Source organism: Mycobacterium asiaticum DSM 44297, from assembly GCF_000613245.1.
GTDB classification, from domain to species: Bacteria; Actinomycetota; Actinomycetes; order Mycobacteriales; family Mycobacteriaceae; genus Mycobacterium; species Mycobacterium asiaticum.
This window is the reverse complement of record NZ_HG964937.1, coordinates 566488-624158: the sequence shown is the minus strand read 5'-3', so window position 1 is coordinate 624158 and position 57671 is coordinate 566488. Positions and strand designations below refer to the sequence as shown.

The 57671-nt window shown below is 66.2% G+C and carries 43 protein-coding genes and 1 pseudogene (1 of these 44 running past the window's edge); 20 read left to right on the top strand and 24 right to left on the bottom strand.

Annotation, left to right across the window (positions count from 1 at the left end; translation table 11 throughout):
• On the top strand, positions 1–1258 hold the 3' portion of the coding sequence (locus BN972_RS13360) for a glycoside hydrolase family 15 protein (RefSeq protein ID WP_099051080.1). The gene continues 803 nt to the left of window position 1, outside the view; 1258 of the gene's 2061 nt are visible here — the last part of the coding sequence; its start codon lies off the left edge, out of view; the stop codon is at positions 1256–1258.
• Positions 1259–1260: 2 nt separating this feature from the next.
• Here the strand turns inward: BN972_RS13360 and BN972_RS13355 are convergent, their stop codons facing one another.
• Genes BN972_RS13355 through lepA form a run of 3 tightly spaced genes read right to left on the bottom strand, consistent with a single transcriptional unit; the run spans position 1261 to position 4619 of the window.
• Positions 1261–2010: a sensor domain-containing protein gene (locus tag BN972_RS13355; protein ID WP_036358571.1), complete on the bottom strand. Its 750-nt coding sequence runs from the start codon at positions 2008–2010 to the stop codon at positions 1261–1263.
• Positions 2011–2031: 21 nt separating this feature from the next.
• Complete coding sequence (locus BN972_RS13350) at positions 2032–2769, bottom strand: sensor domain-containing protein (RefSeq protein ID WP_036358568.1); 738 nt, start codon at positions 2767–2769, stop codon at positions 2032–2034.
• Between the two features lie 2 nt (positions 2770–2771).
• Positions 2772–4619 carry a translation elongation factor 4 gene (gene lepA / locus BN972_RS13345; RefSeq protein ID WP_080696837.1) on the bottom strand — a complete coding sequence of 616 codons (1848 nt, stop codon included), beginning with the start codon at positions 4617–4619 and terminating at the stop codon, positions 2772–2774.
• A 105-nt stretch (positions 4620–4724) separates the two neighbouring features.
• Here lepA and BN972_RS13340 point away from each other — a divergent pair, with 105 nt between their 5' ends.
• A complete protein-coding gene (locus tag BN972_RS13340) occupies positions 4725–5336 on the top strand; it encodes a type II toxin-antitoxin system PemK/MazF family toxin (RefSeq protein WP_036360790.1) in 612 nt (203 codons plus the stop codon).
• Positions 5337–5447: 111 nt separating this feature from the next.
• Here BN972_RS13340 and BN972_RS13335 read toward each other — a convergent pair whose 3' ends face one another.
• Complete coding sequence (locus BN972_RS13335) at positions 5448–5876, bottom strand: CBS domain-containing protein (RefSeq protein ID WP_036358562.1); 429 nt, start codon at positions 5874–5876, stop codon at positions 5448–5450.
• 211 nt (positions 5877–6087) lie between these two features.
• Between BN972_RS13335 and BN972_RS13330 the strand changes: the two genes are divergently transcribed.
• Complete coding sequence (locus BN972_RS13330; RefSeq protein WP_036358559.1) at positions 6088–6930, top strand: ribonuclease Z; 843 nt, start codon at positions 6088–6090, stop codon at positions 6928–6930.
• Between the two features lie 178 nt (positions 6931–7108).
• Positions 7109–7459, top strand: a complete 351-nt coding sequence (locus tag BN972_RS13325; RefSeq protein ID WP_036360788.1) for a PE family protein — start codon at positions 7109–7111, stop codon at positions 7457–7459.
• Positions 7460–7519: 60 nt separating this feature from the next.
• Here the strand turns inward: BN972_RS13325 and BN972_RS13320 are convergent, their stop codons facing one another.
• From BN972_RS13320 to BN972_RS13305, 4 genes are all read right to left on the bottom strand, one after another.
• Positions 7520–7876, bottom strand: a complete 357-nt coding sequence (locus BN972_RS13320) for a hypothetical protein (RefSeq protein WP_036360786.1) — start codon at positions 7874–7876, stop codon at positions 7520–7522.
• A gap of 268 nt (positions 7877–8144) precedes the next feature.
• Complete coding sequence (locus BN972_RS13315; RefSeq protein WP_036358556.1) at positions 8145–8984, bottom strand: transglutaminase family protein; 840 nt, start codon at positions 8982–8984, stop codon at positions 8145–8147.
• Complete coding sequence (locus tag BN972_RS13310; protein ID WP_036358555.1) at positions 8984–9970, bottom strand: alpha-E domain-containing protein; 987 nt, start codon at positions 9968–9970, stop codon at positions 8984–8986. Before BN972_RS13310 ends, BN972_RS13315 begins: the two co-directional genes overlap by 1 nt.
• Positions 9970–11673: a circularly permuted type 2 ATP-grasp protein gene (locus BN972_RS13305; protein ID WP_036358552.1), complete on the bottom strand. Its 1704-nt coding sequence runs from the start codon at positions 11671–11673 to the stop codon at positions 9970–9972. The genes BN972_RS13310 and BN972_RS13305 overlap by 1 nt, the downstream gene beginning before the upstream one ends.
• Positions 11674–11816: 143 nt before the next feature.
• Here BN972_RS13305 and rpsT point away from each other — a divergent pair, with 143 nt between their 5' ends.
• On the top strand, positions 11817–12080 hold the full coding sequence (gene rpsT / locus BN972_RS13300; RefSeq protein WP_036358549.1) for a 30S ribosomal protein S20: 264 nt from the start codon (positions 11817–11819) through the stop codon (positions 12078–12080).
• A 31-nt stretch (positions 12081–12111) separates the two neighbouring features.
• Here rpsT and holA read toward each other — a convergent pair whose 3' ends face one another.
• The 3 genes from holA to BN972_RS13285 are packed head-to-tail and all read right to left on the bottom strand — an operon-like array spanning position 12112 to position 15533.
• Positions 12112–13095 carry a DNA polymerase III subunit delta gene (gene holA / locus BN972_RS13295; protein WP_036358546.1) on the bottom strand — a complete coding sequence of 328 codons (984 nt, stop codon included), beginning with the start codon at positions 13093–13095 and terminating at the stop codon, positions 12112–12114.
• A gap of 12 nt (positions 13096–13107) precedes the next feature.
• Positions 13108–14649 carry a ComEC/Rec2 family competence protein gene (locus BN972_RS13290; protein WP_051545636.1) on the bottom strand — a complete coding sequence of 514 codons (1542 nt, stop codon included), beginning with the start codon at positions 14647–14649 and terminating at the stop codon, positions 13108–13110.
• 23 nt (positions 14650–14672) lie between these two features.
• Positions 14673–15533 (bottom strand): ComEA family DNA-binding protein, encoded by an 861-nt coding sequence (locus tag BN972_RS13285; RefSeq protein WP_036360781.1) that lies wholly within the window; start codon positions 15531–15533, stop codon positions 14673–14675.
• 140 nt (positions 15534–15673) lie between these two features.
• On the opposite strand from BN972_RS13285, the gene BN972_RS13280 reads away from it, so the two are divergent.
• The 6 genes from BN972_RS13280 (at position 15674) to BN972_RS13260 (ending at position 19961) form a co-directional block, all read left to right on the top strand.
• On the top strand, positions 15674–16453 hold the full coding sequence (locus BN972_RS13280) for an SDR family NAD(P)-dependent oxidoreductase (protein ID WP_080696836.1): 780 nt from the start codon (positions 15674–15676) through the stop codon (positions 16451–16453).
• Between the two features lie 18 nt (positions 16454–16471).
• On the top strand, positions 16472–16882 hold the full coding sequence (locus BN972_RS13275) for a phage holin family protein (protein WP_036358543.1): 411 nt from the start codon (positions 16472–16474) through the stop codon (positions 16880–16882).
• A gap of 54 nt (positions 16883–16936) precedes the next feature.
• Positions 16937–17134 carry a DUF3618 domain-containing protein gene (locus BN972_RS28260; RefSeq protein WP_080696835.1) on the top strand — a complete coding sequence of 66 codons (198 nt, stop codon included), beginning with the start codon at positions 16937–16939 and terminating at the stop codon, positions 17132–17134.
• 122 nt (positions 17135–17256) lie between these two features.
• Positions 17257–18414, top strand: coding sequence for an acyl-CoA dehydrogenase family protein (locus BN972_RS13270; RefSeq protein ID WP_036358540.1), 1158 nt, complete (start codon positions 17257–17259; stop codon positions 18412–18414).
• Between the two features lie 7 nt (positions 18415–18421).
• A complete protein-coding gene (locus BN972_RS13265) occupies positions 18422–19534 on the top strand; it encodes an acyl-CoA dehydrogenase family protein (RefSeq protein ID WP_036358537.1) in 1113 nt (370 codons plus the stop codon).
• Positions 19535–19538: 4 nt separating this feature from the next.
• A complete protein-coding gene (locus BN972_RS13260) occupies positions 19539–19961 on the top strand; it encodes a PPOX class F420-dependent oxidoreductase (protein ID WP_036358535.1) in 423 nt (140 codons plus the stop codon).
• Between the two features lie 28 nt (positions 19962–19989).
• On the opposite strand, the pseudogene BN972_RS13255 reads toward BN972_RS13260, so the two are convergent.
• Positions 19990–30997 (bottom strand): annotated as a pseudogene (locus tag BN972_RS13255) (type I polyketide synthase).
• A gap of 390 nt (positions 30998–31387) precedes the next feature.
• Between BN972_RS13255 and BN972_RS13250 the strand changes: the two are divergent.
• The 7 genes from BN972_RS13250 (at position 31388) to BN972_RS30830 (ending at position 43247) form a co-directional block, all read left to right on the top strand.
• Positions 31388–32809: a condensation domain-containing protein gene (locus tag BN972_RS13250; protein ID WP_036360778.1), complete on the top strand. Its 1422-nt coding sequence runs from the start codon at positions 31388–31390 to the stop codon at positions 32807–32809.
• A gap of 76 nt (positions 32810–32885) precedes the next feature.
• Positions 32886–35867 carry an MMPL/RND family transporter gene (locus tag BN972_RS13245; RefSeq protein WP_235192442.1) on the top strand — a complete coding sequence of 994 codons (2982 nt, stop codon included), beginning with the start codon at positions 32886–32888 and terminating at the stop codon, positions 35865–35867.
• A gap of 43 nt (positions 35868–35910) precedes the next feature.
• A complete protein-coding gene (pe, locus tag BN972_RS13240; protein WP_036358533.1) occupies positions 35911–37014 on the top strand; it encodes an acyltransferase PE in 1104 nt (367 codons plus the stop codon).
• Positions 37015–37079: 65 nt separating this feature from the next.
• On the top strand, positions 37080–38138 hold the full coding sequence (locus tag BN972_RS13235; RefSeq protein WP_036358530.1) for an NAD(P)H-dependent amine dehydrogenase family protein: 1059 nt from the start codon (positions 37080–37082) through the stop codon (positions 38136–38138).
• Between the two features lie 157 nt (positions 38139–38295).
• A complete protein-coding gene (locus BN972_RS13230) occupies positions 38296–38751 on the top strand; it encodes an MmpS family transport accessory protein (protein ID WP_051545433.1) in 456 nt (151 codons plus the stop codon).
• Positions 38748–41642: an MMPL/RND family transporter gene (locus tag BN972_RS13225; protein WP_036358528.1), complete on the top strand. Its 2895-nt coding sequence runs from the start codon at positions 38748–38750 to the stop codon at positions 41640–41642. Before BN972_RS13230 ends, BN972_RS13225 begins: the two co-directional genes overlap by 4 nt.
• A gap of 78 nt (positions 41643–41720) precedes the next feature.
• Positions 41721–43247, top strand: a complete 1527-nt coding sequence (locus tag BN972_RS30830) for a PecA family PE domain-processing aspartic protease (protein WP_036358526.1) — start codon at positions 41721–41723, stop codon at positions 43245–43247.
• A gap of 11 nt (positions 43248–43258) precedes the next feature.
• Here BN972_RS30830 and BN972_RS13215 read toward each other — a convergent pair whose 3' ends face one another.
• From BN972_RS13215 to nadD, 5 genes are read right to left on the bottom strand one after another with little or no spacing between them, the layout of a single operon-like run.
• On the bottom strand, positions 43259–44089 hold the full coding sequence (locus BN972_RS13215; RefSeq protein WP_036358523.1) for a DegV family protein: 831 nt from the start codon (positions 44087–44089) through the stop codon (positions 43259–43261).
• A complete protein-coding gene (octT, locus tag BN972_RS13210; protein ID WP_036358520.1) occupies positions 44086–44841 on the bottom strand; it encodes a diglucosylglycerate octanoyltransferase in 756 nt (251 codons plus the stop codon). The genes BN972_RS13215 and octT overlap by 4 nt, the downstream gene beginning before the upstream one ends.
• Positions 44831–45502: a glucosyl-3-phosphoglycerate phosphatase gene (gpgP, locus tag BN972_RS13205; protein WP_036358518.1), complete on the bottom strand. Its 672-nt coding sequence runs from the start codon at positions 45500–45502 to the stop codon at positions 44831–44833. Before gpgP ends, octT begins: the two co-directional genes overlap by 11 nt.
• Entirely contained in the window at positions 45499–45882 is a 384-nt protein-coding gene (gene rsfS, locus BN972_RS13200) for a ribosome silencing factor (RefSeq protein WP_036358515.1), read from the bottom strand. Before rsfS ends, gpgP begins: the two co-directional genes overlap by 4 nt.
• Positions 45879–46541, bottom strand: coding sequence for a nicotinate-nucleotide adenylyltransferase (gene nadD, locus BN972_RS13195; RefSeq protein WP_080696834.1), 663 nt, complete (start codon positions 46539–46541; stop codon positions 45879–45881). The genes rsfS and nadD overlap by 4 nt, the downstream gene beginning before the upstream one ends.
• Before the next feature lie 213 nt (positions 46542–46754).
• Between nadD and BN972_RS13190 the strand changes: the two genes are divergently transcribed.
• A complete protein-coding gene (locus tag BN972_RS13190) occupies positions 46755–47747 on the top strand; it encodes a class I SAM-dependent methyltransferase (RefSeq protein WP_099051127.1) in 993 nt (330 codons plus the stop codon).
• An 85-nt stretch (positions 47748–47832) separates the two neighbouring features.
• On the opposite strand, the gene BN972_RS13185 is transcribed toward BN972_RS13190, so the two are convergent.
• The 7 genes from BN972_RS13185 to BN972_RS13155 form a co-directional block, all read right to left on the bottom strand.
• Entirely contained in the window at positions 47833–49275 is a 1443-nt protein-coding gene (locus BN972_RS13185; protein WP_036358506.1) for a vWA domain-containing protein, read from the bottom strand.
• Positions 49275–50150, bottom strand: a complete 876-nt coding sequence (locus tag BN972_RS13180; protein ID WP_036358503.1) for an AAA family ATPase — start codon at positions 50148–50150, stop codon at positions 49275–49277. The genes BN972_RS13185 and BN972_RS13180 overlap by 1 nt, the downstream gene beginning before the upstream one ends.
• A 14-nt stretch (positions 50151–50164) precedes the next feature.
• Entirely contained in the window at positions 50165–51412 is a 1248-nt protein-coding gene (locus tag BN972_RS13175; RefSeq protein ID WP_036358500.1) for a glutamate-5-semialdehyde dehydrogenase, read from the bottom strand.
• Positions 51413–51455: 43 nt separating this feature from the next.
• A complete protein-coding gene (locus BN972_RS27735) occupies positions 51456–51968 on the bottom strand; it encodes a hypothetical protein (RefSeq protein WP_051545430.1) in 513 nt (170 codons plus the stop codon).
• A 110-nt stretch (positions 51969–52078) separates the two neighbouring features.
• Positions 52079–53482 carry a mechanosensitive ion channel domain-containing protein gene (locus tag BN972_RS13165; protein WP_036358497.1) on the bottom strand — a complete coding sequence of 468 codons (1404 nt, stop codon included), beginning with the start codon at positions 53480–53482 and terminating at the stop codon, positions 52079–52081.
• Positions 53482–55662 (bottom strand): adenylate/guanylate cyclase domain-containing protein, encoded by a 2181-nt coding sequence (locus tag BN972_RS13160; RefSeq protein WP_036358493.1) that lies wholly within the window; start codon positions 55660–55662, stop codon positions 53482–53484. Before BN972_RS13160 ends, BN972_RS13165 begins: the two co-directional genes overlap by 1 nt.
• Positions 55663–55800: 138 nt before the next feature.
• On the bottom strand, positions 55801–56562 hold the full coding sequence (locus BN972_RS13155; RefSeq protein ID WP_036358491.1) for a hypothetical protein: 762 nt from the start codon (positions 56560–56562) through the stop codon (positions 55801–55803).
• Between the two features lie 70 nt (positions 56563–56632).
• On the opposite strand from BN972_RS13155, the gene BN972_RS13150 reads away from it, so the two are divergent.
• On the top strand, positions 56633–57490 hold the full coding sequence (locus BN972_RS13150) for a ribokinase (protein ID WP_036358488.1): 858 nt from the start codon (positions 56633–56635) through the stop codon (positions 57488–57490).
• The last annotated feature ends 181 nt before the right edge of the window (positions 57491–57671 follow it).

Sequence of the window (57671 nt, the reverse complement as noted above, 5' to 3'; positions counted from 1 at the left end):
CTACCAAGAGGCCGCCGACAAAATGTGGCAGACCACCGAATGTTGGCGGCAGTGGATCAACATCGGCAACTTCCCGGACCACCCGTGGCGCGCCTACCTGCAGCGCAGCGCGCTCACCCTGAAGGGGTTGACCTACTCGCCGACCGGCGCGCTGCTGGCCGCGAGCACCACCTCGCTGCCGGAGACGCCGCGCGGCGAGCGCAACTGGGACTACCGCTACTCCTGGATCCGTGACTCCACCTTCGCGCTGTGGGGCCTTTACACCATCGGACTGGACCGCGAGGCGGACGACTTCTTCGCATTCATCGCCGACGTCTCGGGCGCCAACAGCGACGAGCGGCACCCGCTGCAGGTGATGTACGGGGTCGGCGGCGAACGCAGCCTGATCGAAGAGGAACTGCACCACCTGTCCGGCTACGACCACGCCAGACCTGTGCGCATCGGCAACGGCGCCTACAACCAGATGCAGCACGACATCTGGGGTTCCATCCTGGACTCGTTCTACCTGCACGCCCGGTCCCGCGAGCAGGTCCCGGAGAACCTCTGGCCGGTACTCAAGAAGCAGGTCGAAGAGGCGATCAAGCACTGGCGCGAGCCGGACCGCGGTATCTGGGAGGTGCGCGGGGAGCCGCAGCACTTCACCTCGTCGAAGGTGATGTGCTGGGTTGCCCTGGACCGCGGCGCCAAGCTGGCCGAGCGGCAGGGCGAGAAAAGCTACGCCCAGCAATGGCGCAAGATCGCCGAGGAGATCAAGGAAGACATCCTGGCGAACGGCGTGGACTCCCGCGGGGTGTTCACGCAGCGATACGGCAGCGATGCGTTGGACGCGTCACTGCTGCTGGTGGTGCTGACGCGGTTCCTGCCGCCGGATGACCCGCGGGTGCGCAACACGGTGCTGGCCATCGCCGACGAACTCACCGAAGAAGGCCTGGTGCTGCGGTACCGGGTGGAAGAGACCGACGACGGCCTGTCCGGCGAGGAAGGCACGTTCACCATCTGTTCGTTCTGGCTGGTGTCGGCGCTGGTAGAGATCGGCGAGGTGGCTCGCGCCAAGCGGCTGTGCGAGCGACTGCTGGCCTACGCGAGCCCGTTGCACCTCTACGCCGAGGAGATCGAGCCGCGGACCGGCCGGCACCTGGGCAACTTCCCGCAGGCGTTTACCCACCTGGCGCTGATCAACGCCGTGGTCCACGTGATCCGCGCCGAGGAGGAGGCCGACGGTTCCGGGGCGTTCCAGCCTGCCAACGCGCCCGTCTGAGGTCAGCTGCGCACGCTGATCTTGTCCATCACCGCACGGGCGATGGTGACGGCGCTGGTGTGCGGGTCCCCCGTCCCCGGGTCCGAGGAGTTCTGGACGCTGAAGAAAGCGACCTCGACCTCGACCAGGCAGTTCACCCGCAGTCCGAGGGCCCGGGCTTGGGGCCTACGCCCGCCGGTTGCGTCCGCGGCCTGCACGTAGACGGTGGCGGCCAGCACCGAGTTGTCCACCCGTACCTCGGTGATTTCGTCGCTGAAATTGAGGGCGCCGCCCGAGATCGTCAGGGTCTTTCCATTGCAGCCGTTCCACTGCTGGGTGAACTGTGCGAACAGCGCTGCGGCGTCGGCGGCGGTGGGCAACGCCACCACGGCCTCGGCGACGCTGATGACCTTGCCGGATTCCCCTGCGCTCCACCATGTTTCACGAGCGACGTTCTTCACGTCGGCGGATTCGTAGGCGCTCCTGATGGTCATCGTCGAAACCCCGGCACATTCGGGCGGTTGGATGTCGCCGAGCCCGGCCTGCAGTTTTTCCGGACCACCGAACCGCGGCGGCAGGCGGGGATCGCCCTTGAACGGTTGACCGAGCATGTTGGCCAGCACCACGTCGTCGACCAGCACCCCCTTGATCACCTCGCCGGTGAGCGGGTTCGGCTTCAACCCGGCCGCCGGGCGGGCGGTGCCGGCGATGGCGTGCGTGCAGCCCGTCAGCAGCGACACCACCAACAATGTGGCAGGCCAGCGGGATTTCATGGATTGCCTCTCTGTTTCGCCTTAACTCGCGCCAGCCACTTTGCGCAACATCGCTCTTGCGAGATCGGTTGCCCTACTGCCGGTTTGCAAGTGCGGCCGGACGGCGACCTGCACATCCACGATGACACCGGACTCGACGCCGACGGCACGCTCGACCGGGAACTGCGGGGTGTGGTGGTTGTCCCAGCTCAGGATCGTGGCCGAGAGCAGCGATCCCCGCACCTGGACATCGGTCACCTGGTGATACAGCTGGGTCTTGCTGGAGTCCCAGGTGAACATGGTGAGCGTGGTGCCTTCGCAGTGCCGCCACTGCTCGACGAATGTCGCGAAAAGCCGCTCGGCATCGGCGGCCGACGCCAACCTGATGGCCGCTGCCGTCGCTTTCGATGCCGCCACATCGAGCTCGTAGTTCCAGTAATCCTGCACGGCGACGTCTCGGACGGGGCCCTTTTCGTACACGATATGCATCCGCGGGCTGGCGGCGCCGAGGCACTCAATAGGTGCGGCATCCTTGTTGGTACGAATCCCGTCGGGTAGTACCTCGATACCGCCGACCCGCGGCGGCGGATTCTGCTGCAGCTCGTTGCCCACCGCGGCCCGGATCTCTTCGTCGGTGGGCATGATCTGGACGACAGGCGCCATCGACGGTGGCGACGGCGAAGACCGTGCGGTGCCGTCCACGGTTGTGGCGCAGCCGGTGACCAGGAGCCCGGCGCACAGCGCGATCATGCGAGAGCGGCCCGTCCCCGCGAAAGGCATTGCTACTTCTTGCCCTTGTCCCCCGAACCTTCGGTGGACAGCGCCGCGACGAACGCTTCCTGCGGCACGTCCACCCGCCCAATGGTTTTCATCCGCTTCTTGCCCTCTTTCTGCTTCTCCAGCAGCTTGCGCTTGCGGGTGATGTCACCGCCGTAGCACTTGGACAACACATCCTTGCGGATGGCGCGAATATTTTCCCGGGCAATGATTTTCGAACCGATCGCGGCCTGCACCGGCACCTCGAACTGCTGGCGCGGGATCAGCTCCTTGAGCTTGGTGGTCATCTTGTTGCCGTAGGCGAATGCCGAATCCTTATGCACGATGGCGCTGAACGCGTCGACGGCCTCACCCTGCAACAGGATGTCGACCTTGACCAGCTGGGCCTCCTGCTCGCCGGCCTCCTCGTAGTCCAGGCTGGCGTATCCACGTGTGCGCGACTTCAACGAGTCGAAGAAGTCGAAGATGATCTCGCCCAGCGGCATGGTGTAGCGCAGTTCCACCCGCTCGGGCGACAGATAGTCCATGCCGCCGAGCTCGCCGCGGCGTGACTGGCTCAATTCCATTATGGTGCCGATGAATTCACTCGGCGCGATAATCGTGGTCTTCACGATCGGCTCATAAACCGTGCGGATCTTGCCCTCCGGCCAGTCCGACGGATTGGTCACGATGATCTCGCTGTTGTCCTCTTTTTCTACGCGGTAGACGACGTTGGGCGAGGTCGAGATCAGGTCCAGGTCGAACTCGCGCTCCAAGCGCTCGCGAGTGATCTCCATGTGCAGCAAACCCAGGAAGCCGCAACGGAATCCGAAGCCCAGCGCCACCGAGGTCTCCGGCTCGTAGGTCAGCGCCGCGTCGTTGAGTTGCAACTTGTCCAGGGCGTCGCGCAGATTCGGGTAGTCCGATCCGTCCACCGGGTACAGGCCCGAGTAGACCATCGGCTTGGGTTCGCGGTAGCCGGTCAGCGCTTCTTTGGCGCCGTTGCGGGCGGTCGTGACGGTGTCGCCGACCTTGGACTGACGGACGTCCTTCACACCGGTGATGAGGTAGCCCACCTCGCCGACGCCCAGGCCGTCGCTGGCCTTCGGTTCCGGCGAGACGATGCCGACCTCGAGCAGCTCATGGGTGGCGCCCGTCGACATCATCGCGATGCGCTCGCGTGGAGTGATCTTGCCGTCGACCACACGCACGTAGGTGACCACGCCCCGATAGATGTCGTAGACGGAGTCGAAGATCATGGCCCGGGTGGGGGCGTCGGCGTCGCCCTGCGGTGGCGGCACCTCGCGCACCACGTGGTCGAGCAGGTCGGCGACGCCTTCGCCGGTCTTGCCCGACACCCGCAGCACATCACTCGGCTCGCAGCCGATGATGTGGGCGATCTCGCCGGCGTAGCGATCCGGGTCGGCAGCAGGCAGGTCGATCTTGTTGAGCACCGGGATGATGTGCAAGTCGCGGTCGAGTGCCAGATACAGATTGGCCAGCGTCTGGGCCTCGATGCCCTGGGCGGCGTCGACCAGCAGCACCGCGCCCTCACACGCCTCCAGCGCCCGCGACACCTCGTAGGTGAAGTCGACGTGGCCAGGCGTGTCGATCAGGTGCAAAACATGGTCCACCCCGTCGACCTGCCAGGGCAGCCGGACGTTCTGGGCCTTGATGGTGATACCGCGTTCCCGCTCGATGTCCATTCGGTCCAGATACTGGGCCCGCATCGAACGCTCGTCGACCACCCCGGTCAACTGCAGCATGCGGTCGGCCAGCGTCGACTTGCCGTGGTCGATGTGAGCGATGATGCAGAAGTTCCGAATCTGCGCCGGCGCAGTGAAGGTTTTGTCGGCGAAACTGCTGATGGGAATCTCCTGGTCGGGCGGTTGATGAGTAAGCCCAGCGTATCGGTGCTCAACGGCCGGAACACAATTGTGGTTTCAGAGCGGCTCTCGCTGCGCGTCTATGCTGCAAACATGGCACCGGACAGGAAGTCGCCCGGCAAGTCACAGTGGAAGACGTTTCAGCGGTTCGCGGAGAACCTCGTCAACGAGGCTCCGAAAGTAGTCCAGCGACTGCAGAACACGCAGGAAACGCTGCGGACCATCCAGCAAGCCGTGAAGGTCACCGCCAACATCATGGCGATGGGGCTGCCGGCCGCTCCCGCCGAGATCACCGCCGGCCGTCCGGTGACCAAGACCAGCTTTCCCACCGCACAGCGAGCCCGCAAGGTGGTGTACGCGCCGGACCTCGACGGCCGGGCGGATCCCGGTGAGATCGTGTGGACGTGGGTGGTCTACGAGGACGATCCCACGCGCGGCAAGGACCGGCCGGTCCTCGTGGTGGGCCGGGACCGCAGCGTGCTGCTCGGGCTGATGTTGTCCAGCCAGGAGCGCCGCGACGACGACCGGGACTGGGTCAAGATCGGCTCCGGCGACTGGGACTACGAGGGCAGAGAGAGCTGGGTGCGGCTGGACCGGGTGCTCGACGTGCCCGAGGAAAGCATCCGCCGCGAGGGCGCGATCCTGGATCGGGAGACCTTCGACCTGGTGGCCGCCCGGCTACGCGCCCAATACGCCTGGCGCTAGTGCACTTTCTCCGCCAGCCGAACCTGGCTGTCGTTTTCCGCTGCGGATTTCGCAGCCAAGTTCGGCTCGCGCAGCTGCATAAGCCCGGACGCGCAGTACGCCTGGCGCTAGTTATCCCTGCGTGATGTAGGACTGCAGCTGCTGCTGCTCGGCTTCCAGTTCGCCCATGCGGGTCTTCACCACATCACCGATGCTGACGATGCCGATCAGCTTGCGGCCGTCGAGCACCGGCACGTGCCGCACCCTGTTCTGGGTCATCAGCACGCTGACGCTGTCCACCGTGTCGGACTTCGTACAGGTGGTCACGGCTTTGGTCATGATCTTGGCGACCGGGCGGGACAGCACGCTGGCCCCGTGGACGTGCAGTTGCCGCACGACGTCGCGCTCGGACACGATGCCCACCACGCCGTCGTCGCCTACCACCACCATGGCGCCGATGTTCTGTTCGGCCAGACCCGCCAGCAGTTCCCGGACCGTCGCGTCGGGGTTGATCGTCGTCACCGCCGCACCCTTGTTTCGCAAGACGTCCGCGATCCGCATCTAGGCCTCCCGTCCCTGGGGAACTTCATAGTGATCGGTTTCACACCAGGCTACGGCTAAGTCGGGCGGTGCAAAAGCGCACATCCGACCCACGGCCGCGTCGCCGCCAAACCGTCATGTTCGCTTGACGGCGCCGACACGGTCATGAAATCGACCCGGGTTCGCGTCAAACGGGTGATGCGCGACGAGCGCGCTTGATAAATATGTGGCCATGATGGAGGTCACCCTGCTCGGAACCGGAAGCCCGATCCCCGACCCGAATCGCGCCGGCCCGTCGACCTTGGTCCGCGCGGGGGGCCAAGTGTTCTTGGTGGATTGCGGGCGGGGGGTGCTGCAGCGCGCCGCCGCCGTTGGTGTGGGGGCGGCCAATCTGTCGGCGCTGCTGCTGACCCACCTGCACAGCGACCACATCGCCGATCTCGGTGACGTGCTGATCACCGCTTGGGTGAGCAATTTCACGCCGGTACCTCAGCCGTTACAGATCATCGGGCCGCCCGGCACGGCCGAGGTGGTCGAAGCGACGCTCAAGGCGTTCGGCCACGACATCGGCTACCGCATCGCCCACCATGCGGACCTCAACGCCCCGCCTCCGGTGGAAGTGCGCGAGTACACCGAGGGCACGGTGTGGGACCGCGGCGGCGTGACGATCCGGGTCGGCCCCACCGACCACCGCCCAGTGGCCCCGACGATCGGATTCCGGATTGAATCCGAGGGCGCTGCCGTGGTACTGGCGGGTGACACGGTGCCATGCCCCAGCCTGGACGAATTGACTACGGGCGCAGACGCATTGGTGCACACGGCGATTCGCAAGGACGTGCTCAGCCACGCCCCGCAACAGCGGATCAAGGACGTCTGCGACTACCACTCCTCGGTCCAGGAGGCGGCCGCGACCGCGGAACGCGCCGGCGTCGCGACCCTGATCCTGACCCATTACGTACCAGCCATCGCCCCCGGTCAGGAAAAGCAGTGGCGGGCGCTGGCCGCCACCGAATTCGGCGGGCGCGTCGAACTGGGCGACGATCTGCACCGGGTGGAGGTACAGCGGCGGCAGTAATCCTTGAGAAGGGCGCCTGGGGACCCTCGGGCCCGCTGGGCGGGAGATCGTGTCGGTGACCGCACCGCAGTGCCGTTAGACTCGTACCGGCGCAGGCAGGCAAAAGCGGACGAAACGCAGTTTTCGGGCACAAATCGCGGTACGATCCGCTCCTGCCGTTCTTGATTAGAGGTGCGGGATGTCGTGGTTCGTCGCAGGCCCAGAGGCGATAGCCGCTGCGGCGAGGAACCTGGCCGGCATCGGCTCCACCATCGCCGAATCCAGCGCTAACGCGGCCGCCCCGACGACCGCAATACCGGCTCCGGCCGCCGACGCCGTCTCGGCGCTGGTCGCACAGCTCTACAGCGCACACGCTCAGACATATCAGGACATCAGCGCGCAGATGGCGACGTTCCACGACCAGTTCGTGCGGGCCGTAGCCTCCGGCGGCAACGCTTATGCGAACGCGGAGGCGGTGGGCGCAGCCGCACTGAAAAGCGGGCTGGGTGCCCTCAACGGCGCGGCCCGAGATCTGCTCGGCGGCCCCTGACCGGCCTCACAGACGAACAGCCGCCGCCAGAATTGGCGGCGGCTGTCTCGTTGTGCCTGGTTACGTCGCCGCGTAAACGACGAACTCACCGCTCGGCAGGAAGACACCCCACGCGTTCACACTCGCATTGAACTGCACCGGGTAGGCGATGGGCTGTCCGGGCGGCATCCAGGTGGGCGGCAGACCGTAGCCGATCGGGTCGTTGTAGTGGCCAGGAGGCGGGAAGCCGCGTTGCCCCGGAGGCAGCGGCGTGCCAGGGCCGTTGCAATTGACGCCCGGCCCGCCTAGACAGCCGGGGCCGGGGCCGGGGATGTTAGGTCCGGGGTCCCCCTGCGCCATGCCCGCCCCGATGCCGAGGGCGGCGGATCCGAGTGCGCCTGCCATGGCTGCGCTAGCGAAAAATCTCTTCAAGTCCATTGGATAACTCCTCGTGGTCATTGGGATTCACAGTTGTTCAATTAGGCCCCGCCCTGCCGGGCTTGGGGACGACCCCCGTGAAGTCTTGGATTGCCCGCGGCAAAGAGCCCGAAACGCAAATCACCCAGGTTTCTCACAGCAACTTTCCAGGGACGGCATTGCACGAAGTTTCCCCAGTTCAGACCGCTATCGGAGCTTTATCTGGCCGCATTACCCAAAATGCCGCAGCATTGGCCCGCGCCCGGGCCGACTTGGTGCGGCGGCAGCACTACGCCAGGCGGGTGATTTCCACGTCCACATCGAGATCGGTGGCGCCCAGCCCGGAGTAGATGCCCTTCAACGGCGACACGTCGGCATAGTCGCGGCCGACGCCGACGCTGATGTATTGCTCGGTGATCTCGGTGTCGTTGGTGGGGTCGTAATTGACCCAGCCGCCGGCCCACGCCTGTATCCAGGCGTGACTGCGGCCCGCGACGGTCTTACCCACCTCGGCGTCGGCGGTCGGGTGCAGGTAGCCGGACACGTATCGGCCCGGAATCCCCATGCTACGCAACAAAATAAGGGTCAGATGCGCGAAGTCTTGGCACACGCCCTTGCCCTTTTCCAGCGCGTCGAGGCCGGACGAATGCACCCCGGTGGTACCGGGCAGATAGTCCAGTTCGCTGCGGGCCCAGCGGGCCGCCGGGACGATGGCTTCCCCGGGTTCGTAATTCTTCATTATCCTTTTGCCCACGGCCGCAACGCGTTTGCTGGTCGGGGTGTAATTGGTGGGTCGAAGCACCTCGTCGAAGCGGTCGATGACGGCGATGGACTGCAGCTCTTCCCAACTGGTTTTGGCGGCCGGCGGTTCCGGTCGCTCGGTCTCGACCACCGACGAGGACGTCACGGTGAGTTCGGTATGCGGCGCGTGCAGGTCGAATGCCGTGACCGCGGTCCCCCAATAGTCGATGTAGCGGTAGGACCGGGTGGCCGGGATGGTCTCGACCCGGTTGAGGATGACGTTCTGGCGTGTGTTGGACCGCGGAGTCAGCCGAGCCTCGTTGTAGGACGCGGTCACCGGCGACCGGTAGGCATACCCGGTGGTGTGCACCACCCGCATCCGCCACATCAGGATTCTCCTTGAGTATCGACGGTGTCGGCCAGTACCGCGCGCTGCCGGGCATCCGTCCATGCCACCCAGGGCGCGGCGTGAAAGTACTGCAACGCCAACGCGTCTCCGACATCCCGGCAAGTTCTCTGCAAGCTCGCCAACCTGCTGTCCAACGACTCGAGCAGCACTCCGGGCTGAACGAATTCCAGCTCACTGCGTGCCTGCCCGAGCAGTCGCTGGGCTTCGGTGGTGGCGCCGATGCGGCTGTGCGGGTTGTGCAGCAACTCTTCGAGATTGTGTTCGGCCAGCCGCAGCGAATAGAACACCGATCGCGGGAAAAGCCGGTCCAGCAGCATGAATTCGACGACCCGGCCGGCATCGAGCACGCCGCGGTAGGTCCGTAGATACGTGTCGTGCGCACCGGCGGAACGCAGCAGAGTGACCCAGGCCGGGGACGACGCGCTGTCTCCCACCCGGGACAACAGCAGGCGCACCGTCATGTCGACCCGCTCGATCGCGCGGCCCAGCACCATGAAGCGATAGCCGTCGTCGCGGGACAGCGTCGAGTCCGCCAGACCCGCGAACATTGCAGCGCGACCTTCTATGAACGACAGAAACTCGTGCGGCCCAAGACGTTTGGCGGCGCGCTCGCGTTCTGGTAGGGCGTGGTAGGTGGTGTTGATGCACTCCCACGTCTCGCTGGAGGTGACTTCCCTCGCCGACCGCGCGTTCTCCCTCGCCGCGGAGATCGCGTCTACGATCGACGAACCCCCGTCACTGTTGGCGCTGAACGCCACCAGATCGGTCAGCGACCACACATCGAGTTGATGCTCGGGGGGCTCAATGCCGAGGACCTGCAGCAGTAGCCGGGAGGCCTGGTCGGGATCGACGCTGGAGTCCTCCAGCAATTGGTGGACCGCGACGTCCAGGATGCGCGCCGTGTCGTCGGCCCGCTCGACGTAGCGCCCGATCCAGTACAGCGCTTCGGCGTTGCGCGCCAGCATCAGTCGGCCGCCTTCTGCTGTTGCTGTTGCTCTTCCTGTTCCTGCTGGGGTTCCTCGGTTCGGCTCTGACTCTGGCTCTGGCGCCCCTGCGCCGGGGCGACCGGTGTGGGCCGGGCATCGTCGGAATTCTGCTCGGGCACCGCGCGAGGCAGCGAACGCACCACCTCGGCACGCCCCAGTTCGCGGTCGAGCACCGAAGCGCGCGGCGCCAGCACCCAGGTGTCCTTGGAACCGCCGCCCTGGCTGGAGTTGACCACCCGGGAGCCCTCCACCAGCGCCACCCGGGTCAGCCCGCCGGGCAGCACCCATACGTCGTTTCCGTCGTTGACAGCGAACGGGCGCAGGTCGACGTAGCGCTGCGCCAGCGAGTCACCGATGCGGGTGGGCACGGTCGACAGCTCCATCATCGGCTGGGCGATCCAGGCCCGCGGGTCGTCGCGGATCTTCTTGCTGATCGCGGCGAGCTCCTTGTCGGAGGCTTCCGGGCCGAACACGATGCCGTAGCCGCCGGAGCCCTCGACCGGCTTGATCACCAGCTCGTTGATGCGGTCCAGCACCTCTTCGCGTTCGTCGTCGAGCCAGCACCGATAAGTGTCGACATTGGCCAGCAGCGGTTTCTCGCCGAGGTAGTACTCGATGATGGTGGGCACGTAGGTGTACACGAGTTTGTCGTCGCCGACGCCGTTGCCGATAGAGCTCGAAATGACGACGTTGCCCGCCCGGGCGGCGTTGACCAGGCCGGCCACACCGAGCACCGAGTCGGCCCGGAATTGCAGCGGGTCCAGGAACGCGTCGTCGATGCGCCGGTAGATGACGTCGACCTGACGCTCCCCCTCGGTCGTCCGCATGTAGACCTGGTTGTCGCGGCAGAACAGGTCGCGGCCCTCGACCAGCTCGACGCCCATTTGCCGGGCCAGCAGCGAGTGCTCGAAGTAGGCCGAGTTGTAGACGCCCGGGGTCAGGACCACCACCGTCGGGTCGGCTTCGTTGGTGGCCGCGGAGTTGCGCAGCGCGCGCAGCAGGTGCGAGGAGTAGTCGTCCACCGTGCGGACCCGGTGGGTGGCGAACAGGTTCGGGAAAACACGGGCCATGGTGCGCCGGTTCTCCATGACGTAGGACACACCCGACGGCGAGCGCAGGTTGTCCTCCAACACCCGGAAGTCGCCGCGGTCATCGCGGATCAGGTCGATCCCGGCGACGTGGATGCGGACGCCGTTGGGCGGCACGATGCCGACGGCTTCCCGATGGAAATGTTCACAGGAGGTGATGAGCCGCCGAGGGATCACTCCGTCGCGCAGGATTTCTTGGTCGCCGTAGATGTCGTCGAGATACATCTCGAGGGCCTTGACGCGCTGAGTGATGCCACGCTCCAGCCGGGTCCACTCGGCCGCGGAGATTACCCGCGGCACCAGGTCCAGCGGAAAGGGCCGCTCCTGACCGGACAGGGAGAACGTGATGCCCTGGTCGATGAAGGCGCGGCCCAACGCCTCGGCCCGGGCCTTGAGCTCCGAGGCGTCCGTGGGTGCCAGCTCGGCGTAAATGCCCTTGTAGGGTCCACGCACGTTGCCCTGAGCGTCGAACATCTCGTCGAAGGCCTGGGAGTACGCATCTGAGGTGTTGTATCCCTCGAAGATCCGCTCGGTGCGGACGCCAGACCGCCGCGCGGACGCTTCGATCTCGTTCGAAAGACTCACCTGTGTCATGCTGCCTCAATTCCCCCATTCGGGCAGACCCAGAATTCCTCTTTTGGGCGAAAACGTAACCGACTGATAACCTGGGCAGTCGCTATCGGGTTGCAGGTACCCCGGGCAAAGCCAAATCGAAACGGATTAAAGGAACGACACGCGTGGCCAACATCAAGTCGCAGCAGAAGCGCAACCGCACTAACGAGCGCGCCCGCCTGCGCAACAAGTCGGTGAAGTCTTCGCTCCGCACGGCTATTCGCGCGTTCCGGGAAGCCGCGCACGCCGGCGAGAAGGACAAGGCGGCCGAGCTGCTCGTGTCGACCAGCCGCAAGCTGGACAAGGCGGCAAGCAAAGGCGTGATCCACAAGAACCAGGCCGCCAACAAGAAATCAGCGCTGGCGCGATCGCTGAACAAGCTCGGCTGATTTAAGGCTTTCTTGGGCTTGTCGAGCGCGTTCAGTCCCGGGCCAACTCCGCCACCTGTCGCACTGCGGATTCCAGGGCATAATCGGCGTCCGCCACGGCGCCCTTCACGTTCGCGTTGAGTGTGGCGACCAGCCGCATGGCGGTCGCCAACCGGTCGCGTGACCAGCGCCGAGCCTGCTTCTGCGCTTTCTGCACCCGCCATGGCGGCATTTTCAGCTGCCCAGCCATCCGGTAGGGATCTCCGGACTGCGACATCACCAATCCGATCGTGTGGATGGCCTCGGCCAGGGCGTCGGCCAGCACAACGAGCGGTTCGCCCCGCATCATCGCCCACCGCAGCGCCTCCGCGGCGCCGGCGACATCCCCGGTCACGGCCTTGTCGGCGATGTCGAAGCCCTTCACCTCGGCTTTGCCGCTGTGGTAGCGCCGCACCGCGGCGGCGTCGACGTCGCCCCCGGTGTCCGCGACCAGCTGCGAGCAGGCCGAGGCCAGCTCGCGGATGTCGGAGCCGACGGCGTCCAGCAGGGCGGTGACGGTGTCCTCGTCGACCCTGACCTTCAGCGATCGGAACTCCTTGCGGACGAAGTCGACGCGCTCGCTGGGCTTGGTGATGCGTGCGCAGGGGTGTACCTGGGCGCCCAGCGACCGCAGCTCAGCGGCCAGCGCCTTGGCCCGGCCGCCACCGGAGTGCACCACCACCAGCACCGTGCCGGCCGGCAGGTCCGCGGCCGCCGTGGCGACCAGCTCGGCAGCGTCTTTGCCCGCCTCGCCCGCAGCTTCCAGCACCACGATCCGTTCCTCGGCGAACAGCGACGGGCTCAGCAGTTCGGCGAGTTCGTAGGTGCTGACATCACCGGCACGCATCCGGTTGACCGGGACGTCCGCAATTCCGGATTCGGCGGCGGGCCCGGCGCCGACGCGCTGCCGGGCCGACCGCAGGACCTGCGCGACGGCCCGCTCGATCAGCAGTTCTTCTTCCCCCAGCACCAGGTGCAACGGCGAAACCTCGCTCACTCCACGATGGTGTCATGGCGGTCTGACGGCGCTCGACCCGATGGCGGCGACCGACCAGGCCAGCTGACAACCTGCGGCCACCGCGGCGCTCCAGGTCAAGGTCAGCCGAAACCGTCGCCACCGCCACAACACGACGATCAGCACCGTGCTGCCCGCAACCAGCACCAGACCTGCGACCCCCGAGGGCACCGGCACGCTGGCCCCCGGGACTTTGGCCGCCCAGTGCGCGACGCGCAGCACCCACCAGACCTCGGGCCCGGTGAACCGGATCAACAGCTGCGCGCCAGCCGGCCACGGCACGGCCAGCGCGGCCGCCGCGCTGCCGAGCACGGTGATCGCGGCGATCACGGGCGCTGCTACCAGATTGGCGGCCACGGCCACCAGGCTGAACCGGCCGGAAATCGCCGCCACCAGCGGCGCGGTCACCAGTTGCGCCGCCGCCGCGACCGCGACCGCGTCGGCCAGCGGCTTGGGCCAGCCCCGGCCGACCAGGCGGCGCGACCAAGGCGGGGCGACGACAACCAGCGCCGCGGTTGCGATCACCGACAGCGCGAAGCCCACGTCGACGGCCAGCTGCGGTGCCACCGCCAGCAGGACCAGCACCGTCGTCGACAACGCCGGAATCGCCTGCCGGGGCCGCGACGACCACATCGCCGCCAGCGCGATGGCTCCCATCACGGCCGCCCGTAACACGCTGGCCGACGGCTGCACCACGATGACGAAGGCGACCAGGGCCAGTCCGGCCAGCGCCGCTGCGGCTCGCGGGCCGATCAGCGTGGCCGACAACAGCATTGCCGCGCACACGATGCTGACGTTGGCACCCGAGACCGCCATCAGGTGTGTCATTCCCACGGTCCGGAATTCGTCCCGCGTGGTCCTGCCGATCTCTGTGGTATCTCCGAGCACCAGCGCGGGCAGCATTGCGGCCTGGTCGGCGGGCAACACCCCGCGCACGGCGGCAGTGAACCGGCCGCGGACCGCGTGGGCCGCCCGCTGGACCGGCCCGGCACGCCCCAGTTCCGGCCGGCCATCCGCGGTCAGCACCGCGACCGTCAGGTCGTGACGGGTGGGCCGGGTGATGCGGGCGCTGAACCGCATCGGCCGGCCGACCATCATCGCGTCAAGGTCGTCAGCAAAATCCAAATCCCGCGCGAAAACGGTTACCCGGCCGGATATTTCGTCATCGCCTAACCGCAGCAGGCTGGCTCGGAACATCAACCGCCCGCGCCCTAGCGGTAGTGGACTTTCGCTGGGGGCGACGGTCACCGGCACTCGGCTGCCGAACGCCGCGGTGATCGGGTGGCGAACGACCGCGTCGGTGCGCATCGCGATGGCGAGCCCATATCCCGCCCCCACCACGCCGACCGCTGTCAGGCCGGCCCCGAGCGCTGCCGCCGCCCGGCCGCGTCGGGACTCGGTCGAGCAGCGCCACCACAGCGCCGCCGCCACGGTGGCGAGCACAGCGCCGCACCCGGCGGCTACACCCCCGATCCGCCAGATCGTCCCAGCGGCCGTCACGGTCCAGCTGGTCACCGCGGCCGGGACCAGCCGCACGTCCAGGGGCTGGTGCACAGGGGTCAGACACGAACCAGGGCACGGAGCTTGTCGAGCCGAGCCGGGCCGATGCCCTCGACCTCGGCCAGCTGGTCGACGGTGGTGAACCTGCCGTTGGCCTGGCGCCACGCCACGATCGCGGCGGCGGTAACCGGTCCGACTCCCGGCAAGGCGTCCAGTTGCTCGACGGTGGCCGAGTTCAGGTCCAGCGCCTCCGGCTTGGGTCCGCTCCTCGGCTTACCCGAGGTGGCCGGTGCGCTCGAGGGCGCCGGACCGGCGGGACTGCCCGTGCTGACCGAACTACCCAACACCGTCGGCTTGCCCGACGGTGGCGCCAACCCGACCACGATTTGTTCGCCGTCTGCAACGGGGCGGGCCATGTTGAGGCCGATGGTGTCGGCGCCGTCTAGCGCGCCGCCGGCGGCCCCCAGCGCGTCGGCGATTCGCGCACCCGGTGCCAGCGTCACCAGTCCGGGCTTTCGTACCAATCCGACGACGCTGACCACTACCGGGCCCTCCGAGCCAGCCACCGCGGTTGTCGAGGACCGCGCGCCGGTGGCCGAAACACGTTCTACCGGTAGCAGTTTGGCCGAGGTAACCGGTGCGGGCCGGTCGCCGACCAGCGTGTAGACGGTGATGAGCACCGCGAGTGCGGCAATCACCGCCAGCGCGATAGCACCGGTGCGACCCGGGTCCGCCCGCAGTCTGGCCAGCCAGCCCTGCTGGGCCGCGCCGTCGGGAAGCCAGCGCGGTAGCAGCGAATTCGGGTCATCCTGATCATCTTCATGACTTTCGGTGGTGCTGGTCTCTGCGGCTTTGTTGGCCGGATCCGGATCGGCGCCCAGCCGCCGGTGGAGTCGCTGCGCTGGCAGTTCGGTTCGCATGACGGTGACGGTATGCGCGGCCACCGCCACGACAGCCCGCCGAAGGCGCCGTACCACCGCAGCTGTGGATAGATCCGGCTCTGTGTAAATGGCGGTGACCGAGCAGGTTTGGCGGCGCATCGCCGGGGTAGCCGGACGCCATGAGTCTGGCTTTGATAACTGGTGCATCAAGCGGGATCGGCTTGGAGCTTGCCAAGCGGTTCGCCGAAGACGGTTACGACTTGGTGGTTTCCGCCGAGGATGCCGGTATTCAAAGCGCAGCCAACGAACTCGGGCGTTCAGGGGTAGATGTCCGTCCGGTCCGTGCCGACCTGCGCACCGGCAAAGGCGTGGAAAAGCTGTATCAGCAAGTCATCGGAATCGGTCAGCCGCTGGATGCGGCGGCGCTCAATGCCGGCGTGGGCCTCGGCGGGTCATTCCTCGACAGCACCCTGGACGACACCTTGTCCCTGATCGACCTGAACGTGCGGTCCACCGTGCATCTGGCCAAGCTGATCCTGACGGACATGGCGCAGCGCAACAGCGGCAAGCTGTTGTTCACCTCGTCCATCGCGTCCACGATGCCCGGTTCCTACCAGGCGGTCTATAACGCGTCCAAGTCGTTCATCCAGTCGCTCTCCGAGGCGCTGCACGACGAGTTGCGTGATACCGATGTCACCGTCACGGCACTGATGCCGGGGCCCACCGACACTAACTTTTTCCGGCGCGCCGGCCTGGCGAACTCCCGCATGGGGCGAATGAACAGCAAGGACGACCCCGCCGAGGTCGCCCAGCAGGGCTTTGACGCCCTGATGCGCGGTGATCGCAAGGTCGTCGCGGAATCCCTGATGACCAAGGCCATGGGCATCGGAAACCGGCTACTGCCGGACTCGGTGAAGGCCGCTGCCAACCGGGTGATGTCCACCCCGGTCGGCAACTGATGACCCGGAGGTGATCCGATGAGCCTGGACGCAAACCGAAACGCCGACGCCTCGACCGGCGAGCTGATGGCCCAGCTGTCCGCGCAGACTTCCCGACTCGTCCGCGACGAAATGCGGTTGGCGCAGAAGGAACTTCTACGTTCGGCCAAACACGCGGGCATCGGTGCTGGGCTCTTCGGCGCGGCCGGACTGCTGGCCTTTTTCGGGATGGCCGGCCTGATCACGGCGGCCATAGCCGCATTGGCGCTGGCGCTGCCGACCTGGGCGGCGGCGCTGATCGTGGGTGCCGCGCTGCTGGCCGCAGCCGGCGCGGCCGCGCTGCTCAGCAAGCGCCAGGCCAAAGAGGTGACCCCGGCGGCCCCCGAGACCCTAGCCAGTGTCAAGAAAGACATCCAGGAAGTGAAAGACGCCCGCCATGACCGGAGCTGACCACACCCCCACCCGAGGCCTAACTCCGAGCCCGAGCCTGGCCCGGACGCCGACATCGCCGAGATCCAGGCCGACATCGAGCAGACCCGCGCGGAACTGGGCGCCACCGTCGAGGCCCTCGCGGCCAAGGCCGACGTGCCGCAGCGCGCCAAAGCGACGGTGCAGGCGGCCAAACCCAAACTGGTGGTGGTGGCCTCGGTGGCCGGTGTAACGCTGGTCGTGCTGCTGTGGTGGCGGCGCCGCCGACGCTGAGGTGGCTATCGCAGTACCCGGTTGACCCCGCTTGATGACTGCCGACGCTGAACGCCTAACGTGCAGTGCAGGACTGCCGCAGGGTTGTTTTGGCGGTCACCCTGGAACTAAGGAGGCTGCCGATGAAGCTGGCACTCACATCCGAAGAAGCGGCTTTCCGCGACGAGCTTCGGACGTTCTTCACCACGAAAATCCCCACCGAGATCCGTGACCGGGTTCGGCAGGGCGAATCGCTGACCCGCGAGCAGATCGTGGCCAACCATAAGATGCTGCACGAGAACGGCCTCGCCGTACCCAACTGGCCAGTGGAATGGGGCGGCAAAGACTGGACCCCCACCCAGTTCCAAATCTGGAACGACGAAATGCAGTTGGCCAGCGTGCCGGAACCGTTGAACTTCAACACCAAGATGGTCGGCCCGGTCATCGCCGAATTCGGCTCACAGGAGATCAAGCAGCGCTTCCTGCCGCCGACCGCGAGCATGGACATCTGGTGGTGCCAGGGTTTCTCTGAGCCTGAAGCCGGTTCGGACCTGGCCTCGCTGCGCACCACCGCGGTCCGCGACGGTGACAGCTACGTGGTCAACGGACAGAAGACGTGGACGACGCTGGGCCAGTACGCCGACTGGATCTTCTGCCTGGTGCGCACCGATCCACAGGCCCCCAAGAAGCAGGCGGGCATCTCGTTCCTCTTGATGGAGATGGACACACCCGGCATCACCTGGCGACCGATCAAAACCATCGACGGCGGCGTCGAGGTCAACGAGGTGTTCTTCTCCGACGTCCGGGTGCCCGTCGATCAGCTTGTCGGCGAAGAGAATCAGGGCTGGACCTACGCGAAGTTCCTGCTCGGCAACGAACGCACCGGCATTGCGCAGGTGGGCCGGACCAAGGTGCGCCTGGCCGAGGTGAAGCGGCACGCCGCCGAGACCGGCCTGCTCGAGGATCCGCTGTTCGCGGCGCGGTTGGCCGAAGCCGAGAACGAAGTGCTGGCCCTCGAGCTCACCCAGGCCCGGGTGGTGTCGAGTTCGGCTGGCGGCAAACCCAATCCGGCGTCCTCGGTGCTCAAACTGCGCGGCAGCCAGCTGCAGCAGCTCGCCACCGAATTGCTCGTCGAGGTGGCCGGCGCCGACGCGCTGCCGGTCGGCGGTGACGGGATCGCCTCACCGGAGTGGGCGCAAACCAGTGCCCCGCATTACCTGAACTACCGCAAGACCTCGATCTACGGCGGCAGCAACGAGGTTCAGCGCAACATCATCGCGTCCACCATTCTCGGATTGTGAGGCAGTCATGGACTTTCAGCTGAGCGAAGAGCAGGCACTTCTTCGCGACACCACCAGGGAACTGCTGTCGCGAACCTACGATGCGGAGAGCCGGAACAAGGTGATCGGCACCGAACTCGGCTGGAGCCGCGACGTCTGGAGTCAGTTGGCCGACATCGGAATCCTCGGGCTCGGGTTCGAGCCCGACGAGGCCGGGCAACTCGAAATCATGGTGGTGGTGACCGAAATCGGACGCCGCCTGGCGCCCGAGCCGATAGTGCACGCGGCGTTGGCCCCCGGTTCGCTGATCGCCGAGCTGGGCACCGACGCGCAGCGGCAGCTGCTGGACGAGGTCGCTGCCGGCCAGCGGCTGCTGGCGTTCGCCCACCTGGAGACGGGTCACCGTAACGTAGCCGCGCAGGTCAGCACTCAGGCTGTGCGACAAGGGGATTCGTGGACATTGAGCGGGCGCAAGAACCCGGTGCTGGCCGGGGACTGTGCCGAAACGTTGGTAGTCAGCGCAGCGTTGCCGGACGGTGGCGGCACCGGCCTGTTCCTGGTCGATGTCGAGCAGGAGGGCGTCAGCCGTAAGTCCTATGCGACCTTCGACGGTCAGCGTGGCGCTCAGATCGACTTCGATGACGCGACCGCCGAGCCGCTGGGCGCCGGCGACGCCTCCGAACCCATCCGCAATGCCCTGATCCGGATTCAATCCGCGCTGTGCTCCGAAGCGCTCGGGGCGATGGAAGAAGCGCTGCGCCTGACGACCGAATATCTGAAGACCCGCAAGCAGTTCGGGGTCACGCTGAACAAGTTCCAGGCGCTGACGCAGCGCGCGGCCGACATGTATGTGTCGCTGGAACTGGCGCGCAGCATGAGCCTCTACGCCGCCATGTCGATCGCCGACGGCAATTACGATCCCGTGATCGCCGCGCGCGCCAAGTTGCAGATCGGCCGGTCGGGCCGGCACATCGGCCAGGAGGCAATCCAGCTGCACGGCGGTATCGGCATGACCGCCGAATACCCAGTGGGCCACTACACGGCCCGGCTCACCGCGATCGATCACACCTTGGGCTCCACCGGAGATCAGCTACGGGTTCTGATCGACCACATCTCGGACTACGACCTGGCCAAGCTCTGAGCGGATGACCCAGCTGTCCGGCCGGGTGGTTGCCTTCCTTTCCGAAGGCACCCGCACCGGCATGCTGGGCTTCCTCGCCGCGGACGGCCGGCCGTTGGTGGCCCCGGTGTGGTTCGTCGTCGACGACGGTCAGCTCGTGTTCACCACCGAACGTCGCACCGCGAAAGGCCGCGCGCTACAGCGTGATCCGCGGGTCACGCTGTGCGTGGACGATCCGCACCCGCCGTACTCGTTCGTCCAGGTGCAGGGTGTGGCGACGTTGACCGACGATCCGCGGCAGGTGCTGGACATCGCGACCCGCACCGGCGCCCGCTACATGGGTGCTGACCGCGCCGACGAGTTCGGCCGGCGCAACGCCGTCCCCGGCGAGGTGGTGGTACGGATCTCGCCTACCAAGGTCATCGCCGGATTCGACATCAGCGCGTAGACCGGCCAAGGCCTCCGCCTCCGGTGACCTAGGTCGCGACCGAATCCGCCTCGCTCGGCTGTGCTTCCGACCCGGACGGCAGTTCGGGCACCTGCTCGGCCAAGTACTCGGCCAGCGACCTGATGGTCGGATAGTCGAAGACCGCGGTGGCACTGATCGTGAACGCGCCACCGAATTGGCCGTACAACCGGTTACGGAGTTCCACGGCCATCAGCGAATCCGTCCCCAGGTCCAGGAACCGACTGGTGGCAGCCGGCGGTTGAGCCAGCCGCAGGAAATTCTGCACCTCCTGCTGCAGGAACTCGGTCAGGAAATCGGCACGCTGCTCCTCGGGGACCTCGTGCAGTTTCCGGAGCAGTTCGCTGTCCCCGGCGGTCACCGTCGCCGCGCTCGGCAGCAAGTGGTCGAGTATCGGCGGGCGGACCCCACCCAGCATCTTCGCTGCCCGCTGCCAATTGGCCTTGATGACGGTCACCTGTCCCGTCCCGTGCGCGACGGCTTCGCCCAGCGCATTGAGGGCGGCCGTCGGTTCCAAGGGCACCATCCCTTGCGCACCAAGATTGGCCCGCGCGGCCTGCGAGGCGGCCATGCCACCCTTCGCCCAGGGACCGAAGTTCGCGGCGGTGGCCGGCAGGCCCACCGCCTTTCGGTACGCGATGAGCCCGTCGAGTACCGCATTGGCCGCGGCGTAATTGGCCTGACCTGGCGACCCGAGCACGCTCGATGCCGACGAATAGGCGATGAAGAACTCCAGGTCGTCGTTCTTGGTCAGCCGATGCAAATTCCACGCGCCCAAAGCTTTTGGCAACAGGGTGGTGCGGAAGCGCTCGGCGCTCTGCTGCGGCAGCAACGCGTCGTCGAGCACGCCGGCCAGGTGGGCCACCCCGCCCAGCGGCGGCAACTCCGCCCGCATCCATTCCAGTACCCGTTGGACTTCGGACTCTTCGCCGATGTCAGCGGACAGGGTGTGCACGCGGCAGCGATAGCGCTCGGAGATGTCAGCGATGGCCTCTTGCGCTGCGGCATCCGGTTCGCGCCGACTGGTCAACACGATGTCACCGGCGCCCAGCTGGGCCAGGTGGGCCGCGGTGTGCAGTCCGAGGGCGCCGAGGCCACCGGTGATCAGGTAGCTCCGATCACCGCGCGGCTGCAGCGGTTTCGGCATCTGCAGCACGATCTTGCCGATATGACGAGCCTGCTGCATGCGCCGGAACGCGGTCTTGGCCTCCGTCAGCGGATAGATCTCCGATGGCAGCGGGGTCCACTCGCCGCTGGCCAGTCCGTCCGACACCTCACCCAGCAGACCCCGGATGCGTTCCGGATCCTGCATGATCGTTCCGTCCAGCGCAACGATCTCATATTTGATGTCCGGGCGGGCCTCGGCCATCTGCTCGGGGGTCCAGATGTCTCGCTTGGCGATCTCCGCGAATCGGCCGTTCTGGGCGGTGGCCCGCACGGTCGCCGCGACGAAGCCTTCGTTGGTCAGGCTGTTGAGCACCACGTCCACCCCGGCGCCTTCGGTGTCGGCGAGGATCTGATCCGCGAAATCGGTACTGCGCGAGTCATATACGTATTTCACGCCCATCTTGCGCAGCGTCGCGCGCTTGAACGTGCTCGCGGTGGCGAATACGGTGGCACCGCACTGCTGGGCCAGCTGGATGGCCGCCAGCCCGACACCGCCGCTGGCCGCGTGCACCAGCACGCGGTCACCCGGCCGCAGCTGCGCCCAGTCGAACGCCAGCCGGGCCGTCAGCGCCGCGGCGGGGATGCTCGCGGCTTCCACTGCGCTCAGCCCGTCCGGCACCACCGCCAGCAACTGCGCCGGCACATTGATCCGGGTGGCAAAGGCGCCCTGCATGAAGCCGAGGACGCGTTGGCCGACTTCGAATCCCGTAACGTCGGAACCCACCTCGGTCACGATGCCGGAGAAGTCGCCGCCGATCAGCCCGGGATCGCCCGGGTACAGACCCAACACATTGAGCACATCGCGGAAGTTGAGGCCGGCGGCCTCTACCCGGATCTGCACCTGCCCCGCATCCGGCGGCGGCACTTCCGTCTCGGCCAGCCGCAGGTTGTCGATTGCGCCGCGCTCGGTCGGCGCAAGGACGTAGTCGGTTGCCCGTGGCACCGCGAGCAGCCCACTGCGCGACCACGGCATCAGCCGGGACACCAGGAACTTTCCTTGGCGCAGTGCAAGTTCGGGCTCGGAGTCGTCGGCCGCGCCGAGCAGCGCGGCCAGCGAGTGGACCGCCTCTTCGGATCCGTCCTGGTCGACCAGCCTGCAGCGCAGCGTCGGTTGCTCGGCAATGATGGTGCGGCCGAGCCCCCACAGCGCCGCCTGGACCGGGTCGACCTGCTCGCCGGATTCGGTTGCCACACCACGCTCGGTGATCACCCAGAATCCGCCGGAGAGCCGAACTTCGTCGGCCAGCAGGGTGCGCGCGGTACCGGCTAGGCTGGCCAGCTCGGTCTCGAGCCGCGCGCTGAATTCGGCGCTGGACTCGTCGGCGCTCGGCGTTGCCGTGCTGCGCCAGACGATGCCGCTGACCGGCGTCCCGCGTTCCTGCGCTTGGGCCAACAGTTGCCGCCATTGTTCGGGATCCTCGGCAGCGGTCGTCGTGACGCTGTTGGGCAGGGCGGCCGCCAGTTCGTCGAATCCGGCGATCAGCCAGGCGTCACTTGGCGTTTTTTTCGACGTCCTCGCCGGACGGCGGCGGTACCTCGTGCCAGCCCAGGGTGTACAGCAGGCGGGTGGCGTCACCGCCGAGCCCGCGCAACAACGCTTCCCGCGGGGCGCGTTTGACGGTGAACTCATGGATTCCGCCGAGGTGATGTCCGTCGCGATCCACGAAATCGAGGTCGAAGACCTGGGTTTCGCTTTCCATACCCCCCGTGCGCCAGGTCGCGCGGCAGTAGAACCGCCGCGGGATCGGGCCTTGCAGGGTGACCCGCCCGTACCGCAGCGGCAGGAACAGATCGGGTACCGCGCCCTGTTCGGTCGCCTCGAGCAGCGCCGGGAAGGCCGGGAAGGCCACACCGGTGCACAGGTCCAGCAGGACCGGGTGAATCGGCTCGGTGCCGAGTTGCTCGGCGAGTTCCTCACCGACGACGACATCGCCGATGGCCTCACCCTCGCCTACCCACAGCGATTTCAGGCAGTTGGCCCAGGTGGGTCCCCACGCCAGCTCCATGTCGGCGAAGGTCTCAAACAACTGCTGGGGCCGGGTGCGGTTCAACCGCTCGGTCGCCGCGTCGATGGGATCGGACGCATCGGGTCCCGATTCCTCGGCGACACCGGTGACGACGGTGCCGTCGGCGTTCAGCGACCATTCCGCCTCGCGGACACCGTAGGGCCGGCTGTGCACCCGGAAGGTCCAGCCGCCGCCGTCCTCGAACGGGTGCAAAGTCAGCTGCACCTCACGAGACGCCTTGTCCGGCAGGATGATCGGCTCGTAGAAAAAGACATCCTGCACCCGCGCCGGCGGCCCGACCGCGGCCAGGGCCATCGCCGCGTACGTCGCGCCCGGCACCACCACAGTGCCGTAAATGACGTGGTGGGCCAGCCAGGGCTGCGTCTTGACGGACAACCGGCTGGTGTAGACCATGTCACCGGAAGCGAGATCCTTGACGCTGCCGAGGATTCCGGCTACGCCCGCGGTGTCACCACCGATGCCGGCGATTCCGGACACCTTGGGCCAGAAGTTGCGGCGCTGGAACGGATAGGTCGGCAGTTCGAGTCGGTGCCGTGACACCTGGTGCAGCGCAGCGAAATCGGGACGATGCCCGGAGACGTACGCGGCGGCCAGCGCCTCGGCGATCTGCCGGCGGCCGTCGACGCCCTTGCGCAACGAGACGATGGCACGGGGCGTCGCCGAGTGCTCCGGCCACACCTGGATCGCGGCCGCGGTCAGAATCGGCTGCGGTCCGATCTCCATCAGGACCGAGCAGCCCAATTCGGCAACCGTGCGGACGCTTTCGCTGAACTGCACCGGCTGGCGGGAATGCCGACGCCAGTACTGCGCGTCCAGCGGGGTTTCCGCGCTCAGCACCGCCCCGGTCCGGTTGCAGACGAGCGGCCGGGTCGGCACGGCGTAGGTGATTCTCGCCGCGTACGACTCGAATTCGTCGAGCACCGGCTCGAGCAGCTCGGAGTGGAACGCGTGGCTGGTGTCCAACCAGGTGCACCGCACGGCCTCGCCGCTGAATGTCGCGACGATCCCCTCCAGGTCTTCACCTGGACCGGACAGGACGGTGTTGCGGCCGTTGTAGGCCGCGACCGACACCCGCGGCGCCGTCTTGGCGGCGGCTTCCACCTGTTCGGCGTCGGCGAACACCGCCACCATCCGGCCACCGTCGGGCAGGCTGCCGAACAGCCGGCCACGTTCGGCCATCAGTCGTGCCCCGTCCTCGAGGCTGAAGACTTCGGCCACGCATGCCGCCGCATACTGGCCGACGCTGTGCCCCAGCACCACATCGGGTTCGATGCCCCACGACTGCCACAGGCGGGCCAAACCCATCTCGATGGCGAACAGCGCCGGCTGGGCGAATGAGGTGTGGCGCAGCGTTTCTCCGCCGTCCCGATCCAGGGCGAACAGCACCTCTAGCAACGGGCGGGGCAGCATCGAATCGATCGCCTCAGCGCACCGCCGCACCGTGTCGGCGAAAACCGGCTCCGCGTCGAACAATTCGCGTGCCATCCCCGGGTACTGGCTGCCCTGGCCGGTGAACAGCCAGGCCGTCTTCGGCGGGTCGGTGCACTCGCCCCGGGTCACGCCGGGGCGAACCCTATTCTCGGCCAACTCGGCCAGCAGTTCGCGAGCGCCCTGCACCGAATCCACCACCAATGCGGCGCGGTGCTCGAAATGCGACCGTCCCACCGAGGCGGTGAAGCAGACGTCGTTGATATCGACCTTCGGGTGGGCGTCCAGCCACGTTTCGTAGCGCTGCGCCAGCGCCACCAGTGCTTGTGGCGAGCGCGCCGATAGCGGCAACACCCCGATCGTGCTGGCGGGCGCGTCCGACTCCGGCGCGCCGTCGTCCACCGAATAGGCGTCGGCGGTCGTCGCTGCCGGCGCCTCCTCGAGCAGCACGTGGGCGTTGGTGCCGGTAAAGCCGAACGAACTGACGCCGGCCCGGCGCGGCCTGCCGTTGGCCTGCCACGGTGTCGGTTTGTCCACCACCCGAACCGGCAGCGAATCCCACGGGATGTGCGGCGACGGGTTTTCGAAATGCAGGTTCTGCGGCAGCATTTCGTGCTCGAGGGACAACACGACCTTGATCAGGCCGGCAACCCCGGCGGCGGACTCGAGGTGGCCGATGTTGGTCTTGACGGATCCCAACAGCAGCGGCCGGTTGGGGTCGCGGTCGCCACCGTAGACCGCCGCGGCGGCCTGCACTTCGATGGGATCGCCCAGCGAGGTGCCCGTCCCGTGCGCCTCGAGGTAGTCCACGTCGCGGCCGACGATGCCGGCACGCGCCAGCGCAGCGGAGATGAGGCGTTGCTGCGCACCGCCGTTGGGCACGGTCAACCCGCTGGAAGCGCCGTCCTGATTGACCGCGGTGCCCCGAATGACCGCACAGATGCGGTCGCCGTTGCGCTCGGCGTCACTGAGCCTCTTGAGGACCAAGACGCCGCAACCTTCACTGCGGACGTAGCCGTCAGCCGCGGCGTCGAAAGTCTTGCAACGCCCGTCCGGGGACAACATCCGGGCACGGGAGGCGGCGACGATGGAAGCCGGGCTCAGTAGGACATTCACCCCACCGGCGAGTGCCAGGTCGCAGTCACCGGAGTGCAGTGCCTGGCACGCCTGGTGGACCGCCACCAGCGAAGAGCTGCACGCGGTATCGACCGCCACGGCCGGCCCCTCCAGGCCCAGGGCGAAGGCCACCCGGCCCGCGATGGCGTTCAGCGCGTTGCCCGTGATGAAGTGGGCTTCGATGTTCTCGACCGAGTCGCTGGACAACAGGTGCGAATATTCGTTGGCGGCAACGCCGACGAAGATGCCACTTCGGCTGCCGCGCAACGCCGCCGGCGAATAGCCCGCGCGTTCCAGTCCCTCCCAGACGATCTCGAGCATCAACCGCTGCTGGGGGTCCATCCACACGGCCTCGCGGGGCGAGATACCGAAGAACTCCGGATCGAACCCGTCGATGCCCTCCAGGTAGCCGCCGTTGCGGCTGTAGATCTTGCCCGGCGTCTCGGGGTCCGGGTCGTAGAACTCGTCGATGTCGAAGCGGTCGTCCGGGATCTCCCGGATGGCATCCACCGCGCCGGACAACACTTCCCAGTACGCGTCGGGATCGGGCGAGCCGGGAAAGCGGCAGGCGACCGCGACAATAGCGATCGGCTCGTCCGCGGCACCCCGTCCCGCCGAGGTGGGCACGGCGGGTTGAGCGCTCGCCTTAGCGGGTTGGGCGCTCAAGCCGAGGATGTCGTCGAGGAGGTAGTCGGCGACGTCCACCAGCCGCGGATAGTCCATCGCCAGCGTCGCCGGCAGTTGCTTGCCGACGGACTGCTCGACGCGGCGCCGCAGTTCCACCGCCATCAGCGAATCCATGCCGAGGTCGAAAAAGCCTGCCTCGTCGCGGATTTCAGCCGCATCGATACGGGTCACCTCGGCGACGATGTCGCGGAGGTAGTCGACGACAAGCTTCTTACGCTGCTGCGCCGGTGCGCGGGTGAGTTGCTCGACCAGTTTGGTGGTCCCCGAGGGTGCCGGTTCGGTCACCGACTCGGGCAGCTCACGTTCCACCTCGGCCAACAGCGACCGCCTGCCCGCCTGCTGATACAGCGGCAGGAAGCGGGCCCAGTCGATCCGGGCCACCACCCCTTGCACCGGTCCCTGTCCCGAGGCGCCCGACAGCAGTTCGGCCATCCCGGCCAGGGCGTCGGCGGGCGCCAAGGTCCGCACGCCGCGCCGCTCGAGGTGGGCACGAGCATCCGCGTCGGCCATGCCCGCCGACCACGGTCCAAAGTTGACGCTGACGGCGGGGACGCCCTGATCGCGTAGCCGCCAGGCCAGGCCGTCGAGGAACGCGTTGGCCGCGCTGTAGGCCGTCTGGCCAAAGCTGCCCCAGACCGCGGCGATCGAGGATGTGCTGAGGAAGAAGTCCAGCGACAGGTCCGCGGTCGCTTCGCTCAAATTCCAGGCACCCCAGACCTTTCCGGCGAATACCCGGTCCACCTCGGCGTCGTCGAGCGTGCGCAGCGGGGTGGTGCCCATCTCTCCGGCCGCATGCACGATGCCGGCCAGCGGCGGTAGTTCGGCCTGCACGGTGGTCAGCAGCCGGGCAACGTCGTGCGGGTTGGCCACATCTGCCGCGACGGCAGTGATGTCGCAGCCGTACTGTTCGCCGATCGCATCGATGCGCTGTTGCGCGGCGTCGCTGGGCGAGCGCCGACTGGTCAGCACCACATGGCGGGCGCCTTGGGCGGCGAGGTATTCGGCGATCTCCAGCCCGACCCCGCCGAGCCCCCCGGTCACCAAATACGTTGCATCATCGCGAATCACCGGTGACGTTGCACTCGGCAGCCCCGCACGCCGGCTCAGCCGCGCACCGTGGACGGCCCGATCACGCAGGGCGATTTGATCTTCGGCGGCGGGAGCGGTCACCACGTGCTCGATCAACGCCGACCATTCGTCCACGCCACCTCCGGACAGGTCGGCCAGCCCACCCCACAATTGCGGGTGTTCCAGCGCGGCGGCGCGCCCGAAGCCCCACAAGCAGGACTGCACCGGCGACACGCTGTCCGAACTCGTGACCCGTTGCGCGCCGCGGGTGATCAACCAGGTGGGTGCCCGCAGCTCGGCGGCTCCAGCCGACCGGAACAGCCGCCGAAGACCACCCAGCACCCGGTGCTGCATTCGCAGCAGCGACCGCATCGAGGGCTCCGCGTCGGACTCGAGGGCCGCGAGCACGAGGATCCGAGGCGACGTGTCCTCCGCCGCCGCGGCGCGCAAGGCCGCTTCCACCCGCTCCTCGTCCGCATCGGAGACCGGCAGTCCGAGGACCTGGTGATCGTCCCCCCGGGCGGTCAACGCCTCGGCCAGCGGTTTGATCGCCTCGGCGTCGTCACCGATCAGCAACCAGGCGCCTGGTTCGGTTGACTGCGCCCCAGCGGTCCGGACGAGCTTCTCCCACTTGATGTCATAACGAATGTCCGCGATGGACTGCGTTGCACGTTGCTGGTTATGTTGCGCCGCAAGCTTTTTCAAGACTTCAGCCGTCTGCTGGTTGCCCCCCTCGCCGTCGAGCAGGGCGGCCAGCTCGTCGATCCGGCCGTCCTCGAGTAGCCGGACGGCGTCGGTGCGCGCGACGTCAGCTTCCCCCGAGGCCCTTTTGCCGCTGTACGTAGGAGGAACCCGCTTGTCGCGGTACCAGTACTCGCGATGCTGGAACGGATACGTGGGCAGGTCGAGCTTGCGATGCGGCCCCTGAACGAGGGCCGCGAAGTCGGGCAAGTGGCCGGCCACGTAGGCGCCGGCAACGGCTTCGGTGATCTGGCGACGGTCACCGCTGTTGCGCCGTAGCGACGCGATCGCCCGCGGTGCGGTTGCCGGGTCGGGCCAAGCCCGCAGCGCGGCGGCGGAAAGGATTGGTTGCGGGCCGACCTCAAGCAGCACGGCGCAACCGAGATCGGCCAGGGTGGCGACGCTCTTGGCGAACTCGATGGGCTGGCGTGCGTGCCGTCGCCAGTACGGACCGTCGAGTTTGGCGTTCCGGCCCAATGCTTTTCCGGTGCGGTTGCACACCAGGGTCCGGCGCGGCGCAGTGAATTCGAAGCGGTTTGCGAACGACTCGAATTCGTCGAGGGCCGGATCCAGCAATGCCGAATGGAAGGCGTGGCTGGTGTCGAGCCAGTCGCACCGGACACCGTCGGCGGTCAGTGCTGCCACCGCCCGGTCGAGGTCCTCGGCGGGACCCGCCAACACAGTGTTGGCGCCGTTGTAGGCGGCTACCGATAGGCGCGGGAACTCGTCGGTGAAGCTCTCGACCCGCTCCGCGGCGGCGAATATCGCGACCATCCGGCCACCCGCCGGCAGGTTGCCGAACAGCCGGCCTCGTTCGGCGAGTAACCGCGCCCCGTCTTCCAGGCTGAACACCCCGGCCACGCCGGCGGCCGAATACTGTCCGACGCTGTGGCCCAGCACCACGTCCGGCTCGAAGCCCCACGACTGCCACAGGCGGGCCAGCCCCATCTCCACTGCGAACAGGGCGGGCTGGGCGTAGCTGGTCTGCCGCAACGTGTCCGGGTCATCCGCATCGAAAATCACGTCCAGCAACGGCTTTTCGAGCACCTCGTCGACAACGGCGGCGCACCGGGTCATCGTCTCGGCGAACACCGGCTCGGTCTCGAACAATTCCCGCGCCATGCCGGGGAACTGGCTGCCCTGCCCCGGGAACAACCATGCGGTCTTCGGCGTGTCGTCGCAGACCCCGCGGACCAGCCCCGGCGCCGGGCGATCGTCTGCGAGCGCACCGAGTAGCTCGGTGGCGGATTCGGTCGAGTTCACCACCAGCGCGGCGCGATGCTCGAAGTGAGACCGTCCGGCCCCGGCGGTGAAGCATACGTCCGCCAGCGCTGCGTCGGGATGCGCGGTCAACCAACCGCGGTACTGCTGGGCGATCTGCACCAATGCCGCCGGGGTACGTGCCGACAACGGCAGCAGGCTGAACCTGTCCTCCGGCTGCTCAGCCGGTTCAGTGACCGCGAGGTTCGGCGCTTCCTCGAGGATGACGTGCGCATTGGTCCCGGAGAACCCGAATGAGCTGACACCTGCAATGCGCGGTTGGCCGTTGCGTTCCCAGGAGGTGGATTCCTGCACGACCCGCACGGCCAGCTTGTCCCACGGAATGTGCGGCGATGGAGTGCGGAAGTTCAGGTGCTTCGGCAGCACCTCATGCTCGAGCGCCAGGATTACCTTGATCACGCCCGCGATCCCAGCCGCCGCTTCCAGGTGACCGATGTTCGTCTTCACCGAGCCGATCAGCAGCGGCCGGCCCGATTCGCGTCGGTCGCCGTACACCGCGCCGGCGGCCTGGACTTCGATCGGATCGCCCAGCGACGTACCGGTCCCGTGCGCCTCGAGATATCCCACCTCCCGCGCGGCGACGCCGGCGCGATCCAGCGCCTCGGTGAGCACCCGCTGTTGGGCCACGCCGTTGGGCACCGTCAGGCCACCCGACGCGCCGTCCTGGTTTACCGCGCTGCCCCGGATCACCGCACGGATCCGGTCCCCGTCGCGGATCGCGTCGTCGAGACGTTTGACGACGACGACGCCGCAGCCCTCACCGCGTACATATCCGTCCGCGGCCGCGTCGAAGGTCTTGCACCGGCCGTCGGGTGCGAGCATGTGCGCGTGCGAGAAGGTGATCATGGTCGCCGGGCTGAGCAGCACGTTGGCACCACCGGCCAGGGCGAGGTCGCATTCACCCAGTCGCAGCGCCTGGCAGGCCTGGTGGATCGCCACCAACGAGGAACTGCAGGCGGTGTCAACGGTGACGGCCGGGCCCTGCAAGCCCAGTCGGTAGCTGATCCGGCCGGCGCCGGCCGCGGCCGCCGTCCCGATCGCCATGTAGGCCTCGATCTCGTCGTAAGTCAGCTCATCCGAGGCCATTCCGAGGTAGTCGTGCGTCGACAGACCGATGAACACGCCGGTGTTGGTGTTCGCCAGAGCCGTCGGTGCGGTTCCGGAGTGTTCCACCGCCCGCCACGCCGTCTCCAGCAGTAGCCGATGCTGGGGGTCCATCAACCGGACCTCGCGGGCCGACAAGCCGAAGAATGGCGCATCGAACCCCGTCACGTCGTCGATGAAGCCCGCCCGGCGCGTCGCGACCTTTCCGGGCGCGTCGGGATCCGGGTCGAAGAACTCCTCGACGTCCCACCGGTCCGGAGGTACTTCGGAGATCGCGTCACGTCCCTGCAGCAGCACGTCCCAGAATTCGTCCGCGTCGGCAGCACCGGGCATACGCACCGCGTAGCCCACGATCGCAAAACCCGATGCCCGTGCCATCGGATCTTCGACGGTTGCCATGCATTTGTCCTCTCTGCCTGGAAAGCGCAGGTTCGATTGTTCGGGCCTGGTATTTCCACGCCGGGGCCGGGGCAGCTCCGAACTAGGTCCCGAGCCGTTCTTTGCTCTACCTGCCCGGCCTGGCTGGGCGGCAGATCACCGTAGACGGCAAGTATTGCAAGTATGAGGGCTCCGACAGGCCGTCATTGGGAAAACTTTGCTAGGTCATATGGAACGGCCTGCATCCCGTCGCTTCGTTCGCAACCCTCGATACATCACCCTAACCGCCGCCGGCGGCCGCCGGCGGTCACCGTCATGACCTCGGCTCTCATCGACGAGCATCGACCAAGGGTTATCTTGATGTCGCTACCAGCGGGCCCGAGGGCGGCGGCCCAGATCGAGGAGAAGTCATTGCGTATCGGGAAGATCACGATCGGTTCGATCAACGATTGGACGGTGCGCCCCGGCGTGGTGACCACCTGGCACCCGACCCCCGAGGCCCGGGAGAAGGCGCGTCTGGCGCCGGTCAGTTCGGTGCCGGTCAGCTACATGCAGGGTCAGCACCTGCGCGGTTGTTACGAGCGCGCGAAAGCCGGACTGGATTACTCGCGGCAAATCATCGCGTCATGTGAAGTGCCTGGACATTGCGATCTCGACGTCATGGACAAGGCGCTCAACGCATACTTGCGCCGTCACGACACATACCGCAGTTGGTTCGACTACACCCCGGACGGTGAAATCGTCCGGCATACGATCAGCGATCCCGACGACGTCGAATTCGCACCGGTCGACCACGGCAAGATGAACGTCGAAGAAATTCACGACCATGTGGTGGCCACCCCGGACGCTTTCGAGTGGGGCTGCTTCACGTTCGGGATCATCCAGAGCGAGGAGCACTTCACCTTCTATGCGTGTATCGATCACGTCCATGGGGACGCGACGTTGATCGGCATCACGATGCTCGAGTCGCACGGCATGTACACGACTTTGACATCAAGCGGCCAAGCCCTGGCGCTGCCGGAGGCGGGTAGCTACGACGCCTTCTGCACCAGGGAGCGGGAATACACCTCGACGTTGACGCTGGATTCGCCGCAGATCAGGACGTGGATCGACTTCGCCGAAAACAACGCCGCCAGTCTCCCCGATTTCCCTCTGCCGCTTGGGAATCCAATGGAGCCGGGGCGCAGCGCCATGATCACCGAGCCGCTGATGAACCCCGATCAGACGTTACGATTCGAATCGGCGTGCAGCGCGGCCGGCGCCCGCTTCGTCGGCGGCCTGTTCGCCTGTATCGCGCTGGTCGAGCACGAATTCACCGGCGCCCCCACCTACTACGGACTCACCCCGAGGGACTCCCGGACCGGTTCGGACAACTTCATGACTCAGGGCTGGTTCACCGGCTTGGTGCCGATCACCGTCCCGATTGCCGCGACATCCTTCGCCGAAGCCGCATGGACAGCACAGGCGTCCTTCGATTCGGGCCTGGACATGGCCAGGGTGCCTTACTACCGCGCGCTGGAATTGGCGCCGTGGTTGAGCTGGCCCCGCCCGAACTTCCCGGTGACGAATTTCCTGCACGGCGACGCGGCTCCGCTGAACGCCGTGCTGGCCGCCGCGGACATGGGCTATGCGGACAATATCGGTATCCACTCCGACGGCAGATACTCGTATCAGCTGACCATCTACATATTCCGGTACGGCGAGGGCACGGTGATGGCGGTGATGTATCCGGACAATCCAGTGGCCCGCGCCTCGATCACCCGCTATACGGCCGCCATGAAGGAGGTCTGCGGGCGGGTCGCGGATACCGGGCATTGGGGGCGCGTTGCGTAATGTGGAGTAGTTCGATGGTCACCGCCTTGCCGAGGCTCGCGGTTTCCGGCAGGGCGCGACCGGGGGTAGGAGCAGTTTGCGACGGCTAGCCGATGCAGTGGTGCGGTGGCCCTGGTTGGTGATCGGCCTGTGGGTGGTCGTCGCGGTCGCCCTGCCGTTGGGGTTCCCATCCCTGAACCAGATGTCCCAGAAGCACCCGCTCGACATCCTGCCGAGCGACGCGCCCTCGAGCGTCACGGCGCGCAAGATGACCGAGGCGTTTCACGAATCGGGGGCAGACGACCTGCTGTTGGTGGTCCTGACCAATGACAGCGGCCTGAAACCTGCGGACGAAACCGCCTACCGCAAGCTGGTCAGTGCCTTGCGCGAGGACAAGCGCGACGTCTTGATGTTGCAGGATTTCGTCAGCACACCGCCCCTGCGTTCGACGTTGACCAGCAAGGACCGCACCACCTGGGTGCTGCCGGTCGGTCTGGCGGGTGAGTTGGGCACACCGAAGTCCTACGCCGCCTTCCAGCGGGTCGCCGAAATCGTCAAACACTCCGTCGCCGGGTCACAGCTGACGGCGCACCTCACCGGGCCCGCGGCCACGGTCGCCGACCTCACTGCCGCGGGCAACAAGGATCGCGTCCCGATCGAGATCGCGATCGCGGTGCTGGTGCTGTTGGTCCTGTTGTTGGTCTATCGAAACCCGGTCACCATGCTGCTGCCACTGCTGGCGATCGGCATATCGATGGTGATCGCCCAGTCCGTGGTGGCGGCCATGTCGGAGGTCACCGGCATCGGCGTCTCAAACCAGTCCATCGTGTTCTTGAGCGCCATCATCGCCGGCGCCGGGACCGACTACGCCGTCTTTCTGATCAGTCGGTATCACGACTACCTCCGGCAAGGTGACGATTTCGATCAAGCGGTGCGGCGGGCGCTGGTATCGATCGGAAAAGTGATCGCCGCATCGGCAGCCACGGTGGGCATCACGTTTCTCGGGATCAGTTTCTCCCAGATGGGAGTGTTCTCTTCGGTCGGTCTGTCGTCGGCGATCGGCGTCGGGGTGGCATTCCTTGCCGCGATGACCTTGTTGCCCGCCATTCTGGTGTTGGCCGGTCCGCGTGGGTGGGTCAAGCCACGGCGCGAACTCACTGCCCGGTTCTGGCGGCGTTCGGGAATTCGGATCGTGCGCCGACCCAAGACCCACCTCGTCGCGAGCCTGCTGGTGCTGGCCATTCTGGCCGGCTGCGCGGGGCTGGTGCGTTTCAACTATGACGACCGCAAGGGCGTGCCCGCATCGGCGCCGAGCTCGATCGGATACGCGGCGCTGGAGCGCCACTTCCCCGTGAATCAGTCGATCCCGGAGTACATCCTGGTCCAGTCGCCGCATGACCTGCGCACCCCACGCGCGCTGGCCGACCTGGAGCAGATGGCCGAGCGAGTCAGTCAACTAGCGAACATCGCCGCGGTCACCGGGATCACCCGGCCCACCGGAGCCGTGCCCGAGGAGTTCAGGGCCACGTATCAGGCTGGGGCCATCGGCGCCCGGCTGGGCGCCGGTGCCGCCTTGATCAACGAGCACGACAACGACCTCAACCGGCTGAGCAGGGGGGCCAACACACTGGCCGAGAACCTGGGCGATGTCCGCGGGCAGGTCAATCAGATGGTTTCCGCGATGCAGGGCCTGGTCGAGGTCTTCACCTCGATGCGGGGCCAGTACGGCGGCGACCGGTTGGTCAGAGAGGTCACCACCGCGGCGAAGCTTGTCAACAGCATCAACGCACTCGGCCATGAGATGGGTCTGAACTTCACGGCGGTCCGGGACATGTTCGGCTGGGTCGCTCCGGTGCTGACGGCCCTGCAGGGCAACGTGATCTGTGATGTCGACGCCTCGTGCGCCGCCACCCGCGCGCAATTCGAGCGGCTGGTCAATGCCCGCAACAATGGAAGCCTCGACCAGATCAACGATCTGGCGAACCAATTGCAGGGGTTCGGCGACAAGCAGACCCTGGCCGCGACGGCGGACCGGCTGCGCGGCGCGCTCGCGAACTTCACCAAGGCATTGCATGCAATGGGATTCGACCAGGCCGGCGGGCTGGAGGGCGGCTTGAACCGTCTGCAACAGGGCGCGGAGCGCGTCGCCGGCGGCAGCCGGCAGGTCGCCGACGGCGTGGACCAGCTCGTCGACCAGATCCGGCAGATGGGTACCGGGCTCGGCGAAGCGTCGGCGTTCCTGCTCGCGATGAAGGACGACGCGGCACAACCGTCGATGGCCGGCTTCAACATTCCGCCTCAACTGCTGCGCATGGAGGAGTTCAGGAAGGCCGCCAAGCTGTTCATCTCCCCGGACGGCCGTTCGGTGCGGTACTTGGTGCAGACGAAACTCAACCCGTTCAGCGCCGAAGCCATGGATCAGGTCAATGCCATCACCAACGCCGCTCGTAGCGCGCAGCCGAACACCGCGCTGGCCGATGCCTCGATCTCGATGGCCGGATATCCGGTCACGTTGCGTGACACCCGCGACTACTACGAGCACGACATCAGGTTCATCATCGCGGTCACGCTGATTGTCGTGCTGCTGACGCTGATCGCGCTGCTGCGGGCGATCGTCGCACCGCTGTATCTGGTGGGGTCGGTGGTGATCTCGTATCTGTCGGCGGTGGGTATCGGCGTGCTGGTATTCCAGTACCTGCTTGGCCAGCAATTGCATTGGAGCATTCCACCGTTGGCCTTCGTGGTGCTGGTGGCGGTCGGTGCGGACTACAACATGTTGCTCATCTCGCGGATGCGGGACGAATCGCCGAACAGCATGCGCTACGGCGTCATCCGCACCCTGAGCTCCACCGGCGGAGTGATCACGGCGGCCGGGTTGATCTTTGCCGCATCGATGTGGGGCCTGTTGTTCTCCACCATCGGCACGGTGATCCAGGGCGGTTTCGTGATCGGCGTAGGGATCCTGCTGGACACCTTCCTGGTACGCACCATCACGGTGCCCGCCATCGCTACGCTGGTCGGCAAGGCAAGTTGGTGGCCATCACGGGTGGCGCCGGGCCGCACCAGCGCGGGCACATGAGGCTCGCCTCGTACGGGAGCCGACTACGGGAAGAGAAGTAGAAATGAAGAAGCTACTCGCAGGACTCACCGCGCTGGTAACCGTCGGTGCCACAAGCTGTTTGGGAGTCGGGCCGGCGACGGCCGACGAAACGCCGACCGATGAGGCGCCGCAACCCGGCGGGACGGCGTACGCCCTGGGCGGCGCCCACGTGCTGGGCATCCCCTACGACGAGTACATCCGCCGCGAGGGCGCCGAGTGGTTCCCCGGCCTGCGCCGCCAGATCATCGACTATCCCGCCGGCCAGGTGCAGGGTCACGTGTTGGGACGGCTCTTCCCGGGCATCGGCCAGTTGGACGAAATGTTTCCCGGGCTGGGTGTCGACGGACCCAGCGTCGGCGAATCGGTCGTCGTCGGCGCGGACAACCTGGAAGCGGCGATCCGGCGGGGCGGCCCCGGAACGGCGATCGGCTTGTCCGAAGGAGCGCTCGTCCTCGATGAGCTGCAGGCCCGGCTCGCCACCGATCCCAACGCTCCCCCACGGGATCAGTTGAGTTTTGCCACTTTTGGGGATCCGGTGGCCCGCCATGCGTTCGGCGAGAGCTTCCTGACCGCCATGTTCCCCGTCGGCAGCGTCGTTCCCGCCCTCGACTACCCGGTGCCGCCTCCGGTCGAGAGCCAGTACAACACCAAAATGTTCATCTCCGCGTACGACTCGATCGCCGACTTCCCCGACCGTCCGGACAACCTGATGGCACTGGCCAACACGCTGGTGGGGTTGATGACCGGGCACACCGCGGTGGCGTTCACCAATCCGAGCATGGTGCCACCGCAGAACATCCGGACTACGGTTAACTCGCGCGGCGCAACGACGACGACCTATCTGATCCCCGAGCGGCATCTTCCGTTGGTGCTGCCGTTCCAGTACGCAGGGGTGCCGGAAGAGACGCTCAATGAGCTCGATGCGGTGCTGCTGCCCATGGTCAACGAGGGATATTCGCGCAACGACGATCCGCTGACCGCACCTATCCAGGTGGATCCGGTGAACGGTTATGACCCGGCGGCCGTCACGGCGCCCGCTACTCAGGCCACCTTCGGTGGCGGCGCAGATCCGTTGTCGCAGATTCTGTCCGGCGCTATGTCCGTGCTGAACCGGGGCGCTCACTAGCGGCGCCAGCCCACGGCGATAATGGCTCCCAGCCAAGTGGCGCAGACCCGGCGCAAAGGAGCCTGATGAGCACAGCACGCACAGACCGCCCGCTACGCGTCATCCAGTGGACCACCGGGAACATCGGGCGGCGCTCGTTGCACGCGATCATCGGCCGGCCGGACATGGAGCTGGTCGGGGTTTTCGCACACGGGCCGGACAAGGTCGGGGTGGACGCTGCCGAGCTCGCGGGCTGGCCCGAACCGACCGGTGTGCGCGCCACCAATGACATCGATGCGCTGATCGCGTTGGGTGCCGACGCGTGTTGCTATAACCCGTTGTGGCCCAACATCGATGAGCTCGTGCGGCTGTTGGAGTCGGGAGTCAACGTGTGCACCAGTGCGGCGTGGATCACCGGCGGCAAACAGACGCCCCAGGACCGCGAACGCATCGAGGCGGCCTGCCGGCAGGGCGGTTCGACGATTTTCGGCAGCGGTGCGCATCCGGGCATGACGAACATGGTGGGCATGGTGCTCAGCGGGTCCTGCGAGCGGGTCGACGAGATCCGCATCACCGAATCGGTGGATTGCTCGACGTATGAATCGGCAGGAACTCAGCGAGCGATGGGCTTCTCGCAGGATCCCGATACGCCCGGTCTGGCCGAGAGCGTGCGCCGCGAAAGCGAGGTGTTCGCCGAATCGGCCGCGATGATGGCCGACGCGATCGGGGCACGCCTGGACCGGATGACGTTCGACGTCACCTTCACCGCCGCCACCGGCGACACCGACCTTGGTTTCATGAAGATTCCGGCGGGAACCGTCGGCGGCGTCTACGGTTACCACCGCGGGTGGCAGGGCGACCGTAACGTCGTCAGCGTTGGCTTCAACTGGATCATGGGCGATCATGTGACTCCGCCCAAGCCGCTCGAGCATGGTCACGTCATCCAGGTTTTCGGACTGCCCAACATGCGCACCGTGCTGCACTGCCTGCCTCCGAAGGACTGGACCGAGCCCGGTTTCATGGGGCTGGGCATGATCTACACCGCGCTGCCGGTCACCAATGCGGTGCCGGCAGTGGTTGCCGCGAAACCGGGCATCGTGACGCTTGCAGACCTGCCGCCGGTGACCGGACGGGTCGCGCGCTAGCCTGTGTCGTTCGGCACATAGGGGCGCCCCCGAGGAACGCGCGCGTCCACTAAGGGTTTACGATACTTAGCCGAGCAAATATTTCTTTCGGGTCGGGGAAGCCTGCTGCCCAATGTGGCGTTGCAACCCCAGGATCGGCTGGCGGAAGGCGGTGGTGATGAGGATTGGTTCACTTTCGGGTTCCGTTGGCCGGACGCTGAAGAAGCTGTGGATCCCGCTGGTACTGGTGGTCGTCCTGGCTGTTTCGGCGCTGGTCGTCTCGCGACTGCACCGGATCTTCGGCTCGGAGGACCTCAACGCCAATGCCGGCGCAGGAATCGAGATCGTGCAGTTCAACCCGAAAGTTGTGCTCTATGAAATCTTCGGTACGCCCGGGGCCACGGCCAACATCAACTATTGGGACGCCGACGCCAACACGCATCAGGTCGACGCAGCAGCGCTGCCCTGGTCGTTCACTCTCTCTACGACGCTGCCCTCGGTGAGCGCCAACATCATGGCCCAAAGCGATGGCGGCCGGATCGGCTGCCGCATCACTGTCGACGGCGTGGTCCGAGAGGAGCAGAAGTCGAACGGGGTCAATCCGCAGACCTTCTGCCTGGTGAAGTCGGCATGAGCGATCTCGACAGCACGACGCGCGTCGGGGCCGACGACACCGCGCCGATCAAAGTGGAGTCCGCCCCGAAAGAGCCGCGACCGCACCGCCCGGTCATCCCACACACCATCCGGATCTTCGCGGTGCCCATCATCGTGGCCTGGGTGGCGCTGACCGTCCTGGTCAATGTCATCGTGCCGACACTGGAGAAGGTCAGCGAAGAACATTCGGCGCCGATGACCCCGCCGGACGCTCCGTCGATGGTCGCGATGATGCGTCTCGGCCACAATTTCAAGGAATTCGACTCCGACAGCACGGTGATGATTGTGCTGGAGGGCCAGCAACCGCTGGGCGACGCGGCACACCGGTTCTACGACAGCCTGATTCACCAACTTCAGCGGGATCACAAGCACATTCAGCACATCCAGGATTTCTGGGGTGACCGGTTGACCGCGGCGGGCGCGCAAAGCGCCGACGCCAAGGGCGCCTATGTGATGCTCAACCTGGCCGGTGACCAGGGCACGACGCTGGCGAACGAATCGGTCGACGCGGTACGCGAGGTGTTGGACCGCACCCCACCGCCGCCCGGGGTGAAGGCCTATGTGACGGGGCCGGCCGCACTCAGCGATGACATGCACATCATCGGCAACGCCAGCCTGGCCAAGATCACCCTGTTCACCCTGGGCGCGATCGCGATCATGCTGTTGCTGGTCTACCGGTCCATCGTCACCACGCTGGTCCAGCTGTTCATGACCTTCGTCGCGCTGGCGGCATCCCGCGGATTCGTCGCGGTGCTGGGTTACCACAACGTATTCGGCCTGACCACCTTCGCCGCCAACATTCTCACGATGTTGGCGATAGCGGCGGGAACCGACTACGGGATCTTCCTCGTCGGGCGTTATCAGGAGGCGCTGCGCGCGGGTGAGGATCGAGAAACCGCTTATTACACGACATTTCGCGGTGTGGCACCGGTGGTGCTGGGGTCGGGTCTGACGATTGCCGGCGCGACCTACTGCCTGAGTTTCTCCCGGTTGCCGTGGTTCAACACGATGGGCGCCCCCGTGGCGATCGGGATGCTGGTCGTCGTCCTGGCCGGCGTCACGCTGGGTCCCGCGGTGGTGTTCGTGGGCAGCAAGATGCACCTGTTCGAATCCAAGCGGGCCGCCCGCCAGGGTCGAATGTGGCGCCGGGTCGGCACCGCGGTGGTGCGCTGGCCAGCACCGATTCTGGCGGTCAGTGGCGCGATCGTGCTGATCGGCATGGTGGCGCTGCCGGGCTTCAAAACCAGCTACAACGACCGGTACTACCTACCCACCTCCGCGCCGTCGAATGTGGGCCAGGCCGCCGCCGACCGGCATTTCTCCCAGGCCCGGATGAACCCCGACATGTTGATGATCGAGTCGGACCATGACATGCGCAATCCCGCGGACATGCTGGTGCTCGACCGAGTCGCCAAGAACGTGATGCGCACCGTCGGCATCGCGATGGTCCAGGACATCACCCGCCCGCTTGGCATCCCAATCCAGCACAGTTCCATACCTTTTCAGAACAGCATGCAGAGCCAGACGACGATGCAGAACCTGTCGTTCCTCAAGGACCGCATGAACGACATCACCAAGATGGCCGACCAGATGCAGTTCATGATCGAGACCATGCAGCAGATGTACAAGGTCACCACGGAACTCTCCCAAGCCGCCGACGACAGTGCCCGGACCACCGCCGAAACCGCTGACATCACCAATCGACTGCGGGACCACATCGCCGACTTCGACGACTTCTGGCGGCCCATACGCAGCTACTTCTATTGGGAGAAGCACTGTTTCGACATCCCCATCTGCTGGTCGCTGCGTTCGCTGTTCGACTCGCTGGATGGGTTCGACCAGCTCGCCGGCCAATTCGACATATTGACCAAGGACATCGCACGCACCGCGGAGGCGACGCACCACATGCTGGTGCTGATCCCGCCGATGATCGAGACGATGAAGACGACCAAAGCGCTGACGCTGACGATGCAGTCGACCTTCTCGGCGATGCTCAATCAAATGGAGGCGATGAGCAATACCGCCGTCGTCATGGGGCAGAGCTTCGACGCCTCCAAGAACGACGACTTCTTCTACCTGCCGCCGGAGGCGTTCGACAACCCCGACTTCCAAACGGGCCTGCGGATGTTCCTCTCACCGGACGGTAAGTCGGCGCGATTCTTCGTGACCCACCAGGGCGATCCGATGACACCGGAAGGCATTTCGCGTGTCGACGCCGAACGTTCGGCCGCACAGGAAGGTTTGAAGCAGTCGTCGCTGTCAGATGCCAGGGTGTATCTCGGCGGTACCGCCGCGACATTCAAGGACATGCACGACGGCGCCAAATACGACCTGATGATCGCGGTGGTGTCGGCACTGACGCTGATCTTCATGATCATGCTGTTGCTGACCCGAAGCGTGGTCGCCGCGCTGGTGATCGTGGGCACCGCGGCGAGTTCGATCGCGGCGTCGTTCGGGTTGTCGGTGCTGATTTGGCAGGACCTGTTCGGCATCCGGATCCACTGGATCGTGATGGCGTTGTCGGTGATCATCCTGCTGGCCGTCGGCTCGGACTACAACCTGCTGCTGGTGTCCCGGTTCAAGGAGGAAATCCATGCCGGCCTCAAGACCGGGATCATCCGATCGATGGCCGGCACCGGTGGGGTGGTGACGGCCGCGGGTCTGGTGTTCGCGTTCACCATGGCCTCGATGCTGGGCAGCGATCTGCGGGTGCTGGGCCAGTTCGGGTCCACCGTCTGCATCGGTCTGCTGCTGGACACGCTGATCGTGCGCACGTTGCTGATGCCGTCCATCGCGACCCTGCTGGGTCGCTGGTTCTGGTGGCCGCAGGTGGTCCATCCGCGGGGCGATAATGCCCTGGTCAAAGCCTGACGAAACTACGCCATTCTCCGCCGAGGAGCCCCAGCCGCGCAGTACGCTTCGTCAGGGATCGGCGAAGGAGGGCCCGGCGTGTCGCAATTGGTGGTGTCTCCTCCTCAATTTGTCTCGGCGACAACGATTTTGGAAAGCATAGGCTCGTCGCTGTACTCGGCCAACGCGGCCGCAGCCGTTCCCACCACCGGCCTGGTAGCCGCCAGCGCCGACGAAATCTCGGCCGAGCTGGCGGCGTTCTTTGCCGAGCACGGCCGGCAATATCAGGCGGCGGCCGGGCAGTTCACTACGTCCTACGAGCAGGTTGTGCTCAGACTGCTCGAGACCGCACAACTCTATGCGAACGCCGAAATCGCCGTCGCTCAACAGCTCGCTGCCGGCGCATCGCGCTTCGTCAACGAACCCGTCCTGCAGCTCACCGGACGCCCGCTGTTCGGCGACGGCGCCAACGGATACACGACGGCTCAGGGCGTGGGAACCCCCGGTGGGGCCGGCGGCTGGCTATTTGGCAACGGTGGCACCGGCGGTGTCAGCGTTCGCTACGGGGTGGCCGGCGGCACCGGCGGCGCGGGCGGTGTATTGCTGGGCAACGGCGGCGCAGGCGGTCGTAATCTTTACGGCGGCATGCCGGGTGGCGCCGGCGGGTCCGCGGGTTTGATCGGCATCGGCGGTACCGGCGGGGCCAGCGGTCCGGGTGGCATCGGCGGTGCAGGCGGTCGCGGCGGCCTGTTGGGACTGCCCGGGACCGCGGGGATCAGCACGGCCCTGGGCCCGAATCAAACATTGATCCATCCCGGCCAGTACGGCAGCCCGATTCTGAATATCTCGGTTGGTGGTGGACCGGGTGCGCCCGTCACCGTCGACTCCGGCGCCAGCGGCTTGGTGGTACCGCCGCAGTACGTGAACTTGGCGACCCTCGGTACGCCCACCGGGACGGGAAGTGTGAGTTACGGCGGGACCCTATTCGTCAACTACAAGACCTACCTGACGACCGTGGATTTCGGTAATGGAATCGTCACGGCACCAACCACCGTCGGGGTGGCCACCTCGGCGTATTTGAATACCCCGGGCAACGTGATAGACGTTTCGTTGCTGCCCGCCTATCTGGGCGTGGGACCCAACAACGATTTTCCGTTCAGCAGCCCAGTGACCGCCGCGTTGCCGGGCAACATGAATGAGGGAGTGTTGATCAACCTTCCTCGCGGCATGCTGGAATTCGGACCCAATCCACTCCCCCCCATTGTCGAGATGGACGGAGCCCCGAGAACCGTCGTTCAAGTGCAGATCAACAACGAATTGCCGCAAACTCTAGGCGCATTCATCGATTCCGGGGGCGAGCTGGGAGCCATCCCGCAATCATTGGTCCCGGGCCTGGCCATCGGCAACCACCTGCCCGCCGGAACAGTCATCACCGTCTCCACGATCAACGGCGTGCCGCTCTACACCCAGACAGTCACCGCGGACCACACCCCATTCGTCGTTGCATCGCCGACGGCCAACAACTTCTACGTCTTCAACACCGGGTCCTACCCCTTCTCACAGTTGCCCATTTACATCTGGAACAACGACGCGGTAGGTACGACGGTCTTCGACCGCCAGATCTGAGCTCCTAAACGTCATTCCGCGAGCTGCAGGCACACTGCCAGCGCGCCGGCACCGACGTGCACCGCGAGCACCGGACCCAACGGCGTCACGATCGCGGGATCACAGCCCGGCAACCGTTCGGCCAGTTCCGCCGCCAACTCCTGTGCGCCGCCGTGGTTACCGACGTGGTGGACGGCCAGCGCCGCGGAGCGCTCCCCCACCACCGCACAGATCTGGTCGATCAGCGCAGCGACAGCTCCCTTGGCTGTTCTTATTCGTTGCGCCAGAACGAGTTTGCCGTCTTCGATATGCAGCAGTGGTTTGAGGGCGAGTGCGGTACCCAGCCAGGCCTTGGCCCCGCCAATCCGTCCGCTGCGCCGCAGGTTGTCCAACCGTTGCACGACCATGTACGCGTGCGTGCGGTCGACAGCGGCGGTCGCGGCCTTGGTGACGGCGTCCAAGTCGCCGCCGGCCGACGCGGCCTCGGCGGCGGTCAGCACCGCGAAACCGGTGCCCATCGCCGTCGATTTGGAATCGACGACCCGTACCGCAACACCGAAATCCCCGGCGACGCGTTCCGCCAGGCGGTATGTTCCAGACAGGCCCGACGAAATATGTACTGCCACAACGCCGTCGCCGTCGCTATCGGCCAGGGCCTGCTGGTAAACGGCGCTCAGATCGGCCGGGGTGGCCGCCGCCGTGGTCGCATGGCGCTTGTGGATGTCCTCGGGGATGTCATCGACGCCGTCGCGTAGGTCGGCATCATCGAGCAAGATGTGCAGGGGCACTTCGCGAATGCCCCACCGGTCCCGCAATTCGGCCGGCAGCCGCGAGGCGCTATCAGTGACCACCTGGACGGTCAATGGCGCCGCTCCTGCGTGGTGCCGGACTGCAAAGCTTCGGCCAGCGCCTTGAGCATCAGCTCCGCGACCGCCTGGTGTGCCTCGAAGTTCCAGTGAATGCCGTCAGGGTTGCCTCGCCCGCTCATGATCTCCTCGCCGACAGCGGCTTTGAGGTCCACCAGCGGAACGTTGTGGGCTTGAGCCCATGCGGTGATCGCCGCGACGGTGCCCGCGCGGCCCTGATGCGCCTTACCGTACGTCTCGGCGATGTGTACCGACGGCAGCGATGCCACGATCGGGATGCCTGGCCGATTGAAATCGATTGCAGCACGGGTCTGTTCGAGGTATTCGGCGGTCAGATGGGGCGGCAACGCCGGCCGAGCGATCGGCGAAAACCGCGGCTGCAGCCAACCGTAGCCGTCCCGGACCCACCGCCGCAGCCAGGGCGGCCGGACATAGCGGATCAGCTCGCGCAGCGCGGTGGGCCACACCGACGGCAGGGAATCCATTCCGCTGGTCGCAAAGATCACCGCACCGGCCTTGGGCAGCGCCGCCCAGGCCCGAGGGTCCTGGGTTGCCGCCCACCACACATCGCGGCAGGTCCAGCCGATCCGCCCGATCAGTTCGACATCCCAGTCCAATTGGGAGGCAACAATATTCGGCCAGATCCGCGCATCGTCGGCGGGCAGCCCCCCGGTGGGCCCGTAATAGGACAGCGAGTCGGCGAAGATCAGTAGTACGGGCCGTGCCTCGCGACCGGGCTCAGAGGACATCGTTGGACACCTGCGCCGACGCGTTCCACACGTCCAAACGCCACCGGATGGCGTCGAAGTCCGCGCCCAGGGCGGAATGGCCGGAAAGCTGTACCCAACTGGCGTTGCCCAATCCGCCCAGGATCGGCCAGTTGCCCACCGGCAACCTCAACAGGCCGGCGGACAACGCCGCGATCAGCCCGCCGTGCGCGACCAGCACGACCGGCCGTTCCGGCTCGCCCGGTCCGCCCCACTCCGGTGCCGCGGCAACCAGCTCGCTCACCAGCGGCACACTCCGCGCGGCCACGTCCACCCTGCTCTCGCCACCGTGCGGTGCCCAGGTGGCATCCTCGCGCCAGGCCAGCCGGGCGCCCGGCGCTTCGGCATCAATCTGGGCATGGGTCATGCCCTGCCAATCACCAAGGTGCGTCTCCCGCAGCCGGGCATCCACCCGGACCTGCATACCGGTGCGCTCCCCGAGCTTGACCGCCGTGTCATAGGCCCGCCGCAGATCAGACGACAGGATCAGCAGCGGCTGGAGCTTGCCCAGCACCTCGGCCGCCGCGACGGCCTGGGCGCGACCCAGCTCGCTCAGGTCCGTGTCGAGTTGGCCCTGCATGCGGCTGCCGAGGTTGTAATCGGTCTGGCCGTGGCGCAACATCACCAACCGGCGCACCGTCATTCCGGGGCCGCCTTGGGTACGTCGCCCAGGTCCACTGGCACTATCGGGCAGTCGCTCCACAGCCGGTCCAGCGCGTAGAAGTTGCGGTCATCCTGGTGCTGGATGTGCACGACGATGTCGCGGTAGTCGAGCAGCGTCCAACGGCCCTCGCGGGCCCCCTCGCGTCGGGCCGGTTTGTAGCCCGCCTGGCGCATCTTTTCCTCGACCTCGTCGACGATCGCATTGACCTGCCGTTCGTTGGACGCCGAGGCGATGACGAAGCAGTCGGTGATGACCAGTTGGCCAGAGACGTCGATGACGAGAACATCATCGGCCAATTTCGAGGCCGCCGCGGTGGCGGCCACCGTGGCCATGTCGATCGCTTCCTGATTTGCGCTCATGTGCTGTTGCCGGCGGCCAGGCTGGGGGCGGCCGGATTCTCGCTCCTCTCGGGAGTCCGGTAGAGACGTCGCTTGGAGACGTACTGCACGACGCCGTCGGGCATCAGGTACCACAGCGGTCGACGCTCGTGCGCCCGCCGCCGGCAGTCGGTCGACGAGATGGCCAACGCGGGGATTTCGTACAGCGTCAGGGTGCCCTCGGCGAGTTCACCGATGGCCTCGATGATGTGGTCGTTGCGCAGCTCGTAGCCCGGACGGCTGACACCGATGAAGCGGGCCAGGCCGAAGAGTTCCTCCCAGCCCTGCCAGGACAGGATGGAGGCCAGCGCGTCGGCACCGGTGATGAAGTACAGCTCGGCATCCGGGTTGAGGGTGTGCAGGTCGCGCAGCGTGTCCTTGGTATAGGTAGGACCGCCGCGGTCGATGTCGACCCTGCTCACCGAGAAGCGCGGGTTGGAGGCGGTGGCGATCACCGTCATCAGGTAACGGTCCTCGGCGGCCGAGACCTGGCGATCCTTCTGCCAGGGTTGGCCGCTGGGCACGAAAACGACTTCGTCGAGCTTGAACTTGTCAGCCACCTCGCTGGCAGCGACCAGATGGCCGTAATGGATGGGATCGAACGTCCCACCCATAACTCCCAACCGGCGCTGCTTTTGCATGGTTTGCCAGCTTACTGGAGGCTGCGATCAGGCATTACAGCTCGAGGAATGCACACAGTTTCGCGGCAACGGCTTCCTGCTGGTCACAGTATCGACGTGCATCCGTCATCCTGGCGCAATGCTCGGCGGCAACCCAACAGATCGTGTAGAAGAAGATCTGTGGAAGATGCGCCGTTGAGCTCGGTAGATCAGGCCAAAGCGTGGAAAGACGCCATGACCCGGCGCCTGTACACCCGCTCGGTGGTCACCGGGGAGATTTCGCTGCCCGCCGTCCCAAGCATGCTCGACGAGTACGTCGAGATGTGCAGTGGCATCTTCGCGGGCGTGGGCAGGAAGTTCAATGACGAGGAAATCGCCCATCTGCGCACCGTGCTGCAGACCCAGTTGACCGAGGCGTATTCCATTTCCCACCGATCCAACATCGTCATCTCCTACAACGCCCCGGTCGGCCCAACTTTGCACTATCAAGTGAGCGCACGCTGGTTCAGCGTCGCCGAAGCCTATGACAACTGGGTCAGCACCCGCGAGCCGCCGCTTTTCGGCACCGAACCCGACGCGAGGGTGTGGGCCCTGGCCAACGAAGCCGCGGACCCCAGCGCGCATCCGGTGCTCGATATCGGTGCGGGCACCGGACGCAACGCCCTTCCGCTGGCAAGGCGCGGCCATCCCGTTGACGTGGTGGAGATGACTCCGAAATTCGCCGAGATCATCCGGGCCGAGGCCCAGCGGGATGCGCTGGATCTGCGAGTGATCGTGCGCAACGTCTTCGAGACGACAGAAGATCTGCGACAGGATTATCAACTGATCTTGCTGTCTGAGGTGGTGTCCGATTTCCGCACCACCGAGCAGTTGCGTGGCCTGTTCGAACTCGCAGCGCACTGCCTGGGCTCGGGCGGCCGGTTGGTGTTCAATGCGTTCCTACCCCGCCACGGTTACGAACTTGACGCCGTGGCACGCGAATTCGGTCAGCAGGCGTACACCAGCATGTTCACCAGAGCGGAACTATCCAGCGCGGTGGCCGGGTTGCCGCTCGAGCTGGTAGGCGAGGACTCGGTGTACGAGTATGAGAAAGCGCACCTTCCGCCCGGCGCTTGGCCGCCCACCAGCTGGTACGCCGACTGGGTCAGCGGGCTCGACATCTTCCCGGTGGGACGTGAGGACAGCCCGATCGAGATGTCTTGGCTGGTGTTCCGCAAGACCCGCTGACTGGCGCGCTTGCCCCAGCGGCGAGCGTCACGCTGGCGTGGCGCTGGGCGTCGAACGCCACACTCGCGTGACGCTCGGCGCGCGGTCAGACCGGCAGTAGCTGGTCGATCACCGCCGCCAGCTGCTTGGCCGACCGGCATTCGTGCATCGTGATGACCTCTTCGTAGCGCGGCACCGCCGAATCCCCGCTACCCCAAAGGTGTTTGGGCTCGGGGTTGAGCCAGTGCGCGTGCCGGGCGGCCGTCACCATGTCGGCCAGCACATCGACGGCCGGGTTGCGGTAGTTGGTGCGCCCGTCGCCGAGTACCAGCAGTGAACTGCGCGGCGACAGCACGTTGGGGTTGGCCTGCACGAACGAGACGAACGCGTTGCCATAGTCGGAGTGTCCGTCCCGGGCGAACACGCCCGCCTCCCGGGTGATCCGCTGGATCGCGACGGCCAGGTCGGCCTCCGGGCCGAACATGTGAGTCACCTCGTCGGTGGTGTCGATGAACGCGAACACCCGCACCCGCGAAAACTGTTGGCGCAGTGCGTGTACCAGCAACAGGGTGAAGTGGCTGAACCCGGCGACCGAACCCGAGACATCGCACAGCACCACCAACTCCGGACGCGCCGGGCGCGGTTTCTTCAGAACCACGTCGATCGGCACGCCACCGGTGGACATCGATTTGCGCAGCGTCTTGCGCAGGTCGATCGTGCCCGCGCGGGAACGACGGCGCCGGGCAGCGAGCCGAGTGGCCAGAGTGCGCGCCAGCGGGGCAACCACCCGGCGCATCTGCCGCAACTGGTCACCGGACGCGCGCAGGAATTCGACGTTCTCCGAGAGTTGGGGAATGCCGTACATCTGAACGTGGTCGCGACCCAACTGTTCGGCGGTGCGCCGCTTCGTCTCCGCATCGACCATCCTGCGCAGCTGCGAGATCTTCTGCGCGGCAAGCGCCTTGGCGATCTGCTCCTGGCTGGGCGAGGGTTCGTCACCGTAGGGTGCGAGCAGGCCCGCCAGCAGCTTGCCCTCCAATTCGTCCAGCGCCATGGCCTTGAGCGCTTGATAAGACGAGAAGGACGGGCCCCGGCTGGAGTTGTATTTTCCGTAGGCCTCAACAATCCGGGCGATCATCCGCACTAGCCGCTCGTCCATGTCGGCCAGTTCGGGGTTCTCGTTCAGCAGATCCAGCAGCATCTGCCGCATCGCCTCGACGTCGTCGGGCGGCAGGCCGTCGGGGTCACCGGCCGCATCGTCGTCGGTCACCACTGCGCGGGCGCCCAGCGCGGCGGGGAACCACAGGTCGAACATCGCGTCGTAGGTGTCCCGGTGATCCGGCCGGCGCAGCACCGCACACGCGATGCCCTCCCGCAACACCTCGCGGTCGCCCAGACCCAGCGTGGCCATCACCCGGCCGGCGTCCACCGTCTCCGACGGCCCCACCGAAATGCCGCTGGCACGAAGGGCTTCCACGAAACCGACCAGATGACCGGGCAGCCCATGCGGGGCGAGCGGCCGGGACGGGCGGATACGCCGGGTGGCCATCAGTTCAGCCTTAACTCACCGGCCGCGCGCTGCTGATCGGACTGGTGTTTGAGCACCACACCCAAGGTGGCGGCGACGACGGCGTCGTCGATGGTGTCCAGCCCCAGCGCGAGCAGCGTGCGTCCCCAGTCGATGGTCTCGGCGATCGACGGCACCTTCTTGAGCTGCATGCCGCGCAGCACCCCAATGATCCGCACCAGTTCCTCGGCGAGGTGCTGGGGCAGCTCGGGCACCCGGGACAACAGGATGCGCCTTTCCAGCTCGGGAGTCGGGAAGTCGATGTGCAGGAACAGGCAGCGGCGCTTGAGCGCCTCGGACAGCTCGCGGGTGGCATTGGAGGTCAGCACCACCAACGGCGTGCGGGTGGCCGTGATGGTGCCCAGTTCCGGGACGGTCACGGCGAAGTCGGAAAGGACCTCCAACAGCAGGCCTTCGATTTCGATGTCGGCCTTGTCCGTCTCGTCGATCAGCAGGACGGTCGGTTCGGTGCGGCGGATCGCGGTCAGCAGCGGACGCTGCAGCAGGAACTCCTCGCTGAAAACGTCGTCCTTGGTGGCCTCCCAGTCACCCGAACCGGCCTGGATACGCAGGATCTGCTTGGCGTGATTCCACTCATACAGGGCGCGGGCCTCGTCGACGCCCTCGTAGCACTGCAGCCGGACCAGTCCCGATCCGGTGGCTTGGGCGACGGCGCGGGCCAGTTCGGTCTTGCCGACCCCGGCCGGGCCTTCCACCAACAACGGTTTGCCGAGCCGGTCAGCCAGGAAAACGGCTGTCGCGGTGGCGGTGTCGGGAAGGTAGCCGGTCTCGGCGAGCCGTCGCGAAACGTCGGCGATATCGGCGAACAACGGCACAGGCCGTGCGGGCACGCTCATTGAGTCTCCTAGGTTTAGGCCGGACGGGTTTGGCCGGAGCCCCACACGATCCATTTGGTCGAGGTCAATTCCGGCAGCCCCATCGGGCCGCGGGCGTGCAGCTTCTGAGTGGAGATGCCGATCTCGGCGCCGAACCCGAACTGCTCGCCGTCGGTGAAGGCGGTGGAAGCGTTGACCATCACCGCGGCCGCATCGACCTGTTCAGTAAACCGCTGCGCCGCAGCAAGATTCGTCGTCACGATGGCTTCGGTGTGTCCGGTGCCGTATTCGTTGATGTGGGCAATGGCGGCGTCCACGCCGTCAACCACCGCAACCGCGATGTCCATCGCCAGGTACTCGCGGCGCAGGTCGTCCTCACCCGCATCGGTGTGCACGGCGACGCCGGCGCCTTGCAGCGCGCCCAGCAGCCGGGGCATCGCCTCGTCCGCGATCGCGGCATCGACCAAGAGGGTTTCGGCGGCGTTGCACACGCTCGGGCGACGCGTCTTGGAGTTGAGCAGGATCCGCTCGGCGACATCCAGGTCGGCGGCTTCATGGACGTACACATGGCAGTTGCCGACGCCGGTCTCGATGGTCGGAATCTGCGCGTCCCGCACCACCGCCTCGATGAGTCCCGCGCCGCCGCGGGGAATCGCGACATCGACCAGGCCGCGAGCCTGGATCAGGTGGGTGACCGTGGCGCGGTCGGAGGACGAGAGCAGTTGGACCGCGTCGGCCGGCAGATCCTGATCGGTCAGGGCCTCCCGCAGGACCTTGACCAACGCCTCGTTGGACCGCGCCGCCGAGGAGCTGCCGCGCAGCAGGGCCGCGTTGCCGGATTTCAGCGTCAGGCCGAAGGCATCGACAGTGACGTTCGGGCGGCCCTCGTAGATCATTCCGACCACGCCGAGCGGAACTCGCTGCTGACGCAGTTGCAGCCCATTCGGCAGGGTGGATCCGCGCAGCACCTGGCCGACCGGATCGGGCAGCCCGGCGACCTGCCGCAGCCCCGCGGCGATGCCGTCGACCCGCTGCGGGTTCAGTGCCAGCCGGTCGAGCATCGCGTTGGGGGTGTTGGCTTCGCGCGCGGCGTTCAGATCCTCTGCGTTGGCGGCCAGGATCGCGTCGACGTTGGCCAGGATCGCGTCGGCGGCGGCGTGCAGCGCGCGGTCTTTGGCCGCCGTCGGCACCGAGGCCAGGATGCGGGCCGCCACCCGGGCACGGCGGGCGGCGTCATGCACCTCTTTGCGCAGATCGGGAAGCGCCGGTGCGTGCAAACTCATTAATCCAGGGTATCGGCATGCAGGCCTGTTCACTCAGCGTGGGTCAGCCGGACTTCGTCCTCCACCACTGATAAAGGCTGCCCATGTCGGTGCCGACGATCATGGCGACCCTGAGTTTGGATTCGTCGCTCCACACCACGATCGGGTGCGTCGTCGAATTCAGGGTCATGGTGGCACATTCCACCTGCCCGCCGGTCTTGCCGCTGCTGCCGTACGTCCAGGGTCCCGGCGACACCTGGTTGCCCGGGCAGGACGACTGGATGTCCATCTTGTCGCCGCCGACCTGTTTGAAGCCCGTCTGCATGTCGTCGACATTCCCGAACAGCCCGAAAGCCGCCTCGCTGGGCCCGCCGGCCACGGTGTTCTGGTCGCAGGTGACCTTTTCGATTGCGGGCGCCTTCGCCGGTTTGACCTGACAGTTGCTGGACGAGAAACCCTCGGGCAGCATTCCCATCAGTTTGCTCGGATCCGCCGAGGCGGTCGGCGCGAGGCCCACTGGCGGGACGAGGACAACGGCAGCGCAGAGCAACTCGGCTGCGGTCTTCAAACGCGACATGGCAAACAACCTTCCGCCTCAAAGTCTCGAACGCTGATGGGTGCGGCAAACGGTAGCGTGAACTTACGGTGCAGCGGGGCGGATTGTTCAGAAAATCCGATTGACGGCGTTCAGGCCACCGGCTGGCGTTGGGTCACGCGCTTTGCCTTGCGCTGCCGCTCCTCGATCAGCCGGCCCAGGTCCTGCAGCAGCAGCGGCTTGTCCATCACGATCTTTTCGATGTGTTCGCGGTCGATCTCCAATGCGGTGACCTCTTCCAGCGCGTAGGCGGCGGCGACGTTGCGTTGCCGCGTGAGCGCGGTGATACCGATGAAGGACCCCTCGTCGAGCGTGGTCACGGGTACTTCGACACCCTCCTCGTCGGTCACGGTCAACCGCACGCTCCCGGCGACGAGGAACGTCATGACCGTGGGGATCGCTCCCGCATACTGCACCTTCTCGTCGGCGCCGTACCTGACGATCCGTGCGTAAGGGGCGAGGAACTGCTGATCGGCCAGGGTGAGGCGAAGCTCGGTCGCGACCACGGTGCGCAATGCCTGCCGGACCCGTTCGGGCGTGGAGAAGTCGTCATCCGCGCCGTCCAAATGCAGTTCCTGCCGGCGCGCGGCGTACCAGATCCAGCGCAGGAACGTCGCTTCGGTGGCTCCTGCGTCCGACGGCGAACCGACCCTGATCGTGGTGCGGTACTCGCCGCCACCCAGCGCCACCGAGGTGGGTACCGTGCCGGGCTGGATCAGCGGCAGCCCACTGGCCACGAACGACAACATCGCGCACACCTTGTCGGGCGGGTCCGCGGTGGCAAACGTGGTGGTGATGGAAACCTTGTGCGGACCGGCGGGCCGGCTGAGATTGGTGAACGCGGTGGTGGCCAGCATCGAATTCGGCATGATCCGCATGCCGCTTCCGGTCTGAATGTGCACGGCCCGCCAGTTCACCTCGACGACCCGTCCCCGAGCATTCTGCGTGTCGAGCCAATCATTGATCCGGAAGGGCTGCTCGAAGAGCATGAACAGCCCGGAAACAATCTGGCCGACCGAGTTCTGCAGCATCAGGCCGATGACCACCGAGGTGATCCCAAGTGCGGTGAACACACCGGCAACACGCACACCCCAGATGTAGGACAGGATCACCGCCAGGCCCAGCCCGATCAACGCGAAGCGGCCGACATCCAGGAAGATCGCGGGAACCCGCTTGCGCCAACTCTCTTCGGGTGCGCCTTCAAACACCGTGGCGTTGAGGCCGGACAGCAGCAGCACCAGGACCAGGAAGCCGAATACCGTGGTCAGGAGTCGCACCGGGACATCGCCCGCCGAGATCTGTGACGCCTTCACCAGCAACAGCAGCAAGGCCCCGAGCGGTAACAGCCAGTTGCGCACCATGCCGACCTGTCGGGCCAGTCGGCTGCGCCTTCTGACCAGCGTGTGGTGCAGTTCGGTGAGCAGGATCAGTCCGGCCGGGAACCCGACCGCAACCGCGATCGTCCAGTAGAACCAGGAGGAATGCAACGGATTCATCAGCGCTCCGACAACCGGTAGATCGTCTGCTCGGTGCCACCCACCGAAATCGTGCCCGCCGGGGTGAATTGGCGAGAATCGCGCATCGCCTCATACACCTGGGATGCCACGTAAATGCCCGGCTGCGGTGCGCCACTGTGCATTTGGTAGGCCAGGCTGACCGCGGTACCCCACATGTCGTAAACGAGACCGGACTGGCCGACCAGTCCGCTGACGACGTTTCCGGTGTTGATGCCGACCCGCAACCCAAGATCGTGGCGACTCTGGTTGTTGAATCGCTCGATGATCCGCCGCATCTCGAGCGCGAACTCGATGCTGCGATGCAGGCTGTCGAGTCGTGGCGTGATGACGCCGCAGCTGGCCAGATACCCGTTGTGGAAGGTGCGGATCCGTTCGACGCCAAGGGATTCGGCGGCCGAGTCGAACTGGCCGAAGAGATCGTCGACTATTCCGACCAGTTCGTGTTCGGGGACCTCGGTGGAGATCTCGTCGACTCCGACGATGTCGGCGAAGATGATTGCGACGTCCTGGTGCGTCTGCGCGATGGTGCTGTCGCCCTGGCGATACCGCTGCACCACCGACTCGGGCATCAACGAGAGCAGCAGCCGATCGTTCTCTCGCCGTTGCTCGTTGAGCAGCTCTTCCTTGATCGCAAGGTTACGGCTCATCTCGTTGAAGGCTCCGGTGAGGTCGCCGATCTCGTCGCGCGACGTGATCGGAATGTTGACCTCGTAGTCACCCGAGCTGATCCGTTGCGTCCCCTCCTCCAGGCGACGTACGGGGCGTACCGCGGCCTGCGCGATCAGCATGGAAGCCACGCTGATCGCGAAGATCATGGCCGCGACCGCCACCGCAAGCGACTTGCTGAATCTGGCGAGCCGGGCGAATGCGTCGGAGTCGTCCCGAGTGGCCAAAATCGCCCAGTGCAGATCGGAATTCGGGATGTCCAGCGGGGCATAGGCCTCGAGTTCTCTGTTGCCGGTGTAATCCGTGCCGACCGTTACCCCGGTCTCACCGCGTAGGGCGTCTTTGAGTCCGGCACTGTGGATCGGCTGCACCAGCGTGGTGCCACCCAGCCGAATCGCCCGATCGGCGACCTCCGATGAGGTCCCGGCCGCGATCACTTCGCGCCGGTATTCCTGGGGGTCTTGCAGGAAAAGTCTTGAGTCCGAGCGCATCAAGCTGTCGGGACCCGCCAGGTATGTCTCGGTCGCCGCTCCCATACCCGCGGCATCCCAGTCCTTGTTGGCAGTCATGATCTGGTTGATCTTGGCGATCGGCACCGGCAGGGCCATGACGCCGTCGGTCTTGCCATCGATTCCCACTGGCGATACCACCCACGCCGTCGGCGCGCCCAGCGCCGGCTGATAGGGCTGAAAATCGGTGATCCAAACGAACTCGATATCGTTGGCGCGCAGCGCTTTTTGATACGCATCGCGCAGATTCGACTCGCGGTATGGCCCGGTGAGAATGTTTGTCCCGAGGTCCGGGCCCTTGCGGACCGAATACACCACGTTGCCGTCCATGTCGAACAGCAGCGCGTCCTGATAGTCGAAACGCTTGACGATGTCGCGCATGTAGAAGTCGTAGCGGGCATTGGCCGCCGACCATGCGCTGCCATCACCCGCGTCCAAAGCCGGAGCCGAGTCCGGCTTTGACGTGGCCGTGTAATTGGCTTGGAGGTAACGCTGCGCGTTGGCCTTCGGTAGCACCGCGTTGAGGTCGATGTCTTCGCCGGTCAGCCGTTGCATGGGCTTGATCATGCGATTCTCGTAGTAGTTGACGATCGCCTGCTGCTGGGGGCCACTGATAGTGGCGTTGGCCAATTGATCGAATCCAGCGGACATCGCAACCACCGCCTGGTCGACACTGAACCCGCTGCTGTAGACATCCAGGGAATTCGTGACTTCGGTGAACAGCGCCTCGATCTGCCGCTTCTGGGACTCGCGCAGTTCGATCAGCCGCTCGGACTCGACTTCACGCAAGGCACTCCGCCCGGAGATGCCGGCCAGGACGCCGATCACCGCCACCGACAGAATGCTCGACAGCAGCAGGGCGATCAGGATTTTGGATTGAATGCTGACCCGGAACCTAATCCCCGGCAGGCGCGGCCGGAAACGCCTCTTGGCCGGAGCGCTGGCGCTCTCCGGTGTCGGCTCTGTTGGCTCACCCGACGTCAATCGGCTTCCTTCTGCTACCGGCTGTTACGGGTCCCGGTCACGGTGCAGATTAGCTTGCGGCTCGGCGGATATCGGTCTTCGGTGAAAAGTGACGCCGGGCCGTGTCCTGGCTTTCACCAAAGAGTGATGCTGCGGTGCTCATTGGACGGCGCACTCCCAGTCGACGACGAACCGGTGCGCAGGGTCGGCAGGGTCTACCGCGCATGGGAGTTCGACGCCGACGGCGAGTTGCGGCACGTGCTCGGGCGGTACCGACTGGACGCTTCGGGCGACCACGGGTGTCAGGTTGGGAAACCGCAGCTCCATCTCGATGACATACTGCGGGGCATCGAGAAGTTCGGGCATCGCGGTCGCGGCCCGGCCCAGGGTCCGCAATGTGTTTCCCGTGGCCGCGAAGGACTTCAACACCCCGGTGACCCGTTGCCCGGTGGCGAGCAATTCCGCCGCCGACGCCCACCGCCCCGAGTTGCTTCCATGCCGTTGCTTGAGCTGGTTGTACGCCGCCGCGATTGCCGCGGCACTCGGCGGCGGTTGCGATCCGGCCGATGTCGGGTGCATCGGCGGGCCGGATTCGATTCGAACCTTCTGCGGGTTCGCTGAGTCAACCTGCACGCGCACGATCAAACCGGGCTGCACCGAAGCCAACGAGATGGGGTGCACCGCTTGCCGAACGGTGACTTCGTAGGGTTCACGTCCGGGCAGTTCAACAGTCAGCCCGATCTTGCAGACGTACCTGCAGTCAATCACCGTGCCCGTCGACTCCAACGATCGAACGTGGGCGATACCAGTCAGCGGCGGACCGGCGAACTTCGGTTTCCTGATGCGGTAGAGGCTCACAGCGATGACGACCACGACGGCAGCGGGCACTCCCCAGCTGACGAACGTGATCAACATGTCCATGGCCGCAAGGTAACCACGGGCTGTCGCCTACCGTGCCCAAGTTCGGGGAAATGCTTCTACCCTCGACGACATGTCAGCGCGGGTTGTCGTGGTCGGCAGCGTGAACCTCGACCTGACCCTGGACGTCGCCAGATTGCCCCGGCCGGGCGAGACGGTGCTGGCGTCGTCGTTGACGCATGCGCCCGGCGGCAAGGGCGCGAATCAGGCGGTGGCTGCGGCACGCGCGGGCGCGCAGGTGCAATTCGTCGGTGCGGTGGGTGAGGACGCGGCCGCTGACCAACTGTTGGCGCATCTGCGGTCCGCGGGTGTCGGTCTGGACGGGATCGTGCGACAACCCGGCCCGAGCGGAACGGCAGTCATCGTGGTCGATGCCGGTGCAGAGAACACGATCGTGGTGGCCCCCGGCGCCAATCGGCACCTGACGCTGACACCGGAGCTGTTCGATGCGTGCGATGTGTTGTTGACCCAGTTGGAGATTCCGGTGACGACAGCATTGGCGGCAGCGCGGCAGGCGAAGCGGGCCGGGGCGGTTGTAATGGTCAATGCCTCGCCCGCCGGGTCGGATGCCGAGCCGCTGGCCGAACTGGCTGGCGTCACCGACGTGGTGGTCGCCAACGAACACGAAGCGAACGAATGGCACTGGCAGGCAGCTCATCTAGTGGTCACCCTGGGTGCGCGTGGGGCCCGGTACATCGGCGCCGACGGCGAGTTCGAGGTGCCCGCTCCTGCCGTAGCAGCGGTCGATACGACCGGCGCCGGTGACGTGTTCGCCGGTGTGCTGGCGGCGAATTGGCCGGGTGACCCGGATTCTTCTGAGCAACGTCGCTTGGCGTTGCGGCGAGCCTGCGCGGCGGGCGCATTGGCGACGCTGGTCCGGGGAGCGGGAGATTGCGCACCAGACGCCGCGACGATCGAAGCGACACTTTAGTAGCGAAATATGTTGTACTGATTGCCTTTCAGGGTTCTGGTGAAGACGAACTTGTCAGTGCCTCCGCATAGCATGTGGCTATGGTTTCGAGTTCGCGTGAGGAGATCGTGGGGGTCTTCGATGCGCTCGATGCCGAGGTGGATCGGGTGTGTGGGTTGTCCTTTGAGGTGTTGACGAATGC

Bases quoted from the DNA above. Each gene is read 5' to 3' on its own strand.
- octT (WP_036358520.1), bottom strand. From the start codon at position 44,841: ATGTCCTCTGAGCCCGGTCGCGAGGCACGGCCCGTACTACTGATCTTC.
- pe (WP_036358533.1), top strand. From the start codon at position 35,911: ATGAAGAAGCTACTCGCAGGACTCACCGCGCTGGTAACCGTCGGTGCC.
- BN972_RS13260 (WP_036358535.1), top strand. From the start codon at position 19,539: ATGACCCAGCTGTCCGGCCGGGTGGTTGCCTTCCTTTCCGAAGGCACC.
- gpgP (WP_036358518.1), bottom strand. From the start codon at position 45,502: ATGACGGTGCGCCGGTTGGTGATGTTGCGCCACGGCCAGACCGATTAC.
- BN972_RS13225 (WP_036358528.1), top strand. From the start codon at position 38,748: ATGAGCGATCTCGACAGCACGACGCGCGTCGGGGCCGACGACACCGCG.
- BN972_RS13235 (WP_036358530.1), top strand. From the start codon at position 37,080: ATGAGCACAGCACGCACAGACCGCCCGCTACGCGTCATCCAGTGGACC.
- nadD (WP_080696834.1), bottom strand. From the start codon at position 46,541: ATGCAAAAGCAGCGCCGGTTGGGAGTTATGGGTGGGACGTTCGATCCC.
- BN972_RS27735 (WP_051545430.1), bottom strand. From the start codon at position 51,968: ATGTCGCGTTTGAAGACCGCAGCCGAGTTGCTCTGCGCTGCCGTTGTC.
- BN972_RS13275 (WP_036358543.1), top strand. From the start codon at position 16,472: ATGAGCCTGGACGCAAACCGAAACGCCGACGCCTCGACCGGCGAGCTG.
- BN972_RS13270 (WP_036358540.1), top strand. From the start codon at position 17,257: ATGAAGCTGGCACTCACATCCGAAGAAGCGGCTTTCCGCGACGAGCTT.
- BN972_RS13285 (WP_036360781.1), bottom strand. From the start codon at position 15,533: ATGCGAACCGAACTGCCAGCGCAGCGACTCCACCGGCGGCTGGGCGCC.
- BN972_RS13315 (WP_036358556.1), bottom strand. From the start codon at position 8,984: ATGTGGCGGATGCGGGTGGTGCACACCACCGGGTATGCCTACCGGTCG.
- BN972_RS13350 (WP_036358568.1), bottom strand. From the start codon at position 2,769: ATGCCTTTCGCGGGGACGGGCCGCTCTCGCATGATCGCGCTGTGCGCC.
- BN972_RS13150 (WP_036358488.1), top strand. From the start codon at position 56,633: ATGTCAGCGCGGGTTGTCGTGGTCGGCAGCGTGAACCTCGACCTGACC.
- BN972_RS13175 (WP_036358500.1), bottom strand. From the start codon at position 51,412: ATGAGTTTGCACGCACCGGCGCTTCCCGATCTGCGCAAAGAGGTGCAT.
- BN972_RS13180 (WP_036358503.1), bottom strand. From the start codon at position 50,150: ATGAGCGTGCCCGCACGGCCTGTGCCGTTGTTCGCCGATATCGCCGAC.
- BN972_RS13310 (WP_036358555.1), bottom strand. From the start codon at position 9,970: ATGCTGGCGCGCAACGCCGAAGCGCTGTACTGGATCGGGCGCTACGTC.
- BN972_RS13165 (WP_036358497.1), bottom strand. From the start codon at position 53,482: ATGAATCCGTTGCATTCCTCCTGGTTCTACTGGACGATCGCGGTTGCG.
- BN972_RS13185 (WP_036358506.1), bottom strand. From the start codon at position 49,275: ATGGCCACCCGGCGTATCCGCCCGTCCCGGCCGCTCGCCCCGCATGGG.
- BN972_RS13305 (WP_036358552.1), bottom strand. From the start codon at position 11,673: ATGACACAGGTGAGTCTTTCGAACGAGATCGAAGCGTCCGCGCGGCGG.
- BN972_RS13340 (WP_036360790.1), top strand. From the start codon at position 4,725: ATGGCACCGGACAGGAAGTCGCCCGGCAAGTCACAGTGGAAGACGTTT.
- rsfS (WP_036358515.1), bottom strand. From the start codon at position 45,882: ATGAGCGCAAATCAGGAAGCGATCGACATGGCCACGGTGGCCGCCACC.
- BN972_RS13280 (WP_080696836.1), top strand. From the start codon at position 15,674: ATGAGTCTGGCTTTGATAACTGGTGCATCAAGCGGGATCGGCTTGGAG.
- BN972_RS13265 (WP_036358537.1), top strand. From the start codon at position 18,422: ATGGACTTTCAGCTGAGCGAAGAGCAGGCACTTCTTCGCGACACCACC.
- BN972_RS13330 (WP_036358559.1), top strand. From the start codon at position 6,088: ATGATGGAGGTCACCCTGCTCGGAACCGGAAGCCCGATCCCCGACCCG.
- BN972_RS13325 (WP_036360788.1), top strand. From the start codon at position 7,109: ATGTCGTGGTTCGTCGCAGGCCCAGAGGCGATAGCCGCTGCGGCGAGG.
- BN972_RS13230 (WP_051545433.1), top strand. From the start codon at position 38,296: ATGAGGATTGGTTCACTTTCGGGTTCCGTTGGCCGGACGCTGAAGAAG.
- BN972_RS13190 (WP_099051127.1), top strand. From the start codon at position 46,755: ATGACCCGGCGCCTGTACACCCGCTCGGTGGTCACCGGGGAGATTTCG.
- BN972_RS13320 (WP_036360786.1), bottom strand. From the start codon at position 7,876: ATGGACTTGAAGAGATTTTTCGCTAGCGCAGCCATGGCAGGCGCACTC.
- BN972_RS13155 (WP_036358491.1), bottom strand. From the start codon at position 56,562: ATGGACATGTTGATCACGTTCGTCAGCTGGGGAGTGCCCGCTGCCGTC.
- BN972_RS13355 (WP_036358571.1), bottom strand. From the start codon at position 2,010: ATGAAATCCCGCTGGCCTGCCACATTGTTGGTGGTGTCGCTGCTGACG.
- BN972_RS13335 (WP_036358562.1), bottom strand. From the start codon at position 5,876: ATGCGGATCGCGGACGTCTTGCGAAACAAGGGTGCGGCGGTGACGACG.